The 57,161-nt window shown below is 65.9% G+C and carries 48 protein-coding genes (2 of these 48 running past the window's edge); 19 read left to right on the top strand and 29 right to left on the bottom strand.

Going from position 1 to position 57,161, the window contains the following annotated elements; genetic code table 11:
• Both dnaN and gyrB read left to right on the top strand, forming a co-directional pair.
• A protein-coding gene (gene dnaN / locus A4F85_RS23890; protein WP_012201942.1) for a DNA polymerase III subunit beta crosses the window boundary here: on the top strand, positions 1-758 show its 3' portion. It extends 361 nt beyond the left edge of the window; 758 of the gene's 1,119 nt are visible here — the last part of the coding sequence; its start codon lies beyond the left edge, outside the window; its stop codon occupies positions 756-758.
• Between the two features lie 202 nt (positions 759-960).
• Positions 961-3,540, top strand: coding sequence for a DNA topoisomerase (ATP-hydrolyzing) subunit B (gene gyrB, locus A4F85_RS23885; protein WP_012201943.1), 2,580 nt, complete (start codon positions 961-963; stop codon positions 3,538-3,540).
• 324 nt (positions 3,541-3,864) lie between these two features.
• Here gyrB and A4F85_RS23880 read toward each other — a convergent pair whose 3' ends face one another.
• Positions 3,865-4,794, bottom strand: coding sequence for a LysR family transcriptional regulator (locus A4F85_RS23880; RefSeq protein WP_012201944.1), 930 nt, complete (start codon positions 4,792-4,794; stop codon positions 3,865-3,867).
• A 239-nt stretch (positions 4,795-5,033) separates the two neighbouring features.
• Here A4F85_RS23880 and A4F85_RS23875 point away from each other — a divergent pair, with 239 nt between their 5' ends.
• From A4F85_RS23875 to A4F85_RS23855, 5 genes are read left to right on the top strand one after another with little or no spacing between them, the layout of a single operon-like run.
• Positions 5,034-5,822 (top strand): 5-oxoprolinase subunit PxpA, encoded by a 789-nt coding sequence (locus tag A4F85_RS23875; protein WP_063327882.1) that lies wholly within the window; start codon positions 5,034-5,036, stop codon positions 5,820-5,822.
• Between the two features lie 53 nt (positions 5,823-5,875).
• On the top strand, positions 5,876-6,124 hold the full coding sequence (locus tag A4F85_RS23870; protein WP_012201946.1) for an acetyl-CoA carboxylase: 249 nt from the start codon (positions 5,876-5,878) through the stop codon (positions 6,122-6,124).
• Positions 6,125-6,134: 10 nt separating this feature from the next.
• The gene (locus A4F85_RS23865) at positions 6,135-7,532 is read left to right on the top strand and encodes an acetyl-CoA carboxylase biotin carboxylase subunit (protein ID WP_063327881.1); all 1,398 of its coding nucleotides are present in this window, start codon (positions 6,135-6,137) and stop codon (positions 7,530-7,532) included.
• Positions 7,529-8,440 (top strand): 5-oxoprolinase subunit B family protein, encoded by a 912-nt coding sequence (locus tag A4F85_RS23860; protein ID WP_047217519.1) that lies wholly within the window; start codon positions 7,529-7,531, stop codon positions 8,438-8,440. The genes A4F85_RS23865 and A4F85_RS23860 overlap by 4 nt, the downstream gene beginning before the upstream one ends.
• Positions 8,430-9,407 (top strand): biotin-dependent carboxyltransferase family protein, encoded by a 978-nt coding sequence (locus A4F85_RS23855; RefSeq protein WP_063327880.1) that lies wholly within the window; start codon positions 8,430-8,432, stop codon positions 9,405-9,407. The genes A4F85_RS23860 and A4F85_RS23855 overlap by 11 nt, the downstream gene beginning before the upstream one ends.
• 119 nt (positions 9,408-9,526) lie before the next feature.
• Here the strand turns inward: A4F85_RS23855 and A4F85_RS23850 are convergent, their stop codons facing one another.
• Positions 9,527-10,651 carry a CaiB/BaiF CoA transferase family protein gene (locus A4F85_RS23850; protein WP_063327879.1) on the bottom strand — a complete coding sequence of 375 codons (1,125 nt, stop codon included), beginning with the start codon at positions 10,649-10,651 and terminating at the stop codon, positions 9,527-9,529.
• A gap of 133 nt (positions 10,652-10,784) precedes the next feature.
• Positions 10,785-11,705, bottom strand: a complete 921-nt coding sequence (locus tag A4F85_RS23845; protein ID WP_063327878.1) for a LysR family transcriptional regulator — start codon at positions 11,703-11,705, stop codon at positions 10,785-10,787.
• Positions 11,706-11,831: 126 nt separating this feature from the next.
• Here A4F85_RS23845 and A4F85_RS23840 point away from each other — a divergent pair, with 126 nt between their 5' ends.
• The 7 genes from A4F85_RS23840 (at position 11,832) to A4F85_RS23810 (ending at position 20,645) form a co-directional block, all read left to right on the top strand.
• Positions 11,832-12,803, top strand: a complete 972-nt coding sequence (locus A4F85_RS23840) for a tripartite tricarboxylate transporter substrate binding protein (RefSeq protein ID WP_013799931.1) — start codon at positions 11,832-11,834, stop codon at positions 12,801-12,803.
• An 11-nt stretch (positions 12,804-12,814) separates the two neighbouring features.
• Entirely contained in the window at positions 12,815-13,321 is a 507-nt protein-coding gene (locus A4F85_RS23835) for a MaoC family dehydratase (RefSeq protein ID WP_063327877.1), read from the top strand.
• Between the two features lie 136 nt (positions 13,322-13,457).
• On the top strand, positions 13,458-14,954 hold the full coding sequence (locus A4F85_RS23830; RefSeq protein ID WP_063327876.1) for a DUF3375 family protein: 1,497 nt from the start codon (positions 13,458-13,460) through the stop codon (positions 14,952-14,954).
• Positions 14,954-15,688, top strand: a complete 735-nt coding sequence (locus A4F85_RS23825) for a DUF4194 domain-containing protein (protein WP_082848253.1) — start codon at positions 14,954-14,956, stop codon at positions 15,686-15,688. The genes A4F85_RS23830 and A4F85_RS23825 overlap by 1 nt, the downstream gene beginning before the upstream one ends.
• A 2-nt stretch (positions 15,689-15,690) precedes the next feature.
• The gene (locus A4F85_RS23820) at positions 15,691-18,999 is read left to right on the top strand and encodes an ATP-binding protein (RefSeq protein WP_231890603.1); all 3,309 of its coding nucleotides are present in this window, start codon (positions 15,691-15,693) and stop codon (positions 18,997-18,999) included.
• The gene (locus tag A4F85_RS23815) at positions 18,996-20,198 is read left to right on the top strand and encodes a Wadjet anti-phage system protein JetD domain-containing protein (RefSeq protein ID WP_082848252.1); all 1,203 of its coding nucleotides are present in this window, start codon (positions 18,996-18,998) and stop codon (positions 20,196-20,198) included. The genes A4F85_RS23820 and A4F85_RS23815 overlap by 4 nt, the downstream gene beginning before the upstream one ends.
• 48 nt (positions 20,199-20,246) lie before the next feature.
• Positions 20,247-20,645 carry a YkgJ family cysteine cluster protein gene (locus tag A4F85_RS23810; protein WP_063327874.1) on the top strand — a complete coding sequence of 133 codons (399 nt, stop codon included), beginning with the start codon at positions 20,247-20,249 and terminating at the stop codon, positions 20,643-20,645.
• Positions 20,646-20,815: 170 nt separating this feature from the next.
• Here A4F85_RS23810 and A4F85_RS23805 read toward each other — a convergent pair whose 3' ends face one another.
• The 5 genes from A4F85_RS23805 to A4F85_RS23785 form a co-directional block, all read right to left on the bottom strand.
• A complete protein-coding gene (locus A4F85_RS23805; protein WP_063327873.1) occupies positions 20,816-22,222 on the bottom strand; it encodes a sensor histidine kinase in 1,407 nt (468 codons plus the stop codon).
• Positions 22,223-22,226: 4 nt separating this feature from the next.
• On the bottom strand, positions 22,227-22,931 hold the full coding sequence (locus A4F85_RS23800) for a response regulator transcription factor (RefSeq protein WP_017407046.1): 705 nt from the start codon (positions 22,929-22,931) through the stop codon (positions 22,227-22,229).
• A gap of 231 nt (positions 22,932-23,162) precedes the next feature.
• Entirely contained in the window at positions 23,163-24,299 is a 1,137-nt protein-coding gene (locus A4F85_RS23795) for a TolC family protein (RefSeq protein ID WP_231890602.1), read from the bottom strand.
• A gap of 307 nt (positions 24,300-24,606) precedes the next feature.
• Entirely contained in the window at positions 24,607-27,711 is a 3,105-nt protein-coding gene (locus tag A4F85_RS23790) for an efflux RND transporter permease subunit (protein ID WP_013799936.1), read from the bottom strand.
• 21 nt (positions 27,712-27,732) lie between these two features.
• Positions 27,733-28,881 (bottom strand): efflux RND transporter periplasmic adaptor subunit, encoded by a 1,149-nt coding sequence (locus tag A4F85_RS23785; RefSeq protein ID WP_063327871.1) that lies wholly within the window; start codon positions 28,879-28,881, stop codon positions 27,733-27,735.
• Between the two features lie 803 nt (positions 28,882-29,684).
• Here A4F85_RS23785 and dinG point away from each other — a divergent pair.
• Entirely contained in the window at positions 29,685-31,859 is a 2,175-nt protein-coding gene (dinG, locus tag A4F85_RS23780; RefSeq protein WP_082848250.1) for an ATP-dependent DNA helicase DinG, read from the top strand.
• A gap of 1,548 nt (positions 31,860-33,407) precedes the next feature.
• Here dinG and A4F85_RS23775 read toward each other — a convergent pair.
• Together A4F85_RS23775 and A4F85_RS23770 are read right to left on the bottom strand one after the other, a co-directional pair.
• Positions 33,408-34,070: an acyloxyacyl hydrolase gene (locus A4F85_RS23775; protein WP_063327869.1), complete on the bottom strand. Its 663-nt coding sequence runs from the start codon at positions 34,068-34,070 to the stop codon at positions 33,408-33,410.
• A 175-nt stretch (positions 34,071-34,245) separates the two neighbouring features.
• Positions 34,246-34,791 carry a Spy/CpxP family protein refolding chaperone gene (locus A4F85_RS23770; protein ID WP_063327868.1) on the bottom strand — a complete coding sequence of 182 codons (546 nt, stop codon included), beginning with the start codon at positions 34,789-34,791 and terminating at the stop codon, positions 34,246-34,248.
• A gap of 310 nt (positions 34,792-35,101) precedes the next feature.
• Here A4F85_RS23770 and A4F85_RS23765 point away from each other — a divergent pair, with 310 nt between their 5' ends.
• Positions 35,102-36,148 (top strand): recombination-associated protein RdgC, encoded by a 1,047-nt coding sequence (locus tag A4F85_RS23765; RefSeq protein ID WP_063327867.1) that lies wholly within the window; start codon positions 35,102-35,104, stop codon positions 36,146-36,148.
• 60 nt (positions 36,149-36,208) lie between these two features.
• On the opposite strand, the gene A4F85_RS23760 is transcribed toward A4F85_RS23765, so the two are convergent.
• From A4F85_RS23760 to A4F85_RS23725, 8 genes are all read right to left on the bottom strand, one after another.
• Complete coding sequence (locus A4F85_RS23760) at positions 36,209-37,396, bottom strand: acetyl-CoA C-acyltransferase family protein (protein WP_063327866.1); 1,188 nt, start codon at positions 37,394-37,396, stop codon at positions 36,209-36,211.
• A 99-nt stretch (positions 37,397-37,495) separates the two neighbouring features.
• Positions 37,496-38,284, bottom strand: coding sequence for an enoyl-CoA hydratase/isomerase family protein (locus A4F85_RS23755; RefSeq protein ID WP_063327865.1), 789 nt, complete (start codon positions 38,282-38,284; stop codon positions 37,496-37,498).
• 9 nt (positions 38,285-38,293) lie between these two features.
• Complete coding sequence (locus A4F85_RS23750) at positions 38,294-40,138, bottom strand: AMP-dependent synthetase/ligase (protein ID WP_063327864.1); 1,845 nt, start codon at positions 40,136-40,138, stop codon at positions 38,294-38,296.
• 145 nt (positions 40,139-40,283) lie between these two features.
• A complete protein-coding gene (locus A4F85_RS23745; protein WP_231890601.1) occupies positions 40,284-41,114 on the bottom strand; it encodes an ABC transporter ATP-binding protein in 831 nt (276 codons plus the stop codon).
• Positions 41,115-41,280: 166 nt separating this feature from the next.
• Entirely contained in the window at positions 41,281-42,462 is a 1,182-nt protein-coding gene (locus tag A4F85_RS23740; RefSeq protein WP_012201969.1) for an ABC transporter substrate-binding protein, read from the bottom strand.
• A 37-nt stretch (positions 42,463-42,499) separates the two neighbouring features.
• Positions 42,500-43,537 (bottom strand): branched-chain amino acid ABC transporter permease, encoded by a 1,038-nt coding sequence (locus tag A4F85_RS23735; protein ID WP_063327862.1) that lies wholly within the window; start codon positions 43,535-43,537, stop codon positions 42,500-42,502.
• Between the two features lie 22 nt (positions 43,538-43,559).
• Positions 43,560-44,441, bottom strand: coding sequence for a branched-chain amino acid ABC transporter permease (locus A4F85_RS23730; RefSeq protein ID WP_013799949.1), 882 nt, complete (start codon positions 44,439-44,441; stop codon positions 43,560-43,562).
• Positions 44,438-45,322, bottom strand: a complete 885-nt coding sequence (locus A4F85_RS23725) for an ABC transporter ATP-binding protein (RefSeq protein WP_063327861.1) — start codon at positions 45,320-45,322, stop codon at positions 44,438-44,440. Before A4F85_RS23725 ends, A4F85_RS23730 begins: the two co-directional genes overlap by 4 nt.
• Positions 45,323-45,452: 130 nt before the next feature.
• Here A4F85_RS23725 and A4F85_RS23720 point away from each other — a divergent pair, with 130 nt between their 5' ends.
• Entirely contained in the window at positions 45,453-46,196 is a 744-nt protein-coding gene (locus A4F85_RS23720; RefSeq protein ID WP_063327860.1) for a TetR/AcrR family transcriptional regulator, read from the top strand.
• A gap of 199 nt (positions 46,197-46,395) precedes the next feature.
• Here A4F85_RS23720 and A4F85_RS23715 read toward each other — a convergent pair whose 3' ends face one another.
• From A4F85_RS23715 to A4F85_RS23705, 3 genes are read right to left on the bottom strand one after another with little or no spacing between them, the layout of a single operon-like run.
• Complete coding sequence (locus A4F85_RS23715; protein ID WP_063327859.1) at positions 46,396-48,021, bottom strand: ATP-binding protein; 1,626 nt, start codon at positions 48,019-48,021, stop codon at positions 46,396-46,398.
• Between the two features lie 14 nt (positions 48,022-48,035).
• Entirely contained in the window at positions 48,036-48,476 is a 441-nt protein-coding gene (gene cueR, locus A4F85_RS23710; RefSeq protein WP_063327858.1) for a Cu(I)-responsive transcriptional regulator, read from the bottom strand.
• A gap of 44 nt (positions 48,477-48,520) precedes the next feature.
• The gene (locus A4F85_RS23705; protein WP_063328071.1) at positions 48,521-48,715 is read right to left on the bottom strand and encodes a heavy-metal-associated domain-containing protein; all 195 of its coding nucleotides are present in this window, start codon (positions 48,713-48,715) and stop codon (positions 48,521-48,523) included.
• A gap of 300 nt (positions 48,716-49,015) precedes the next feature.
• Here A4F85_RS23705 and A4F85_RS23700 point away from each other — a divergent pair, with 300 nt between their 5' ends.
• Positions 49,016-50,710, top strand: coding sequence for a methyl-accepting chemotaxis protein (locus tag A4F85_RS23700; protein ID WP_034397522.1), 1,695 nt, complete (start codon positions 49,016-49,018; stop codon positions 50,708-50,710).
• Between the two features lie 104 nt (positions 50,711-50,814).
• On the opposite strand, the gene A4F85_RS23695 is transcribed toward A4F85_RS23700, so the two are convergent.
• The 6 genes from A4F85_RS23695 to A4F85_RS23670 all read right to left on the bottom strand — a co-directional run bounded on the left by A4F85_RS23695 (position 50,815) and on the right by A4F85_RS23670 (position 55,377).
• The gene (locus tag A4F85_RS23695; RefSeq protein WP_063327857.1) at positions 50,815-51,933 is read right to left on the bottom strand and encodes an alkene reductase; all 1,119 of its coding nucleotides are present in this window, start codon (positions 51,931-51,933) and stop codon (positions 50,815-50,817) included.
• A gap of 81 nt (positions 51,934-52,014) precedes the next feature.
• Positions 52,015-52,596, bottom strand: coding sequence for an NADPH-dependent FMN reductase (locus tag A4F85_RS23690; RefSeq protein ID WP_063327856.1), 582 nt, complete (start codon positions 52,594-52,596; stop codon positions 52,015-52,017).
• Positions 52,597-52,600: 4 nt separating this feature from the next.
• On the bottom strand, positions 52,601-53,575 hold the full coding sequence (locus tag A4F85_RS23685) for a tripartite tricarboxylate transporter substrate binding protein (RefSeq protein ID WP_063327855.1): 975 nt from the start codon (positions 53,573-53,575) through the stop codon (positions 52,601-52,603).
• An 82-nt stretch (positions 53,576-53,657) separates the two neighbouring features.
• Positions 53,658-54,209, bottom strand: coding sequence for a VOC family protein (locus tag A4F85_RS23680; protein WP_063327854.1), 552 nt, complete (start codon positions 54,207-54,209; stop codon positions 53,658-53,660).
• A gap of 12 nt (positions 54,210-54,221) precedes the next feature.
• A complete protein-coding gene (locus A4F85_RS23675) occupies positions 54,222-54,608 on the bottom strand; it encodes an NIPSNAP family protein (protein WP_063327853.1) in 387 nt (128 codons plus the stop codon).
• 13 nt (positions 54,609-54,621) lie between these two features.
• Entirely contained in the window at positions 54,622-55,377 is a 756-nt protein-coding gene (locus A4F85_RS23670; RefSeq protein ID WP_047469596.1) for an SDR family NAD(P)-dependent oxidoreductase, read from the bottom strand.
• Positions 55,378-55,491: 114 nt separating this feature from the next.
• Between A4F85_RS23670 and A4F85_RS23665 the strand changes: the two genes are divergently transcribed.
• Positions 55,492-56,265 carry an IclR family transcriptional regulator gene (locus A4F85_RS23665; protein WP_063327852.1) on the top strand — a complete coding sequence of 258 codons (774 nt, stop codon included), beginning with the start codon at positions 55,492-55,494 and terminating at the stop codon, positions 56,263-56,265.
• A gap of 60 nt (positions 56,266-56,325) precedes the next feature.
• Here A4F85_RS23665 and gstA read toward each other — a convergent pair whose 3' ends face one another.
• On the bottom strand, positions 56,326-56,934 hold the full coding sequence (gene gstA, locus A4F85_RS23660; protein ID WP_013799958.1) for a glutathione transferase GstA: 609 nt from the start codon (positions 56,932-56,934) through the stop codon (positions 56,326-56,328).
• A 95-nt stretch (positions 56,935-57,029) separates the two neighbouring features.
• Positions 57,030-57,161: the 3' end of an NADPH-dependent FMN reductase gene (locus A4F85_RS23655; RefSeq protein WP_063327851.1), read on the bottom strand. Its footprint extends 456 nt past the window's final position; only the last 132 of its 588 coding nucleotides appear in the window; its start codon lies beyond the right edge, outside the window — the gene reads right to left on this strand; its stop codon occupies positions 57,030-57,032.

The raw sequence follows: 57,161 nt of genomic DNA, 5'->3' as shown, positions 1-57,161 counted from the left end.
AGGAAGCTGCGGCCTTCGGCCCTTCCTTCAGCGTGCCGCAGAAGGTGCTCAAGGACCTGCTGGGCCAGGTCTCCTTCGCCATGGCCGTGCAGGACATCCGCTACTACCTCAACGGCATCCTGTTCGTGGCCGAGGGCAAGCAGCTGTCCCTGGTGGCCACCGACGGCCACCGCCTGGCGTTCGCAAGCAGCCAGCTGGACGTGGAAGTGCCCAAGCAGGAAGTGATCCTGCCGCGCAAGACCGTGCTGGAGCTGCAGCGCCTGCTGTCGGATGCCGGCGGCGAGAACCAGCCCCACATCGAGATGCAGTTCGCCAACAACCAGGCCAAGTTCACCTTTGGCGGCATGGAGTTCGTGACCAAGCTGGTCGAGGGCAAGTTCCCCGACTACAACCGTGTCATCCCGCGCAACCACACCAACAGCGTGACCCTGGGCCGCGCCCCGCTGCTGGCCAGCCTGCAGCGCACGGCCATCATGACCAGCGACAAGTTCAAGGGCGTGCGCCTGACGGTGGAGCCCGGCACCTTGCGCGTGGCGTCCAACAACGCCGAGCAGGAAGAGGCCATGGACGAGCTGGACATCGACTACGGTGGCGACACCATCGAGATCGGCTTCAACGTCACCTACCTGATCGACGCCCTGTCCAACATGAGCCAGGACATGATCAGGATCGACCTACAGGACGGCAACAGCTCGGCCCTGCTGACCATCCCCGAGAACGACAGCTTCAAGTACGTCGTGATGCCCATGCGCATCTGACCGCGCGCCACACGACACCGATGCCTGACACATTGCGCAGCCCCTGCACCCGCCGCCCGGTGGCACAAGCCGGTGCACGGAGCGCAACCACCCTACCCGACTCGTAGCCCGCAGCGCGCGTCCCTACGCACCGCGCCAGCGGCCGAATCGAACATTTTCAAGCGAAGCGACAGCTTCCGACGGAACTACCCCAGGGCCTTCCATGACCGACGAGAACAAGCCAGAAAACCAGACCATTGCCCCCGAAGGCTCAGACTCCAGCGGCTATGGCGAAGGCGCGATCCAGATCCTCGAAGGCCTGGAGGCCGTGCGCAAGCGCCCCGGCATGTACATCGGCGATACCTCCGATGGCACGGGCCTGCACCACCTGGTCTTCGAAGTGGTGGACAACTCCATCGACGAAGCCCTGGCCGGCTACTGCGACGACATCCTGGTTACCATCCATGCCGATGGCTCCCTGTCCGTCATCGACAACGGCCGCGGCATCCCCACGCGCGTGAAGATGGACGACAAGCACGAGCCCAAGCGCTCGGCGGCCGAGATCGCCCTCACCGAACTGCACGCGGGCGGCAAGTTCAACCAGAACAGCTACAAGGTCTCGGGCGGCCTGCACGGCGTGGGCGTGTCCTGCGTGAACGCGCTGTCCATCTGGCTCAAGCTCAACGTGCGCCGCGACGGCGAGGTCTACGAAATCGACTTCTCGCGCGGCCACGTGCAGAACCGCCCGATCGAGATCGTGGACGGCGTCGAGGTCTCGCCCATGCGCGTGGTCGGCAAGAGCGACAAGCGCGGCACCAAGGTCCACTTCCTGCCCGACACGGAAATCTTCACGCAGAACCATGAGTTCCGCTACGAGATCCTGGCCAAGCGCCTGCGCGAACTGTCCTTCCTGAACAACGGCGTGCGCATCCGCCTCAAGGACGAGCGCGACGGCCGCGAGGACGACTTCTCCGGCGCTGGCGGCGTCATGGGCTTCGTGCAGTTCATCAACGCCAACAAGAAGGTGCTGCATCCCACGGCCTTCCACGCCAACGGCACGCGTCCTGCGGAAAGCTACGGCGGCATCCCCGGCACCGAGATCGGCGTCGAAGTCGCCATGCAGTGGAACGACAGCTATGCCGAACAGGTGCTGTGCTTCACCAACAACATCCCGCAACGCGACGGCGGCACCCACCTGACGGGCCTGCGCGCCGCCATGACGCGCGTGATCGGCAAGTACATCGAGCAGAACGAACTGGCCAAGAAGGCCAAGGTCGAGGTCAGCGGCGACGACATGCGCGAAGGCCTGTGCTGCGTGCTGTCCGTGAAGGTGCCCGAACCCAAGTTCAGCAGCCAGACCAAGGACAAGCTGGTCTCCAGCGAAGTGCGCGCGCCCGTGGAGGACATCGTCGCCAAGGCGCTGACCGACTACCTGGAAGAAAAGCCCAACGACGCCAAGATCCTGTGCAGCAAGATCGTCGATGCCGCGCGTGCCCGCGAGGCCGCGCGCAAGGCCCGCGAGATGACGCGCCGCAAGGGCGTGCTCGACGGCATGGGCCTGCCCGGCAAGCTGGCCGACTGCCAGGAAAAGGACCCGGCGCTGTGCGAGATCTACATCGTCGAGGGGGACTCCGCCGGCGGCTCCGCCAAGCAAGGTCGCGACCGCAAGTTCCAGGCCATCCTGCCGCTGCGCGGCAAGATCCTGAACGTGGAAAAGGCCCGCTACGAAAAACTGCTGACCAGCAACGAAATCGTCACCCTGATCACGGCCCTGGGCACCGGCATCGGCAAGGCCACGGCCGAATCGGGCAAGAGCGGCAGCGACGACTTCGACCCCAACAAGCTGCGCTACCACCGCATCATCATCATGACCGACGCGGACGTGGACGGCGCCCACATCCGCACCCTGCTGCTGACCTTCTTCTACCGCCAGATGCCGGACCTGGTCGAGCGCGGCCACATCTACATCGCCCAGCCGCCGCTGTACAAGGTCAAGAACGGCAAGGAAGAGCTGTACATCAAGGACGGCCCCGCGCTCAACCAGTACCTGCTGCGCATCGCGCTGATGAACGCCAGCGTCAGCACCGGCGGTGCCAACCCGCGCACGCTGGACGGCGAGGAACTGGCCAAGCTGGCCAACATGCACCTGGCCGCCGAGACCGTCATCGACCGCCTGTCCAACTTCATGGATGCCGAGGCCCTGCGCGCCATCGCCGACGGCGTGCAGATCACGCTGGACAGCATTGAGGCGGCCCAGGCCTGCGCCCCCATCCTGGAGGCCAAGCTGCGCGAGTTGACCACCACGGGCGTGCCCGCCGAGGTCACGGCCGAAATCGACCCGGTCTCCGAAAAGCCCGTGCTGCGCATCAGCCGCCACCACCACGGCAACATCAAGAGCTCCATCCTCACCCAGGAGTTCGTGCGCAGCCACGACTACGCCGCGCTGGCCGACGAAGCCCAGAACTTCAACGGCCTGCTGGGCGAAGGCGCCAAGGTCACGCGTGGCGAGGGCGAAAAGGCCAAGAGCGACAAGGCCGGCGACTTCCGCCAGGCCATGCAATGGCTGCTGCACGAAGCCGAACGCACCACGGCCCGCCAGCGCTACAAGGGCCTGGGCGAAATGAACCCCGAGCAGCTGTGGGAAACCACCATGGACCCCACCGTGCGCAGCCTGCTGCAGGTGCAGATCGGCGACGCCATCGAGGCCGACCGCGTGTTCACCATGCTCATGGGCGATGAAGTGGAGCCACGCCGGGAATTCATCGAGACGAATGCGCTGCGGGCGGGCAATATCGACGTGTGATCGCGCAGGTTTTCATCAATCTCGTAAAACCTTCGACGTCGCCATCGAGCTGTTGACCCTGCAGTGCGGCATTGGATTGCACAGCATGGCGCCAAGAGCAACGCAAAGCCCGGGATCAGCATGCCACTGATACCCGGGCACCAGCGCATCGCCAGATCAAGCGTGCAAAACAACGGCTGAAAGAGAATGTCGATGATTCAAGAATCGCCGGCATTCTTCACCCGGGCCATGAAGTGATGCCTCAATTGATGCATTCGCATGCGCGAGAAATTCGGAGCAAGCCGTTTTGCTGAATGCAGAAAAGGGCATGTCCAAACAACGACATCAACCGCCGGGCCTTCTTCTGCCTTGATGCACGACCGGCTCGAGAAACAACTGCCGAAAGTAATCGCGAAACGCCGTCATCGCTGGGGAAAATTCGATGCCTTGCTTCCACCCAAGCCCGATGTTCATCGTTGGCACGGCGTCGCGCAGACTGATGGTTTCAATGCGCTTTCCCTCCAGCGACCAAGGTCGATAAACCATATCCGAGAGAACGGTCACGCCAAGGCCATTCGCCACGGTGCTGCGCACCGCTTCTACAGAGCTCGTGCGCAGCCTGATCTGAGGTTGGTACGGCGTCTTGCTCCAATATTTCATTGCAGTGCCCGCAGCCTCGTCCACGGTGAGCAGGATGTAGGGCTCGGCAGCCACATCGGCCAACGTGACTTCCGCTTTTTCGAGCAGCGCATGCTTGGCCGGCACCCACAGTCGGCGTTGCGAGCCAAAGAATGTCTCGAGCGACAGCTCTCGCAGCACCACATTGGAGGTGAGCAGTACTCCCATGTCGTATTGCTGCGTGATCAGCCCCTCCTCAATGGCTTCACGCACTACCTCGTGCACCTTGACCTTGATCTGCGGATGCAATTGCTCGAAACGCTGAAGGTGGTGGGGCAAGAAGTAGCCGAGCACCGTGTAGGTGGCGGCAATGGTCAGCGTCCCCTCGACATTCACTCCCTCATGCGGCATGCGGATCGCCTCGTCGGCAGCCGAGAGCACGGCATAGGCATGGCTCAGAAACCGCCGTCCAGCCCGGGTCAGCTCCACGCCATGAGGCTGTCGCTCAAACAGCTGCTGCCCCAGCATTTCCTCCAGCTCCCGGACTGCCGTGGTCACCGCCGATTGCGAGATGTTGAGTTGCAATGCCGCATGTGAGATGCGCCCCACTTCGGCCACCGCCGTGAAGTATTTGAGCTGGCGAAGGGTCAGAGACATGGTGCGGTCTTCCTGGGGTATTTACTTATCTCTCAAAAATTACATGCCAGCGCGCGCAAATCCGATACCGAGGATTCACCGATCTGCAGGGTAGCGTTCATTGCAGGCAGTTGGCGTATCTGTTTTTCAGATATCGCATCGCCTGTAAATAATGCTTTTCAGCCGATTTTCAGCTGACTAATCTTCACCTTGTCCCGCATTGCTGCCATCTGGCCGTGCCAACAACACAAGGCAAAAACGTGAAGAAGACGCTGATTGATCTGAACTCCGACATGGGCGAAAGCTTCGGTCCATGGGCCATCGGCGATGGTGTGGACCAGGAATTGATGCCGTTGATCAGCTCGGCCAATATCGCCACAGGCTTTCATGCGGGTGATCCGAACATCATGCGCAAGACGGTGTTGTTGGCCCGGGAAAACGGCGTGGGCATCGGCGCGCACCCGGGCTTTCGCGACCTCGTGGGCTTCGGGCGCCGCCATATCAATGCACCGGCCGACGAGCTGGTGAACGACATGGTCTACCAGCTCGGCGCGCTGCGCGAATTCGCGCGGCTGGCCGGCATGACGCTGCAGCACATCAAGCCGCACGGCGCGCTCTACATGCATGCGGCGCGCGACGAGGCGCTGTCGCGCGCACTCGTCACGGCCCTGCAGCAGATCGAACCGACGCTGCGCCTGTTCTGCATGGAATCGTCCGTCACCTTCCAGGTGGCGTGCGAATTGGGCCAGCCCGTGGCGCGCGAGTTCTATGCCGACCGCGACTACGACCTGAGCGGCTCCATCGTCTTCACCCGCCGCGTCGGCGCGCTCGACCCCGAGGCCGTGGCCGCCAAGGTGCTGCGCGCCTGCACCGAAGGCGTGGTGCGCACGGTCGAAGGCCAGGACCTGGCGATCGGCTTCGACTCGGTGTGCATCCACAGCGATACACCTGGCGCGCTGGCGCTCGTGCAGGCCACGCGCCGCGCACTGGCCGAGCACGGCATCGAAGTTGCAGGTTTTGCCGGTGCGGCTGCGCCGGCGCGGCCTTGAGTTTTCCGTTCTTCCCGCTTTCGTTCCTGTTCCCGCTTTCCAGGAGTGCATCGATGCCCGCTACCCATGAAGTCCTCAGCCCGCTGCCGGGCACCTTCTACCGACGTTCGGCGCCTGACGCGCCGCCATTCAAGGCCGAAGGCGACACCGTGGCCGTGGGCGATGTGATCGGCCTGGTCGAGGTGATGAAGCAGTTCAGCGAAGTCACGGCCGACGTGGCAGGACGGCTGCGGGGCTTTGCCGTGGAGAACGGCGAACCCGTCGATCCTGGCCAAGCGCTGGCCGTCATCGAAACGGCGTGAGGCCCGGACCATGACCGCCGCATTCGACAAACTGCTCATCGCCAACCGCGGCGAGATCGCGGTGCGCATCATCCGCGCCGCGAAGGAACTGGGCCTCAAGACCGTCGCCGTCTACAGCGACGCTGACGCGCAAAGCCTCGCGGTGCGCATGGCCGACGAAGCCGTGCGCATTGGCCCGGCGCATGCCACCAGGAGCTATCTGAGCGTGGACGCCATTCTTGAAGCGGCAGCCGACAGCGGCGCCGGCGCCGTGCATCCGGGCTACGGTTTCCTGTCGGAAAACGCCGCGTTCGCCGAGCGCATCGAGGCCGCGGGCCTGGTGTTCGTCGGCCCGACACCGCACGCGATCCGCACCATGGGCGACAAGGCCGCCGCGCGCGCCGCGGCCATGAAGGCCGGCGTGCCCACCGTGCCCGGCAGCGTGGGCGTGGTGACAGACGCCGACACCGCCGTCGCGCTGGCAAAGGGCATCGGCTACCCCATCATGATCAAGGCCTCGGCCGGCGGGGGCGGGCGCGGCATTCGCGTGGCGCATGACGAAGCCGAGCTGCGCCAGCAGTTCGCCACCGCCACGGCGGAAGCGCAGGCCGCTTTCGGCAACGGCGAGGTGTACCTCGAACGCTTCATCCGCCAGGCGCGCCACATCGAGGTGCAGATCCTGGGCGACGGCCAGCGCGTGGTTCACTGCTTCGAGCGCGAATGCTCGCTGCAGCGACGCCGCCAGAAAGTGTGGGAAGAAGCGCCCTCGGCCGCCATCAGCGAGGCCACGCGCGCAGCGCTGTGCGAATCGGCGCTGCGGCTGGCCCATGCCGTGGCCTACCGCGGCGCGGGCACGCTCGAATACCTGTACGACGACGACACGCGCGAGTTCTTCTTCATCGAGATGAACACGCGCATCCAGGTCGAGCACCCCGTCACCGAGATGATCACCGGCATCGACCTCGTGAAGGAGATGCTGCGCATCGCGCTGGGCCAGCCGCTGCGCCTGCAGCAGGAAGACATCCGGCTGACCGGCGCGGCCATCGAGGTGCGCATCAACGCCGAGAACGCCGCGAAGAACTTCATGCCGAGCCCGGGCCTCGTGTCGCAGCTCGTGGTGCCGGGCGGCCCCGGCGTGCGCTTCGACACCATGCTGTTCCCCGGCTGCACCGTGCCGGCGTACTACGACTCGCTGCTGGGCAAGCTGATCGTGCACGACACCGATCGCGCCGGTGCGCTGGCCCGCATGCGGCGCGCGCTCGACGAGCTGCAAGTCGAAGGCATCCACACCACGATCCCGCTGCACCGCGCACTGTGCGAGGACGCGGGCGTGGCGCAGGCCGCATTCCACACGGGCTTTCTCGAAACCTGGCTGGCGGTGAATCCGTTGGCCGACGCACCCGCTCCACTTGCGAAGGTGACCGCATGACCGCTGCCAGCACCCTCCCCGCCCAGGCCCGCTACAGCTTCGGCGGCGACGAGCACCTGTTCGTCGAGATCAGCGAGGAGATGTCGCTGCCCGCCTTCTTCAAAGGCATGGCCATCTGCAACGAGCTGCGCCGCCGCGCACAGGCGGGCGAGATCACGGGCGTGACCGAGATCTGTCCCGCCAACGCCGCCTACCTCGTGCGCTTCGATCCCGATGCGATCGCGCCCGACGCACTGCTCGCCATGCTCAAAGACATCGAAGCGGGCCTGGGCGATGCCGACCTGCAGATGCAGACGCGCATCGTCGAGATTCCCGTGCTCTACAACGACCCGTGGACGCACGAGACGCTGATGCGCTTTCGCGAGCGGCACCAGGACCCGTCGGGCACCGACATCGAGTACGCGGCGCGCATCAACGGCCACGTCTCGGTCGAGGCCTTCATCGAGGCGCACTCATCGGCGCCCTGGTTCGTGTCGATGGTCGGCTTCGTGGCCGGCCTGCCCTTTCTGTTCCAGATGGTCGAGCGCCAGCGCCAGATCCAGGTGCCCAAGTACCTGAGCCCGCGCACCGACACGCCCAGGCTCACGCTGGGCCACGGCGGTTGCTTCAGCTGCATCTACTCGGTGCGTGGTGCGGGCGGCTACCAGATGTTCGGTGTCACGCCCGCGCCCATCTTCGACCCGGCGCAACGGCTGTCCTACCTGAAGGAGCTGATGGTGTTCTTCCAGCCCGGCGACATCGTCAAGTACAAGCCCATTGACCGCGCCGAGTACGACCGCCAGATCGCGCAGGTCGAGGCCGGCACCTACGCGCTGCGCATCGCACCAGTGTCGTTCTCACTCAACGATTTCCTGGCCGACCCGGGCGGCTACAACCAACAGCTCCTGAAAGTGCTCCATGGCGATTGAAGTGCTCAAGCCCGGCCTCGCGACCAGCGTGCAGGACGCCGGCCGCCCCGGCTACTACCACCTGGGCATTCCGCTGTCGGGTGCGCTCGACCAGCAAAGCCTGGTGCTCGCAAACCTGCTGGTCGGCAACGACGAAGGTGCGGCCGTCATCGAAAGCACGCTGCTCGGGCCCGAGCTGCAGTTCGACGCGCCCGCGCTGGTGGCCGTGACCGGCGCCGACGCGAAGATCAAGCTCAACGGCAATGAGGTGCCACGCAATACCGCATTCGCGGTGCAGGCCGGCGACAGGCTCGGCTTCGACTTCATGAAGCTCGGCGCGCGCATGTGCATCGCCGTGGCCGGCGGCATCGACGTGCCGGTGGTGCTGGGCAGCCGCTCGACCTACGGCCTTGGCGCATTCGGCGGCTTCAACGGACGCAAGCTGCTGGCCGGCGACAGACTGCCCGTGGGAGTACCGTCCGCCACCGCCCGCGCGGGTCGCACGGTGCAGGCCGCGTTGCTGCCGGTGCTCGACAAGGAAGTGGTCCTGCGTGTGCTGCCGGGCATCTACTTCCACCGACTGCAGGAGGTGTCGGTGCAAAGCTTCTTTGCCGACACCTGGACCGTCGGTTCAGAGGCCGACCGCATCGGCTACCGCTACAAGAACGGCACGCCGCTGAAGTTCCACGAGCGCACGCCGCCATTCGGCGCGGGCGACGACCCGTCGAACATCGTCGATGCGGGCTACCCATACGGTTCCATCCAGGTGCCGGGCGGACGCGAACCGATCATCCTGCACCGTGATGCGGTCTCGGGCGGCGGCTACGCGATGGTGGGCACCGTCATCAGCGCCGACATGGATCTCATCGCCCAGATGCAGCCAAACCACAAGGCACGCTTTGTCGAAGTCGATATGGCGCAGGCGCTCGAAGCACGCGCCGAGCGGCGGCGAAGCATCGAGCGCTTGCGCGCAGCGCTCGCGGCCTGAGCGCGACCGTTTTCGTCCCTCTCAAGAGAGCCGATGACAACCAAGGAAGCGGTCGAGTTCGCCACTCTGGAATGGGTGCCGGAGTTCAACCACCATCGCCCGCCTGGACCCATCGGGCATCACTCTTGCCGGCCTCGAGCCTGCCCGCCAAACTCCTCCCACAGCGCCTGCGTATGCTCGCCCAGCGCGGGCACGGCGCCCATGGCGGCTTCGGCATCCGATAGCGTGGCCGGGGGCAGCAGGGCCTGGATGCTGCCGGTGGGCGTGGCCACCTCGCGCCAGCGTTCACGCGCCTGCAATTGCGGATGGTTCCAGACCGCGTGCATGTCGTTGAGCGGCGCGTTGGCGATGCCGCCTGCATCCAGGCGCTGCATGGCCTGTTCGCGGCTCAGGTGGGCCAGCACCGATGCGATCACCGCATCGAGTTCCTTGCGGTGCGTCACGCGCTGCAGGTTGGTGGCAAAGCGCGCGTCCTGCGCCAGCGCGGGCTGCTGCAGCACATGGGTGCAGAAGCTGTGCCATTCGCGGTCGTTCTGCAGGCCGAAGATCAGGCTCTGGCCATCACCGGCCGTGTACTGGCCATAGGGCGCGATGGAAGGATGGGTCAGCCCGCTGCGCGCAGGCGCCGTACCGCCGTAGTGGGCGAAGTTCAGCGGGTAGGACATCCATTCGGCCAGCGCCTCCAGCATGGAAACCTCCACGCGCAGGCCCCGGCCGGTGCGTGCGCGCTGCAGCAGGGCGGACAAAATGCCCGAGTAGGCATACATGCCGGCCGCGATGTCGGCGATGGAAATGCCCACGCGTGCGGGCTGATCAGGCGTGCCCGTGACCGAGATCAGGCCGGCTGCCGCCTGGATCAGCAGGTCATAGGCCTTTTTGTCGCTGAGCGGGCCGCCCTCGCCATAGCCCGATATATCGCAGACGATGAGACGCGGATATTTCTCATGCAGGCTGTCGAAATCCATGCCCATTCTCTGCATGGCACCCGGGGCCAGGTTCTGGATCAGGATATCGGCGTTTTCCAGTATTTTCCCGACGATATGCTGCCCTTCGGCGGTCTTGATATCTGCGGCCAGGCTTTGCTTTCCCCGATTGGCCCAGACAAAAAAGGATGATTCACCATGGACCTTGTCGTCATAGCCCCGTGCAAAATCCCCATCGGGCAATCGCTCCAGCTTGATGACCCTGGCCCCCAGGTCCGCCAGCTGCCGGCTGGCAAAAGGCCCTGCCACGGCGTGTTCCATGGCCAATACCGTCAAACCATCCAATGGGCGTGTCTGCATTTTCTTGAACGAGGCGAATATTCGATTCGCCGCATTCTAGAAGTGCGACCATCACCCAGCCAGTCGGCATTTTCTAAGCGGAATTTCAAATCTTCTAAGGCAGGGATTCCTGCACGGTGCCTTCCTCAGGCAAAGGCTGGGTCGCCACATAGGCCACGAAATCGCGGGCATAGGCGGGCAGGGTTTCGGGCTCGCGCGTGACCACCTTCTGCTCGCGCTGCGCCCAGGCCTCGTCCAGACCCACGGCAGCCAGCTGGCGCGCCTCCAGCGCCGGACGGGCAATGGAGCGTGGCACCAGCGCAATGCCCACGCCTTCCTGCACGCACTGCAGCACGGCCTCAAATGTTGGTGCGTGCACACGTACCCTGGGATTCATACCCAGCCTGGAGGCCATGCCTTGGAGGTAGAGGAAGTTGCTGGTCTTGCGGCCGATCGAGACCAGGTCGTAGGTCAGCGCGGTTTCCAGCGGCACCCTGCTGCTGGCGGCCAAGGGGTGGCCAGCGGGCACCACAAACACCAGTTCATCGTGGCCATAGGTGATGGCATGCAGGCCATGCAGATCGATCTGGCCGGCCACCAGGCCCACATCGGCACTGCCGTCGAGCACGGCGCGCACCGTGTCTTCGCTCAGGCGCTCCTCCAGGTCCACATTGACGTTCGGATAATGGGCCAGATAGCGGCTGAGCACGGGCGCGATTCCCGTCAGCGTGCTGCTGTTGGCAAAGACGCGGATATGTCCCGATATTCCGTTGATGTGTCTTTGCATTTCTCCGTGCAAGCGGTCCACGCTGCCGAAAATGGAATCGGCGTATTTCTTGACCGTCATGCCGGCCGGAGTGAGCACCATGCCTTTGGACGTTCTTTCAAACAGCGATGCACCCATGGCCTGCTCCAGATTCTTGAGCCGGTAGCTGGCAGATGGCGCCGTCAAATGCATTTCAGCCGCGCCTGCGCTGAGGCTTTTGGCCTGGGCAATGGCAAGGAAAACCCTGAGATCCGTCAATTCATATCGCATCCGTTGCATGCCCGCCGGGAGCATTTCCTTGGTGTTAGACGGTTTCTAACCGCCCTATCAATGATTCGACTGGCTGCATTGGCAGCCCATTTCTATAGTCGGCGCCAGGAGACAACGGAGAAAATTATGGACTTCAAGACGGCAAGACGCCAAACCCTTCTCACTGCCCTGCTTCTGGCCGCCGGCGCGGTCGCAGCGCAGGACTATCCGGCGCGCCCCATCAAGCTGGTGATTCCCTACGCGGCAGGCGGCCCCACCGACACCTTTGGCCGCGCCATGGCCGATGTCTGGAGCCAGAAGCTGGGCACGCCCGTGGTGATCGAGAACCGCACGGGTGCCGGCACCCTGGTGGGCACGGAGGCGGTGGCCAAGGCAGCCCCTGACGGCTACACCCTGCTGCTGACCACGGTGGCGCATGCCGTCAATCCCTACATCCACGACAAGCTGGGCTACCGCACGGAGGAAGACTTCGCGCCTGTGGGACTACTCGCCAGGGCGCCGCTGGTGCTGGTGGTGGACAAGCGGCTGCCCGTGCAGAGCCTGCCGGATTTCCTGGCCTATCTGCGGGCGCGGCCCGGCCAGGTCAACTATGCCTCGGCGGGCGTGGGCAGCGCTCCGCATCTGGGTGCGGAGCTGCTGAACCTGATGGCGGGCACCCGGGCCCAGCATGTGCCCTACCGGGGCAGCGCGCCGGCCATACAGGACCTCATCGGCGGGCACCTGGCCTTCATGCTGGACAGCGCGCCCACGGGCCTGGCCCAGGTCAAGGCGGGCACGGTGCGCCTGCTGGCCACCACCATGGCCCAGCGCCTGCCGCAGACGCCCGACACGCCTGCCATTGCCGAGCAGGTGCCCGGCTACGAGGCCTATACCTGGAACGCCGTGTTCGCCCCCGCAGGCACGCCGCCAGCGCTGATTGCCCGCCTGCAGTCCAGCCTGCAGGCCACGGTGGACGATGCCGGGCTGCAGAAAAAGGCCTACGACATGGGCCTGGTGCTGGAAAAGCAGCCGCGCCCCCAGGCGCTGGCCGCCTTCCTCAAGCAGGAGCTGGACAAATGGGGCAAGGTCGCCCGGGCCGCCCACATGAGCGCAAACTGAGGAGAGTCGCCATGCCACGCCACCCATCCCTGTGCGCCCAGCGCTACTTTGAAGACTTCGCGCTGGGCGAGGTCTTCGCCCTGCCCTCGCGCACCATGACCGATGCCCTGTTCGCCGCCTTCCAGCTGGCCAGCGGCGACAACCATCCCGTGCACTACGACGTGGAGTACTGCCGTGCGCGCGGCATGCCCCATATGCTGGCCCACGGCTACCAGGTGGCCATACAGACAGCGGCAGGCGCCGGCCTGTTCCCGCACATGGTCGAGGAATCGCTCAAGGGCTTTCTGGAGCAGGGCAGCCGCTTCCTGGCCCCCGTCTATGTGGGCGACACGCTGTACTGCACGCTGACGGTGTCCGAGCTCAAGCCCGGCAACACCACGGGCGTGCTGACCCTGGCCACCGAGGTGCTGAACCAGCGCGATGAGCGGGTGTCGGATGGGTTTCAGAAATACCTGTTGAGGAAACGGCCGCAGCTGCCGCAAGTACCAGCGGCAGTGCCTTTGCCATTCAACGATTGACCCTTGTCTGGTTTTTCAGCGATCCTGCGGAAATGCGCGTCCTATCATTTATGGTGTCAATCCGCATCGGTTGCCCCATTGGTGCAGGAAGTCCTCACAAGGAAACGGGGCCGTACCGCATTCCATCGTTGAATACATGGCCAGCCTCAATCAGCAGCGCACACAGAAATACATCCATGCACGCCAGCAGCATCCAGCCTGGCTGTTGCTGGCTTCGCGGCGCGCGCCACTGATGCTCAGTTGCCTGGATGCTCTGTTCGAGCACCAGCGCGACGGCGTGCCTTTCGATCAAGCGGTGCAGGCGCTGGCAGACATGCTGGCAGCCCATGCCAATCAGCCAGATTTCGAGATCGACACCGCCGACATCGGCGCGCAGTCGCGGCGCGAACTGCGCGAATGGATCCGCCGCTCTCTGGTGGTGGAACGGGAAGGCCGGATCTTTGAAACCGATGCCCTCAAGGCCGCACTGCGATTCGTGGCGCAGCTCGATCGCCGCATGATGACTTCCACCGCTTCGCGCCTGGCGGTGGTGCAGCGGGAAATCGACAACCTTGCGTCGGCGCTGGACCCCAATCCGCAAAGCCGCGCCGAGCACCTGCAGCGCCGCATTGATGATCTGCAACAGCAACTGCAGGATGTGCAAGCGGGCCGGGTCCACCGTTTGACCGATGAGCAGGCCATAGAAGGCATCCGCGAAATCTATGCGCTGGCTACCAGCCTGCAGGCAGATTTCCGCCGGGTCGAGGATTCCTGGCGCGAGGCCGATCGCACGCTGCGCCAGGCCATCATCAGCGCGCAATACCATCGCGGCGCCGTGATGGACCAATTGCTGGATGGCCATGCCAGTCTGCTGAATACGCAGGAAGGCCGGGTTTTCGACAGCTTTCACCAGCAACTGGCCAACCGCAGTGAACTGGCCGAGATGCGCACCCGCATTCTGCGGATCCTGGAGCACGGCGCCGCCCCGCAGGCGCTGGATGATTTGCAGCACAGTGCGCTGCGCCTTCTGGTGCAGCAATTGCTCAAGGAGGCCAAGGTCGTTCAGGCAGTGCGCGCACGCAGCGAGCGCGAGGTCAGCCAGTTCCTCAAAACCGGCCAGGCGGCAGAGAACCAGCGCGTGGGCCAGTTGCTCAACGATGTGCTGCAGCAGGCCTTGCAGATCGACTGGCGGCGCCAGGCCATGCGGCGTCTGCCCGCACCGCTGCCGCCACTGGGCCTGGCACTGGGTGGTCTTCCCCTGATCGAGCGGCTGCGCGTCAAATCACTGGAAGGCGACGAAAATTCCGAGCTGCTGTTGACCACGCAATACGCCGACTTGGATCAGATCGAAGACGAGTTCTGGCAGGCTTTCGAGGGACTGGACCGCCAGGCCCTTGTGCAGCGGACCCTGCAAGTGCTGGTGCATAGGGGAGAGCCGCTGACCCTGTCAGACCTGGCCCGGGCGCTGCCACCGGGCGAGCACGATCTGGAGACCCTCACACTTTGGCTGGCCATGGCGCGCGAGGCTGGTATTCAGCTGGACGATGCCACCGAATACATCACCACCGAAGACCAAGGCCAGCCGTGGCAGTTCAGCGCCCCGCGCGTAGCACTGGATGCCGACCTGCTCCAGCAAATTGATTGGGAGCTGTAATGCCTCACGACAACCTTGCCAACGACATCTTCGACCAATGGGCCAGCGCCCCAACGGCGGAAGCGTCAGCCCTGTCAACCGACGCCAATGCGCCAGCAGTCGAGCCGGAAAGCGATACGCACGCGACGCCACCTGCACTGCGCCGCGCCATGCAGGAATTGCTCAAGGCCGGGCTGCTGGAGCAAGGCAGCAAGCCTCACCTGTTTCGCCAGATCACCAGCGACATGACGCGCGTCAATGCACTTTTGGAGCCGCTGGATCTGCAGGTGCGAGTCGATGATGTGCGCGGCCTGGCCTTCGTGGTCATTCCGGCCGGCTACCAGCCCGACGACGCCGAGGAAGATGACTGGTCGCACCCGCTGGTGCGGCGCCAGAGGCTGACACTGGATCAATCGCTGCTGCTGGCCATACTTCGGCGGGAGTTCCTGCAGCGCGAGCAGGAAGGTGGCATCGGGGTGCGGGTGCAGATCGGTCTGGAGCAATTGTTGCCCCAGCTCGAAATCTACCTGGGCAACACCGGCAGTGACATGCAGGAACGCAAGCGCCTGGTCAACCTGCTGGAGAACCTGCGGGCGCATGGCGTGGTGTCGGAAATCGATGCGCAGGACAAGCTGACCATCCGGCCGATGATCGTGCACCTTGCCAATCCGCAGAACCTGCAAGCGCTCTTGCAGCGCTTGCGGGAACTGGCGAATGCAAGCGCTGCAAACGCTGAAACCGACCAGGAGGAATGAACATGACAACCCTGGCACCAGCTTCCAGCTACACCCTGCATGAGCTGGACCTGTACAACTGGGGCGCCTTTGGGGGTCGCCATCAGGCCGGCATAGACATCGCCAATACAGCCATCATCGGCCCCACAGGCAGCGGCAAGACCACGCTGATCGACGCATTGATGACCTTGCTGTGCGCGAACCCTCGCTACAACCTGGCTTCCACCGGAGGTCATGAAAGCGACCGGGATCTGGTTTCCTACGTGCGCGGCGCCAGTGGCCCAGGGCACTCCGGAGACGGCAACGATCACTTGGCACGCAGCGGACGCAGCGTGACCGGCATCGCCGCCCGGCTGGTACGGACAGATGGCGAATCGGTGCTTATCGGCGCCTTGTTCTGGTTCGACGGCAGCAGCTCGTCAGCCAGCGATATGACAAGGCGATGGTTCTTTGCGCAGGGCCCGCAGCACAGCCTGGATCTTTGGCTGGAAGAACACCACAGCGGTGGTGCACGCGCTCTCGGCAGGCTGGAGAAAGGCTGCGAAGGCCTGCAGATCTTCACCAGCAAATCCCCGTATCTGGCACGTCTGCAAAGTTTCTTCGAAGTGGGCCCCAATGCCTTCACGCTGCTCAACCGTGCTGCCGGCCTCAAGCAGCTCAACAGCATCGATGAAATTTTCCGGGAGCTGGTACTCGACGACCAGTCGGCGTTCGACGAGGCGTTGGCCGTTGCCGACAGCTTTGATCAACTGGCTTCCATCCATGCGGATCTGGAGTTGGCCAACCGGCAATACCTTTCTTTGTTGCCGCTGCGCGAGCTGGCAAGGCAGGAGCAGGATCAGCAACTGCACATGCAGGAACTGCGCACACTCGAGGCGGCGCTGCCGCAATGGTTTGCCACGCAGGGCGTGCAACTTTGGGGCGATCGCGCCGCACAGCTACAGGAGCAGTTGGAACGGCAACAGCAGCAGATAGACACCGATAGTTCGGCACTGGACAAAGCCAGCGCCCATGAGCAGAGCTTGCTGGAAATCTACCTGCGCTCCGGAGGCGGCGACATCAAGCTGCTGGAGCAAAGCATCGCCACGCAAGAAGCGGTGCTGGGGCAAAAGCAGGCCCATTTGGCCAGCTACCGCAAGCTGGCGCGCAATCTGGGTCTGGACGCCAGCACAGCCTCTCTCAACGCGTCCCTGCTGGCACAGCACCAGCAACAGGCGCAACCTGCACTGCAACAGCTGGAGGCTCGGCAGGCTGAACTTCTAGCGGCAGCCGAGGACGCAGTCACCAGTGAGCGCAATGCCCACGGCATGCTTCAGCAGCTGCAGACCGAACTCCATGCGGTACGGCTGCGCCCAGGCTCCAACCTGCCCACGGAATTCCAGCAGTTTCGCGCTGCACTGGCACAGCAGTTGCAACGTGCGCCCGAGGACCTGCCCTTCGTCGCCGAGCTGATCGAAGTCCAGAAGAACCAGCAGGCTTGGCGCGGTGCCATCGAACGCGCCATCGGCAGCCAGCGGTTGCGCATCATGGTGCCGCCGCAGGACATGCAAGCCGCTCTGGACTGGGTGAACCAGCGCCACAACCGCCTGCACGTGCGGCTGCTGGAGGTGCGCGACCCTCAGGAGCCCGTTCGATTCTGGGATGATGGCTTTTGCCGCCTGCTCAACCTCAAGCCGCACGCATACCAAAGTGCGTTGCGCAGGTTATTGGCGGATCTTGACCGGCACTGCGTGGAAAACAGCGAGGCGCTGCGGCGCACACCGCATGCGATGACACAGCAGGGACTGATGTCCGGCAAGGCACTGCATTTCGACAAGCAGGACCACAAGCGCATCGACCAGGACTGGATGACCGGCTTCGACAACCGCGACCGGCTGGCCCAGCTGGAACGGCAAGTGCACGAGCAGTCCGCGCAGTGGCAAGCCCTGGATCAACAAAAGCAGGCGGCAGTGGCAACTCATTCCGAATGCTCCAGCTTGCAGGGCCTGTGGCACAGGCTTCTAGAATTGCGTTTTGAAGATCTGGATGCGGCCGCAATCGAGACCAGGCTGCAAGGACTGCAGTCGCATCTGCAGGCCTTGCTGGATCCTCAGTCAGATACGGCCCAGGCCAAGAAGCGCTGGGCAGACGCACAAAAGCACCGACAGGATGCGGACAAGGTGCTGCTGCAATCCAGGCTCAAGCACGCCGGACTCGAAGAGCGGCACATCAGCACCGAAAAGCGGCTGGCAGAGTACAAGGCGCGGCTGGACCCGGACGCTGGCGTGTACGAACTGGGCCACCGTCTGGAAAACTTGCTGCCCGGAGGCATGCCCGCGTTCGACTGTGACCGCCTTGCCGGCCAGGAGCGGCACACTCTGAACGAAGTTCATGGGCTGTCACAAACGCAACGCACCAGGTTGGCCGAACTGCACAAGGACATCATTCGCCAGATGAGCAAGGCCCAAAGGGAAGACAGCGGCGCACTGGCCGAGCAAACTCAGGACATCGAAGCTCTTTCCCACTACCTGGAACGGCTTGGCGTGCTGGAGGAGGAGGCCCTGCCCGAGAAGCGCCAGCGCTTCCAGGACTATCTCAACACCACGTCCGAGCAAGGTGTCAACGCATTGCTCAGCAACATAGAAACACAGGTCACCGAAATCACCGAACGCATAGGCGAGCTCAACCGCACGCTGGCGCGGGTCGATTTCCAACCCGGCCGCTACCTGCAACTCGATCCCCAGCCCGTACTGCACCAAAGCCTGCAGAACCTGCACAAGGCGTTGGCCGAGCTGCGTTCGGAGCGGCTGCGCGATGACGAAGGCCGCAGCCACTACCAGGCGCTGCGCAACATGGTGGAGCTGCTGCGCGAACACGCAGCCAATCGCCGCACCAAGGCCGCGCAGGCCTTGCTGGATGCACGCTATCGGCTGCAATTCGCCGTACAGGTGCTGGACAGAGCGAACGGGCAGGTGCTGGAGCGGCGCACCGGCTCGCAAGGCGGCAGCGGAGGGGAAAAGGAAATCATCGCCAGCTATGTGCTCACCGCCTCACTGAGCTACGCGCTGTGTCCCTCGGGACGCAATCGCCCGGTATTCGGCACCATCGTGCTGGACGAGGCGTTCTCCAAAAGCTCGCAGGCGGTGGCAGCACGCATCATTCAGGCGCTGCGCGAATTCGGGCTGCATGCGCTGTTCGTCACGCCCAACAAGGAACTGCGTCTGCTGCGCAATCACACCCGCTCAGCGGTCGTGGTGCACCGCCGAGGCCAACAAGCCACGCTGGCTTCGCTCAGTTGGCAAGAGCTGCATGACAGGGCCCACCTGCGCGCCGGTGCGCAGCATGCGCCATGAAATCCCCGCAGCAGCTGGCAAATCTGCTGGCAAACCAATGGCAGTCTGCCAATTGGCGTGAACAGCGCCTGCTAGGCGGCCCCTGCGCATGGCCTTTGCAACTGGCCATCGGTGCGCCAGATGCGCACAGCTTCCAGCACGACGGCGCGCAGTTGCGCGAACACCTGCAGCAATGGAGGCGCATCCACGAGCACGGACCGGGCCTGGTTGAATGGCGCAGTCGGCAGTACCGCAGTGGCGCATCGCCTATCGACATTCCCGCGCGTTGGATCCTGCAGCGCCCGTCCGACTGGATGACGTCCATCACCACCCTGCGAGCCTCGGGTCACACGGATATTCACGCAGACTACCGAGCGCTGGCCAGTGTGCTGACGGAAGTGGATCCCATGTTCCATCGACTGCTGGTGCGCCGCCTGGCTTTGTGGCGGCATCTTCCTGCCGAGCAGGTGGTGAAAGCCGTGCAAATGGCCACACAACTGGAGCCTGGGTGCGCGCAGGGAATGCCGCTGCGCGCCTTGGCTATTGCAGGAAACGACAGCAAGTTCTTCGAACATCACGAAAGCCTGCTCAAAGCATTGCTCGACGTACGCTTTGAGGGCGAAGCCAGTCGCCAAGGCCTGGCCTCCTTCCTCGGAGCCAGCCAGGAAGGAGAGCACTGGCTGCTGGTCGCACCTTTGGCAGAAGGATTGCTGCCATTCAAGCGAATGCGCATCACAGCCAGTGAGTTGCATGACACGGCCTTGCCAGCAAAACGCATTTTGCTGATTGAAAACGACCGATGTCTGCACCAACTGCCCAAGCCGATACCGGACACCATCGCCATCCTGGGCGCGGGCCTGAACCTGGGGTGGCTTGACGCCCCATGGCTGCTGGGCTGCAACGTCGCCTACTGGGGTGACATGGACACCTGGGGCCTGGCCATGCTGGCCAGCGCGCGCCGGCACCTGCCCCATCTGCACCCGCTGTTGATGGATCCGGCCAGTTTCCACACCCACTCAAGGCTTGCAGTCGCTGAGCCCGTGCATGCCGAAACCCCGCCACCCGACGCACTGAGGCCCGACGAAGCCGCGCTGGACCAGCACCTGCGCACGCTGGAGAAAGGCCGCCTGGAACAGGAATTCCTGCCGCGTGCGGCGGTGTTGCAGGCCGTTGAAAACTGGCTGGGCTTCTCGATGCCCCAGGATTTACCGGCAACCTAAGGCCCTGCACAACTCCCAGATGCCGCAACGGTGCACAATGCGCACCCCATGAGATCCCCCATCAGCATCGTCGACGTCGACCGCCTCGACTCCTGGAGCAAATACAAGCCCGGCATGTGCGACAGCTGTGCGGCCAACTGCTGCACCATGCCGCTGGAGGTGCTCCTGCCCGATCTGGTGCGGCTGGAGCTGGTGGATCCGTTCGAGGTGGACAACGTGGAGCCCAAGCTCATCGCCAAACGGCTGATGAAGATGCGGCTGATCGACCACTACAACCCCAAGCACAACATCTTCACCATGGCGCGGCGCGCCAGCGGGGACTGCAATTTCCTGGATGCCAAGTCGCGGCGCTGCACGGTATACGACAAGCGGCCTGAAACCTGTCGCCTGCACCCCAAGAAGGGGCCCAAGCCCGGCTTTTGCGCCTACGGTCACAAGGACCGCTGACAGCAGCTGTTGCTCAAGACTTTCAACTCCTGCAAGTTCCAGCAATAGCCAAAAGCGCTTGAAACTGGCACAACCCAGGCCAGGGACGCCGAGGAAGGGCCGTCCCGCACCGAGGGTGTCGTCCCCCTCCCCCGCGAAGCGGGTAGACATGGGGAAGCGGCGTAAGCCGCTCAGGGGGAGTTGCCAGGCAAGCCCGGCAGCCAGATGCGCGCCTGCAGCCCCGGATGCATGTTCTCGAAGCCCAGCTTGCCGCCGTGCAGCTGCACGATGGCCAGCACGCTGGCCAGGCCCAGGCCATAGCCTTCGCGGTCCGATTCGGCGCGGTAAAAGCGGGTGCTCATCTTCTCGCGCGTCTGCGCGTCAACGCCGGGGCCGCGGTCCTGCACGATGATTTCCACGCCCCAGGCGCCGCCGTCCATGCCGTGCTCGTGGGCCACGCCCGCGCGCAGCAGCATGTCGGCGCCGTGGTCGCTGTCGGGCAGTGATCCGTACTTGATGGCGTTGTCCACGAGGTTGGCCACGGCGCTGGCCAGCAGGTCGCCGTCACCCAGCGCCATGGGCGTGCCCTCGACCTCCAGGCGCAGCACGCCGCCTGCGTCCTCGACCAGCGGTTCGTAGAACTCCACCACGTCGACCAGCAGGGCACGCAGGTCCACGGGCGCGAAGTTCTTGCGGCTGGCGCCGCTTTCCACTTCGGCGATCTGCAGCAGCTTGTCGAAGACCACACCCAGCTCGGCCACTTCCTGGGCCACCAGCGCCAGCGTCTCGTTCTTTTCCTCGGGCGTGGCCTGCTGGGCATTGCGCAGGCGCAGCAGGATGCGCGTCAGCGGCGTGCGCAGGTTGTGGGCGATGGTGTTGGAGACATGGCGTATGCCGTCCATCAGCAGTTCCAGCCGGTCCAGCATGGTGTTGATGTCGCGGTTGAGCAGCGTGAACTCATCGTCGCGGCGCGTGACCGGAATGCGCTGGCGCAGGTCGCCCGTGGCCACGCGCGCCATGGTGCTGCGGATGTCGGCGGCACGCTCTTCCACCACGCGCCGGAAGGCCCCGGCGCCCAGCACGGCCATGCCCAGGGCCACCAGGCCGGCCAGCAGGCTGGCGCGGCCGAACAGCTCCTCCACATCGCTTTGCACCTGCATGTCGCTGCCCACGGCCAGCAGCTTGCCGTCGGACAGCTGGGCCACGGCCACGCGGCCCGCGATGATGCGGCCGTTGCGCCGCACCTTGAGATCGCGCACGCCCATCTCCGTCAGGCGGCGTGCGGGCACCACGTCGGCGTTGCCGATGATGGGATTGCCGTCGCCATCCATGAGGATGAGGATTTCGGTATCGGTGTTGACGCCGTCCAGCAGGGTCTGCTGGATCTCGGCCTCCAGCGCGGGCTCGCCGTACTTTTCGCGGTGCTCGACCAGGCGGCGCATGTGGTTCTCGGCCTGCCGGTCCATGCGCATGCGCAGCACGCCCACGGTCTGCACGTAGAACACCGACAGCACGATGGACATGGTCAGCACCAGCAGCACGCCGTAGGTCAGCGCCAGCCGGAAGGCCGTGGAGCTCCAGGGCTTGGCCAGCGACATGGGATCAGGCCACCTGCGGCAGGTCCTGCGGCCGGTCCGACAGGCTGTAGCCCACGCCGCGCACGGTGTGGATCAGCGCAGGCTCGAAGCCCTTGTCCACCTTGCCGCGCAGGCGGCTGATGTGCACGTCGATGACATTGGTCTGCGGGTCGAACCGGTAGTCCCACACCGACTCCAGCAGCATGGTTCGCGTGACGATCTGGTGCGCGTGCTGCATCAAAAAGGCCAGCAGGCGGAACTCGCGCGGCTGCAGGGCCAGCGGCTGGCCCGCGCGCTCGGCGCTGCGCGTGAGCAGGTTCAGCCGCAGGTCGGCCAGGCGCATCTCGCGCGCAGGGGCCGGGATCTGGGCGCGGCGCACCAGGGCCTCCAGGCGCGCCGAGAGTTCGGAGAAGGCAAAGGGCTTGGTCAGGTAGTCGTCGCAGCCGGCCTTGAGGCCGCGCACGCGCTCGTCCGTGGCCGACAGGGCGCTGAGCACCAGCACCGGGGTCTGCTTGCCCATGGAGCGCAGCGTCTGCAGGATCTGCAGGCCGTCGAAGCCGTTGGGCAGCATGCGGTCGAGGATGATCACATCCCAGCTCTCGCCCACGGCCATGGCGATGCCCTGCACACCATCGCTGCACACCGCCACCTGCGCGCCCTGCTGGCGCAGGCCTTCGGCGATGTAGCGCGCGTTCAGCGCGTCGTCTTCGATGATGAGATAGCGGTACATGCGGGCGGCAGGGCCTGACTCGAAACTGAGGCAGACACTATACGGCGCGCCAGACTCCGCCGATATCGGTGGGGGTGCCGGCATGTTTACCACCTCTTTTCAGCCTTGGGCTGCGCTGCGCGGCATCGCACCGCATGAAACTGGCGTGATCCGGACCAGGCACACCGCGGGGTGCCACCCAGGGTCCGACCGCCCCTCCCGCACAGCGGGAGGGGAAGGGCGTCAAGCGCCTCAGGGCGCTGCCCACATCGGCAGATCGCCGCTGGCCACGCGCACCTGCCACTCGGCCAGCATCATTTCCTTGACCAGGTCCAGGTGCTCCAGGCGGTGCTCGTTGATCGATCCCAGCGAATCGATCAGCTCCAGGATGGAGCCCTGGCCCAGCTTGTAGGCATCCTGGGCCATCTGGTTGAGCGGCGCGATCTGGGCCAGGCCCTGCTTTTCGTAGGCGCGCACGGCATCGCGGCGCAGCTTCAGTTGCTTGATGGCGCGCTGCAGCTCGGTACGCGCCTCGATCAACGCGGCGTCGTAGCGCAGCTGGGCCTGTTCGGCCTCCACCTGGGCACGCGCGATAGGGCCTTCGCGGCGATCGAACAGCGGCAGCTCCACCGACACGCCGATCTGGTTGTAGTTGCCGTCAAGGCGGTTGCGCACGCGCGCCACGCTCACGCTGGGCGTGGGCAGGGCCTCGCGGCGCTCCAGCTCGACCTTGTGGCGCAGCTGGTCCAGCTCGGCCTGGGCAGCGACCAGGGCCGGCAGGCGCTGGCGCGCAGCTTCCCAAAGCTCCTGCTCGTGCAGCAGCTGGCCCACGGGCACGGCCTGCAGGCTGCCCGTGGCGCGCGGCGCCCATTGGGGCAGGGCGGCCAGGGCGGCGGCATGCGAGGCGGCGTCCTGCCAGTCCGACTGGGCCTGGCTGACCTGCATGGCCATCTGGGCCTGCTGCAGGCTCAGGCGGGCGCCGTCATAGCGGCTGCGCGCGCCGGCCTCGATCTGGCCGCGCACGATATTGCCTGCGCCGTTCAGCGACTCCTGCGCCTCTTCCCAGACCTTCAGGCGCTGCTGCGTCATCAGCAGGTCGATGAAGGCCGTGGCTGCATCATTGAGCGTGGTGGCCACGGCCACCTCGACATTGGCACGCGCCGCCGTCTCGCCCTTGCGCGCGTTCTCCATGCGCAAACGCCGCTGGCCGAAGATGGGCAGCGGCTGCTCGATGCCCCACTGCTTCTCGCCCGGCTTGCTGCTGTACGACGCCGTGGGATTGGGAAACGCCGCCGCCGTGCGGCTGTCCGCCTGCGCAATCCCGATCTGCAGCCGCTGCGCCGCCAGCTGGGGCTGGTTGCGCACCACCATCTGCAGATACTCCTGCATCCCCACCGGCTGCTGCGGCGCCGCCGCCGGAGCCACCTCGGAGGCAGGCACCGCAGTGATGGCCGGCACAGCCGCCCCGCCCGGTACAGCGGGTACAGCCTGCTGCGCAAGCGCAGAACCCGCCCCCCAGCACAGCGCCACAGCCACAAACAGGGCCCGATAAGGTGAACGACCCGCAAAACCGGCACGGCCCAAATCAGAGACGCCAAGCAAGAGCCGCCTCGCGGCGATGGCGTCGTCCCCCTCCCGCGAAGCGAGAGAGGGCGCCGTGCACACGGGGGAAGCGGCGCAGCCGCTCAGGGGGTGCTTACTCTTTTTCATCGAGTTCTTCCTGCGTCAACATGTTCTTGGGTCCCAGCAGCGCATAGAGCACGGGCAGCAGCACCAGGGCCACCAGGGGCAGCACCACCATGCCGCCCACGATCACGGAGGCGAAGGGCTTTTGCGTCTCGCTGCCCACGCCCGTGGACAGTGCCATGGGCAGCAGGCCCAGCAGCGCCAGCAGCGCCACGAGCACGATGGAGCGCATGCGCTCGGCAGCGCCCTCGACCAGGGCCTGCATCATGGGCATGCCCTGCCGTCGCAATTCCTCCACGGCCGAGATCACCAGCAGGCCGGCCAGCGCCACCTGTCCCAGCAGCGCGATGAAGCCGATGGCCGCGCTGATGGACAGCTCGATGCCCGCAAAGTGCAGGGCCGCGATGCCGCCCACCATGGTGAAGGGCGCGCACAGCAAGATGATGCCGGCGCTGCGCGCCTGGCCCAGCGCGCCGAACAGCAGGGCGTAGACGATGATCAGCGACAGCGGCACCACGATCTTCAGGCGTGCGGCCGCGCGCTGCTGGTTCTCCCACTCGCCGCCCCAGACGGCCTGGTAGCCCTCGGGGATCTTCACGTTCTTCTTGAACGTGGCCAGCGTGTCCTTGACCACGGAGCCGATGTCGCGGCCTTCCACGTTGAACTTGAGCGCCATGTAGCGCGCATTGCCTTCGCGGAAGATGGAGGAGTTGCCGATCTTGATGGCGACCTGGCCCACCGAATGCAGCGGCACCGAGCCGCCGTTGGGCAGGGGGATGGCGATGTTGCGGATGCGCTCCTCATCCATGCGGTCCACATAGGGCAGGCGCACGCGCACGGGCACGGGGTACTCGCCCTCCCACAGCGTGGTGGAGATGTTGCCGGCCAGCGCCGCCTCCAGCGTCTTTTGCGCGGTCTCCATGGCAATGCCCTGGCGCGCCAGCGACTGGCGGTCGAACTCCACGTGGACCTGGGGTGCAGGCGCATCGCGGTACAGGCCCAGATCGACCACGCCGTCGATGTCCTTCACCAGGTCCACGGTCTGCTGCAGGATGGCGCGCAGTTGCGGAATGTCGGGACCGAAGACCTTGAGCACCACCTGGCCGCGCGCGCCGGACGTCGATTCCTCCACGCTGTCGCGGATGGGCTGGGCGAAGTTGAACGACACGCCCGGAATCTCGCTCAGCGTGGCGCGCATCTGCTCGATGAGCTGGGGCTTGGTCAGGCCCTTGCGCCATTCGCCGTGGCCCTTCAGGCGCACCAGCACCTTGGCCAGGTTCAGCGTCTCGTTGTCGGTGCCGGACTCGGGCCGGCCCTGCTCGGTGGTGACGGTGATCACCTCGGGGAAGGTCTTCAGGCGCAGGCGCACGTCGCGCAGCACTTCCTGGCCCTTTTCGAGCGAGATAGATGCCGGCATCTGCACCAGCACGTAGGCATCGCCTTCATCGAGCTCGGGCAGGAATTCCGTGCCCAGCCAGGCCGCCGACAGGCCGGCCGCCACCAGGATGGCGAGCGAGCCGACGATGACGATGACGCGGCGGCGCCCGGCACCCAGCAGGGTGCCGATCCAGTGCTGGTAGCCGTGGTGCGCGCGATCGAAGATCTTGGGCTCTTCCACCATCACGTGCTGGGGCTTGAGGAACAGCGCGCACAGCGCCGGCACCAGGCCCATGGCGAAGACCAGGGCGCCCAGCAGCGCGAAGCTGTAGGTCATGGCCAGCGGACGGAAGATGCGGCCCTCGATGCTTTCCAGCGAGAACACGGGGATCAGCGCCGCGATCACGATGGCCATGGCGAACAGCGTGGGCTTGGCCACGGCCACGGCCGAGTCGATGATGATGTGGCGCATGTCCGCCTGCGTCTGCGGCTTGCGCAGGCGGGCGTTGCGGATGATGTTCTCGGCCAGCACCACGGCGCCGTCCACCATGATGCCGAAGTCGATGGCGCCCATGGAGATCAGGTTGGCCGGCATGCCCAGCAGGTGCAGGCCGATGAAGGCCACCAGCAGCGACAGCGGGATCACCGTGGCCACGATCAGCGAGCCGCGCAGGCTGCGCAGGAACAGCCACAGCACGCCCACGATCAGCGTGGCGCCGAACAGCAGGTTGTGCTGCACCGTGCCCAGCGTGTGGCCGACCAGGTCGGAGCGGTCGTAGTTGGTCTCCATGTGCATGCCCTCGGGCAGGCCGCCGTCATTGAGCGCGGCCACCTTGGCATGGATCTGGTCCAGCACCACCGAGGGGTTCTCGCCGCGCTTGAGCAGCACGATGCCCTGGACCACGTCGTCGGCATCGTCCATGCCCACCGAGCCCTGGCGCGGCGTGTGCGACTGCACCACGCGCGCCACGTCGCCAATGGTCACGGGCGCGCTGCCGCGCATGGCCACGACCACGCCCTGGATCTCCTGCGGCGTGCGCAGCAGGCCGATGCCGCGGATGATCAGCGACTGCTCGCCGCGGCGCATCAGGCCGCCGCCCACGTTGCGGTTGGACTTGGACAGGGCATCGCTCACGTCTTCCAGCGACAGGCCCAGCGCATACAGCTTCTCGGGATCCACCTCGACGTGGTACTCCTTGACGAAGCCGCCGATGCTGACCACGTCGGCCACGCCCTGCACCTGCTTGAGGGTGCGGACCACGCGCCATTCCTGCTCGGTGCGCAGCTGTGCCAGCGTGTGGCGGTCGCTCTTCAGGCGGTAGTAGAAGATCTTGCCCAGCGGCGTGTAGTCGGGCGCCATCTCGGGCGTCACGCCGTCGGGCAGATTGGCCTGGGGCAGGCGCTGCGACACCTCGGCGCGCGCATGGAAGCTGTCGGCATCGTCATTGAAGACGAGGTTGATCATGGCCAGGCCGAAGTAGCTCTCCGAGCGCAGCGACACCAGGCCCGGCGTGCCGTTGAGCTCGCGCTCCAGCGGCTGGGTGATCTGGCGCTCCACCTCCTCGGGGGCCAGGCCCGGCGCCTGGGCAATCACGCCGACCTGCACATTGGTCACATCGGGATAGGCCTCGATGGCCGTGTGCAGGTATGAATACACGCCATAGATGGCGATGATCAGGGTGGCACACAGGGCGACGAGCCGCCGGTGCACCACAAACGCTATCAGGGAACGCAGCATTGATGAGTCTCCTGGCCGCGATCAGAGCAGCTGGCTGGCTGCGCCGTCGAGCAGCAGGCCACCGCGCACGACGATCTTTTCACCCGACTTCAGGCCCGACACCACGGGCACCATGCCGCGCGAGGGCCGGCCCAGCACCACGGTGCGGGCCTCGAACTGCTGCTCGCCGGTCTGCACGAAGACGATGCTGCGGCTTTCATCCTTGATGAGCACGGCCGTCACGGGGATCAGCATCTCGTGCTCGTTGGAGACCTGCAGGCCCACGCGCGCCTGCATGCCGGAACGCAGCACGGGGTTCTGTGCATCGAGCTGCACGATGACGGAGGCGCGGCGCGACTCCTTGTCCAGCGTGGCGCCCAGGTGGCGCACCGTGCCGGTCAGGGGCTTGGGCAGCTGCGGCACATCGACCTGCACGGCACTGCCCAGGCGGATGCCGGGCAGATCGCTTTCAAAGACATCGGCCACCACGTTCATGGCGGCTGGATCGCCGATCAGGAACAGCTCGCCGCTGGGCTCGACCGAGGCGCCGACCACGGCCTTGCGCTCGGCCACCACGCCGGCGCGCGGCGCACGCAGCACCAGCCGGTCGCCGCCACCTTGCCCCAGCAGCGCCGACGTGCCCTGGGCACGCGCCAGCTCCTGGGCCGACTCGCGCAGCTTGGCCTGGGCGGCACGCAGATCCACTTCCACGCCCACGCCCTTGTCCACCATGGTCTGCTGGCGCCGCACTTCCACGGTTGCCACGTCATGCGCGCTGCGGGCAGCTTCCACCTCGTAGCGCACGCGCAGCGCCTCGGGGCTGACCAGGGTGGCCAGCTCGTCGCCGGCCTTGACGATGTCACCCACGTGGGCACGAACCGACACCACGCGCGCGGCCAGCGGCACCGAGACGGTGGCCACGCGGTCCTCGGCAAAGGCCACACGCGCGGGCGCCCAGGCCATTTGCGTGCCCTGCGGATCGGCGACCACGGCGATGTCCAGCATCTTCAGCGACTCGGGCTTGACCCGCACCACGCCGGCCGGCGCGGGCGCCTGCGCGGCAGGTTCGTTCTGTGCCGATGCCTTGGATGCATCGCAGCCCGCCACAAGGCAGGCCACGGCGATGGCAGCGCATGCCGATGCCGCCGGAAACCGGGCTGCCTTGGGCAGGCCCGCAAATGTCTTGATCATTCTTGCCCCTTCAATCCATGCTTGGAGCGCAGGGACTGCAGCGAGCCGACCCTTGTCTCCTGAGATGAAACAGATGCTAGAAAACGCATCTTCCTGCGTGCGTGAAGCCTTCATTACCGTTTGGTAAGACATTCGCGTACCTGGGCCGGCGCCCGGGGCCGATCCCTGGCAGGGATCGCCTGCGCTTTTTCGAGATCCAGCGCGATCCGCTGCGCCGCCACGGACCTGCCGCCTGGCGGTGCACCAAGGCCCAAGCCGCAGCGGCCGCAGCGGCCGCAGACCTGTGGATATCCCGGGGAAAAACGCGCTCTGCAAAGCCAAAGATCTGCACAGGCCCTGTTTTCCACAGTGGTGACAACTTCCACCATCTTCTGGAAATCGCGGGGAACCTGAACCCATGAAAAATCCGTTGCAAATCAACGGTGAATGGCGACAATCACCCAATCAATCCACAAGCATGCCAACAACATGCACACAGGATTGACCACAGGCCGAACGCCCTGACCGCTGTGGGCAAGACTGTGGATGCAGCCACGCGCATGGCCACCAACGGCCATGGGAACAATCCAGGAACAGCCGGTGGACAGATGTCCATTCCGGTGACCGATACCCACCTGTGCACACATGCGATTGGCGGGTTCAGTGATCCATATGACGGGCAGCTTGTAGGCTGTACGGCATACGAAAAACGCGCTTTGTGCGCTGTATTTCATAAGATTTCGCATCTTATTTAATACATATCACTGTACGAATCTTTATAAACAGATGGACCAAGATGATCCATTTGGTCAAAACACGCCGAAATGCATGAAAAAAAATGGGCTGATCAGGCCCTGAAATCCTTTGATGACGTGGTCGGGGCCATCCCAGGGTTCCGAAATCGTGAGGGGCAGCGAAAAATGGCGGCCCAGATCGCGCAGACCTTCAGCCAGGCCCAGCTGGGAAAAATCGATGAGGGCGCACCGGAGCCCATCCGGTCCATTGCCGTGGTGCAGGCCGGAACGGGGGTGGGCAAATCGCTGGCGTACAGCATTCCCGCCATTTCGATGGCGCTGGCGCGCGGCACCCGCGTGCTGATTTCCACGGCCACCGTCGCCCTGCAGGAACAGCTGGTGAACAAGGATCTGCCCGCGCTGGCCCAGCAGCTGGAGCAGCCCTTCAAATTCGCGCTGGCCAAGGGGCGGGGCCGCTTTGTCTGCAAGCTCAAGCTGGAGCGGCTGGCCAGCACCGGCGAGGCCCAGGACGAGGATCTGGACGATCTGTTCGCCGAAGAAAAGGCGCAGGCCCAAAGCCGCGTGGCACGCCCGGCCCAGGAGCTGGAGGCGCGCATGCAGTTCTACAAAAGCATGGCCAACGCGCTGGCGTCCCAGGCCTGGGACGGCGACCGCGACTCTCTGGAGACCCCTCCCGAGGCCGAGGCCTGGAGCCCCGTGGCGGCCGAATCCTCGTCCTGCACCGGCAAGCACTGCCCGGCCTTCAGCAACTGCGTCTACTACGAGCGCCGCAAGGACCTGGTGGCCGCCCAGGTCATCGTGGCCAACCACGATCTGCTGCTGTCCTCCCTGGGTGCGCGGCTGCTGCCCGAGCTGGACAACTGCCTGCTGGTGCTGGACGAAGCCCACCATCTGCCCGCCACGGCGCTGGGCCAATTCGCCGGCGAGATGGACCTGAGCCGCCTGGGCTGGATAGACAAGCTGACCAGCCGCGCCCTGCGCGTGAATACCTTGGTCGAAGTGGAGGAACTGGCCGACCTGCCCAGCCATGCCAGCCAGCTGCGCCAGCAGCTGCAGGAACTGGCGCGCCTGGTGATGGAGCTGTACGGCGACACGCTCAAGTCGCAAAAGGACAGCTGGGGGCCGGCGCGGGTGCGCGCACCGCGCGGCATGCTGCCCGAGCCCCTGCTGGAGCCTCTGGGCAAGGCCGCCCACCATGCCAACAGCTTTCTGGATGCGCTGCGCGCCATCTCCAAGGCACTGCGCGCCGCCATCAAGGACAATCCAGAGGAAGCACGCAGGCTGTCTACAGCTTATGCACAGGTTGGCGCACTGGCTCCCCGCCTGGAATCCGTCTATGACACGGCCCAGCTGCTGATGCAGCAGCCAGCGCAGGATGACGACAGTAGCCGCGTTCCCAATGCCAAATGGTTCACGTTGGAGACAGATGGCGAGTACATCGTGGTCAAGGCCCATGCCAGCCCCATCCTGCCCGGTGCCACGCTGCGCCACCACCTGTGGTCCCAGGTGCGCGGAGCCGTGCTCACGTCGGCCACCCTGACCAGCTGTGGACAATTCGACTTCTTTTTGCGCGAGGCAGGCCTGCACGACGATGCGGCCGTGACCACGCTGGAAGTGCCCAGCCCCTTCGACTACGCGCGCCAGGGCACCCTGGTGGCGCGCGAAACCGTGGCCGACCCCAAGGAGGCCGCCCGCTTCACCCAGGAGATGGTGGACGCGCTGCTGGGCGACCTGTCCCGCGTGCAGGCAGGCGCCCTGGTGCTGTTCACATCGCGCGAGCAGATGCGCCTGGCGGTGGATGCGCTGTCCACGGCCATGCGCTCGCAGGTGCTGGTGCAGACGGCCATGCCCCGCGCCCTGCTGCTGGCCCGCCACCGCGATGCCGTGGAGATGGGCGAGCCCTCCATCATCTTCGGCATGCAGTCCTTCGGCGAGGGCCTGGACCTGCCCGGCGCGCTGTGCGAGTCCCTGTTCATCACCAAGCTGCCCTTTGCCCCGCCCGATGACCCCGTGGGCGAGGCCCGGGCCGAGTGGCTGCGCAGCAGCGGCCACAACCCCTTCAATGAGCTGGTGGTGCCGGCCACGGCGATCCGCCTGGCCCAGTGGGTGGGCCGCGCCATACGCACCGAGGAAGACCAGGCCCATGTGTATTGCTATGACCGGCGCCTGGTGAACACCAGCTATGGCCAGCAGCTGCTCAAGGGCCTGCCGCCCTTTGCCTTGCAGCGCCGCCCGGCACGCTGAGCCGGACCCTGTGGAAAGCATGCGAAAAACAGGCCGCGCCCTGTCGCCACTGCATTCCCTTGCATACGCAAGTCATTGATCACGGCTGGTTTTTTCAATTATCGAGCTTGCCGATTGCCCACAGGCCACTTGTACACAGCCTGTGGGTAACCGTGTTTCCCGGCTCCCGCATCTCCGTGCAGCACGGTCCCCGGATCCCGCGGATACCGCTGGATCTCGCAGACCGTGCCTGCTCCCCGGCCCGGCCATACCCGCCATACCCCGCCAACGGGCCAGCAGAACGCCCAGGACGCGCTGGCGCGGGCAACCCAGGGCCTGACAGCTGCCAAGCCTCCACGGTCCTCTGCAGGCCGCTGAAGCGCTCGGGCTGATTCACGTCCTCTTGCCCTGGTGCGCCAGCAGCCATCACTTTTCGTGATTGCCCTTGCCTGGACTGGATCTGCTGCTCCTGATCTGGATGCGCAGTCCTCTTGCAGGCTGACAACAAGGGGTTGAATTTTTTTGAATGACCGAACACTGCCTCTGGCGCATCCGCTTGCGTCCGCCTGGCAGGCCGCGTTTTCCTGAAGTCTTCCACGTCCAGTGCACAGCCCGTTGTGGAAAAGCGGCCGTTCCACAGCGTTCCTGCGAGGCCGCGAGGAAGTCTTGTCTTCGTGCGTCTTCGTCCATACAGCCATGGCGAGCGAACCGATCCGGAATTTTTTTGAACACAGGCGCGCCAATTTCGCTGGAGCAGTCCCTCGTCTGGACATGCCCAGGCTCCAGACAACCTGGCACGTCTGTTTTTTTTTGAAAAACCGTTCGGCCTTCGCTTCCCGCGTGACTTCGCCTTCGGTTGTTCTTTGATCTTCTTATAAAGAATAGTCGTAGTAGTAGAGGCATGACATCTCTGTGGATAACTCAATATTCCTCAAAAAAAACAATGTCTTGCCCGATTGAAAAACATGTGATCAAAGCCCTGTTCCCGGTGTCTCCTGAACGGGGATAGTTTGCCCGTTTCGATTTTTTCTGTGGATAACTGTTGAGTTGGTCTTCATCTATCCACAGTTTTGTGCGAGGTGCATTTTTTCCTTTATTGCACTTCAAGTTGTTGATCTATAAGGATTTTTCAGATTATCCAGGTGAAAAGAAGGCTTGCCAGACATGGAAGATCACATGGTCTGGCAGTGCTGTGACCTGTTGACAGGCCGTTTTTCCTGATGGACCGGCTGCCTTTTTTTATCCCGAACGGTCTTGCCGCTGTGAAAAACCGTCCTTGGCTGTTATTCCTATCTCTCTTATTTTTTAATTAGTAGTAGTAGTAAGTGAAGTGCTTAATTGTTGATAACTGAATTTGTCTTATAAAAATCAACAACTTAAGACACTTCAAACCCTGTGGTGGATGCTGCTCCGCTGCTGCACCCGTTTTGGGCACAACTTTCCATGGCGCATCCTCCTTGTGGATAAGCAGGGATTTACGAGATTTTTATGCCCAGGTTTTTCCACAGGGTGGCTGCGGACAAAAAAAGACCACCTCGAAGGTGGTCTTGCCGGGATCCGCAACCGTGATCAGAAATGGTGGGCGTAGCGCAGCTGCAGGAAGTTTTCGCCGGGGTTGGGTTTCTTGATGCCTGCGTTGGAATGGTGCTCCAGCCGCAGCACCAGCTCATGCTGGCCCTGGCTGCCAAACAGGTAGCCCACGCCGATATGGGTGGCGAAGTTGTAGCGCGTGGGGAATTCCTTCTCGTCCGTGACGTAGCGACGGTTCAGCGCCCAGCTCAGGCCCACGCCGGTTTCTGCAAACCAGGGCGACTGCCCGTTGCTGGGACGCCAGCGCACGGTGGGATTCACGCCGATGACCCAGGTGCCGCGATCGCGACCCTCCAGCGGCGCCGACCAGCGGGCGCCCCAGACATCCCAGTAGCCGCTGAGCTGGCCGCCCCACAGCGCATGGCGCCAGTTGCGCCAGGGCACGGTGACGCCCACGGTCCAGCTGTCGGCACTGTGCTCGGCCGCGCCGTATTGCAGGTACATGGAGGGGGAGGATTCCGGCGTGGACTGCGCCTGCGCCGCCAGGGGCAGGACGGCCGCTGCACCGGCCAGCAGCACGGCGGCAAAACTTCCGGTTCGTCCTGGTCGCTCTGGTCGCCCTGAACGTCCTGGTGGATGTTTGCGCGCCGTTGCGTGGTTCTGGCAGCTGGATGGCGTCGTTTGAGTGTTTTTGGGGGCCATGATCTTCTCCGGGGCAGCACACAATGCTGTGCCTGTTCCACTCTAGGCAGTCCGGGGAAGATCGGGGAGTCAGCAAAAAAGCCCTTGCACTGTCGGCCGCCTGACAAGGCGTCCGTGCAAGGGCTGGCGCAAGCAATCCGGCTGCCCGCTGGTTGCGGGCAGGCCAGGTGGCTGCTTACTGGGCGGGTGCCGGGGCAGGGCGGGCCTGGCCGCTCTTGTGGTCATGGCGCGGGCCGTGGTCCATGCCGTGGTGGCCGGGGTGGCCCTTGTGCAGCGTGGCGGCATCGAAGGTCTTTTGCTGGCTGGCATCCAGCTGGGCGTAGAAGGCCTTGGTGGCTTCGCCGCGGCGATCGGCATCGGCCGCGCGCTGGGCGCGCATTTCACGCATCTTGTCGATGCGCTGGGGCGTGGTCAGCTTGGCGAAGTCCTCGCGCTCCATGCGCTGGGGACGCTCGCCGGGCTTGAAGGTGGCCGCATAGGTGTTCCATGCGGTTTCCTGGGCCGGCGTGAGCTTGAGGTCGGCCTTGAGCTTGGCGATGCGCTGCTGCATGTGCTCCATGCGGTCGCCGTGCTTGTGCATGGCGCGATCGGGCTTGGGTGCCGTGGCGGCGGCGGGGGCTGCCGGCGCGGCGGTCTGGGCGTACGAGGGCAGGGCGAACGATGCCAGCAAGGCGGTGGCAGCGGCGGCGCTGGCGAGGGTGCGGCGGAAGGTGGTGGTCATTCCAAAATCCTTTCTGGAGAGGGTGACTGAAGGCCGCCATCAAGGCACTTGGCGAGCCCTGTGCAGCGGATGATTGAAGTGTGGTCGTCCGATGTATCGGGGCAGTGAGGTTTTGCGCACGGCTTGTAAAGAATTGACAAGCTTGTGCAGCGCCGTCCGGTGCCAGGCATGCACAATGACCGGGCGGGGCGCCAAGGCATGGCGCCCCTGCTGTTTTTTCTGTTTTCTCCCTCTGGATGGAGGCGGCGCAGCCCGGTGTTGCACACCCCTGCTGCGGCGCAGCCGCAGTCCGTCCGAGCAAAGGTTCGCTATGTTCAAAAACATGATCGTCTATCGCATTGCCGAGAGCTGGCAGGGCGATTTGCAGCAGCTTGAAGAAGCCCTGGGCAAGAGCCCGTTTGCCGAGTGCGGCGCCACGCAGGAGCGCAGCGCCGGCTGGGTGCCGCCGCGCGGCGAGCCCCATGGCCCGCTGGCCGAGTCCGTGGCCAATCAGTGGGTGATGCGCTTCATGACCGAGGCCAAGATGCTGCCGGCCAGCGTGCTCAACCGCCGCGTCAACGAAAAGGCTGCCCACATCGAGGCCACCGAAGGCCGCAAGCCCGGCAAGAAGGAAAAGAAGGAACTCAAGGACGAGGCCAAGCTGGACCTGCTGCCCATGGCTTTCACCAAGCAGGGCGCCATGTGGGTCTGGCTGGATCCGCAGGCCCGCACCCTGGTGCTGGACACCGGCAGCCAGGCGCGCGCCGACGAGGTGGTCAGCTCGCTGGTGGAGGGCCTCACAGGCTTTGCGCTGGCCCTGGTCGATACGCAGACCAGCGCCCAGGCCGCCATGGCGCACTGGCTGACCACGCAGGAAAGCCCGGCCGGCTTCTCGATTGACCGTGAATGCGAGCTCAAGGCCGCCGACGAATCCAAGGCCGTCGTGCGCTATGCGCGCCATCCGCTGGACATCGACGAGGTGCGCCAGCACATCGAGCACGGCAAGCTGCCCACGCGCCTGGCGCTGACCTGGGATGACCGCGTGAGCTTCGTGCTGACCGAGGGTCTGCAGATCCGCAAGATCGCGCTGCTCGATGCCGTGATGGAAGGCCAGTCGCAGGACGACGGCGGCTTCGATGCCGATGTGGCGATTGCCACGGGCGAGTTGTCCAAACTCATCCCCGATCTGATCGAGGCGCTGGGCGGGGAAGGGCGCACGGGCCTGGGCCAGGATCTGCCGGCATCGCTGCAGACGCCCGCTGCCCAGACTCCTACAGCGACACCAGCGGCACCGCGTGCAGCGGCCTCGGGCCGTGGTGCGCTGACGGGGCCGGCCCTGGCGCCCGTGGATACGGCGCCTGAAGAAGCGCCTTTCTAAGCCGGCAGGCGGCTGCGTTGGCGATGTTTCATGTGAAACATCGCCACGCCCAGGCGGCGCTCAGACTCTTTCAAAGATGGCCGAGATCCCTTGGCCGCCACCAATGCACATGGTCACCAGCGCATAGCGGCCGCCCGTGCGCTGCAGCTCGGCGATGGCCTTGGTGGTGATGATGGCGCCCGTGGCACCCACGGGGTGGCCCAGCGATATGCCCGAGCCGTTGGGGTTGACCTTGGCCGGGTCCATGCCCAGCTGCTGAATCACGGCGCAGGCCTGGGCCGCGAAGGCCTCGTTGGCCTCGATCACGTCCATGTCTGCAATCTTCAGGCCCGTGCGCTCCAGCACCTTCTGCGTGGCCGGCACGGGGCCTATGCCCATGTAGGCGGGGTCCACGCCGGCATGGGCGTAGCCCACCAGGCGCGCCAGCGGCTTCAGTCCCAGGGCGGCCACGCGATCGCCTGCGGCCAGGGCCACGGCGGCGGCGCCGTCGTTGATGCCCGAGGCATTGCCGGCCGTCACGCTGCCACCTTCCTTGCGGAACGCGGGCTTCATGGTGGACAGCAATTCGATGGTGGTGCTGGCGCGCACATGCTCGTCGGTATCGAAGACCACGACGCCCTTGCGCGTGGCGATCTCCACGGGAACGATCTGCTCCTTGAAGTGGCCTGCCGCAATGGCAGCGGCCGCGCGCTGGTGGCTGGCTGCCGCCAGTTCGTCCTGCATTTCGCGGCTGATGTGGTAGCGCTCGGCCACGTTTTCGGCCGTGATGCCCATGTGCATCTTCTGCCAGGGGTCGTGCAGGATGCCCAGCATGTAGTCGATGCTCTTGGCGTCGCCCATGCGCGCGCCCCAGCGTGCGGCCTGGTCGAAGTAGGGGCCGCGGCTCATGGACTCGCTGCCGCCGCCGATGGCCACGTCGCAGTCGCCCAGCGCAATGGCCTGGGCGGCAGAGACGATGGCCTGCAGGCCGGAGCCGCACAGCCGGTTGACGTTGAAGGCCGGCGTCTCGATGGGGCAGCCCGCATCGATGGCGGCCACGCGCGAGAGGTAGGCGTCCTTGGTATCGGTGGGGATCACATTGCCCATGACCACGTGGCCGACGGCGTCGGGCGCCAGGCCCGCGCGCTCGATGGCCGCCTTGACGGCCGTGGTGGCCAGCTGGGTGTTGGGTACGTCCTTGAGGCTGCCGCCGAAGGTGCCGATGGCGGTGCGCGCAGTGCCGACGACGAAGACGTCGCGTGGGGTCATGGTGAAGCTCCTCGAAGCGATGAACACGGGGGATGGAGTGCATTGTGCCGGGCAGGCGGCAGGCAGCGCAGCCGCCTCGGCGTCAGTTCCGGGCGCAGGTCAACGTCCCTCGAATTGCGGCGCCTGCTTGGCGTGGAACGCCGCAATGCCGCGCGGCAGGTCGGCCGTGCGCGCACAGGCATCGAAGGCGCAGGCCTCGGCGGCCAGCTGGTCGCGCAGGCTGCGGTCCAGGCCCGCGCGCATGAGGCGGCGCATATGGCCCAGCGCCACCGTGGGACCGGCGGCCAGGCGTTGGGCCAGCTGCTGCACGGCGGCGTCGAGTTCGGTGGGCGGCAGGACGCGGTTGATCAGGCTCAGGCGCTGCGCTTGGGCGCAGTCCAGGGTCTCGCCCAGCATGGCGATCTCCAGCGCGTTGCGCAGGCCCACGATGCGCGGCAGCGCCCAGGAGGCTCCCACGTCGCAGCTGGCGCCCAGGTTGATGTAGGCCAGGTTGAAGCGCGTGCCCTCGGCCGCGTAGACGAAGTCGGCCTGCAGCATCAGAGACAGGCCAGCGCCTGCCGCCGAGCCATGCACCTTGGCGATGACGGGCGCATCGAGCTGGCCCAGCAGCGCCACGGCCTCGTTGAGCGGCGCCAGCAGCTCGGCTGCGCCGCGCACGGGGTCGGCGGCCAGCGTGTCCAGGTCGCCGCCCGCCATGAAGGCGCGGCCCGCGCCGTTCAGCACCACGCAGCGCAGCGCGCGGTCCTGGGCCAGGGCGCGCACGGCGTCGCGCAGTGCCAGCGCCATGGGCACGTCGATGGCGTTGAGGGCGGCGGGGCGGTGGAAGGTCAGCGTGGCGATGGCGCCTTCGCGGTGCAGCAGCAGTGGGGTGTCTTGCGTGTCGGTCATGGGAGCGGATCAGTGGTACAGGGCGTCGATTTCGGCGGCGTAGGTCTTGTAGATGGACGAGCGGCGCACCTTCATCGTGGCCGTGACTTCGCCGTCGTCGTGGTCCAGTTCCTTGGTCAGCAGATGGAAGCGCCGCACATGCGAGACCTGGGCCAGGCGCGCATTGCCCTGCGCGATCTCGGCATCGATCAGCGCGCGCACCTCGGCCATCTCGGCCAGGGAGCGGAAATGCGTGAAGGGGATGCGCCGCGCCTGGGCCCATTGGCCCACGGTCTCGTAGTCGATCTGCACCAGCGCGCCCACGAACTTGCGGCCCTCGGCCACGACGATGCACTCCTTGATGAAGGGGCTGGCCTTCATGGTGTTCTCGATCTCCGAGGGCGTGAGGTTCTTGCCGCCGGCGGTGATCATGATGTCCTTGAGGCGGTCCACGATGCGCAGCTGGCCGCCCTGCACGCGCACCACGTCGCCCGTGTGCAGCCAGCCGTCCTGCAGGCTTTGCGCCGTGGCCTCGGGGTTCTTGTAGTAGCCCGCGAAGACCATGTCGCCCTTGATCTGGAGTTCGCCGCTGCCGTCGCCTTCGTCACCGGGCTGGCCGCCATGGCTGGCAATGCGCCATTGCACGCCTTCGGTGGCCACGCCCACGGTGCCCACGGCCACGTCGTCCAGGCGGTGGCCGGTAACCATTCCCGTGGATTCGGTCAGCCCGTAGACCTCGATCAGCGGCACGCCCAGCGTGCGGAAAAAGCGCACCACGTCGGGCGGTATGGGCGCGGCGCCGGTGAGCGCCACGCGCGCCTCGCGCAGGCCGATGAAGTTCTGCAGCGCGCGCAGCACGCTCCAGTAGCTGGCGGCCCAGGCCAGGCGCTCGGCCAGGCTCCACTGCCTGCGGGGCTTTTCGGCCAGCGGCGCGCAGGCCGCCATAGCGCGCCGGTAGAGCGCGCGGCGCAGCGGTCCGGTCTCCTGCATCTTGATGCTGATGGCCGCATGCAGCTTCTCCCAGATGCGCGGCACGCCCAGGAACATGTTGGGCGCGACTTCGCGCAGGTCTTCCTGCACCGTGCGGATGGACTCGCCAAAGTGCACCTGCGAGCCCAGGTAGACGGGCACGAAGCTGGTCAGCATCTGCTCGGCCACGTGGCACAGCGGCAGGTAGGACAGGTGGCGCGTGCCGCCGTCCAGCCCCAGCCGCTCGGCAATGCCGGGCACCACGCCGCGGATGTTGCGGTAGGTGATCATGGCGCCCTTGGGCTTGCCGGTGGAGCCCGAGGTGTAGATCATCAGCCCCACGTCATCCAGCGTCTGGCGTGCCAGCGCCTGTTCGATGGGTGCACGGCTGGCGGCCTGGGCAGCCTGGGCGCCCAGGCGCTCGACCTCGTCGAAGGTGGCGATCAGGGCGCGGACCTCGGGCGCGAAGCTGCGCAGGCCCTTGGTCTCCATGACGATGATCTTCTTCAGGCGCGGCAGCTGGGGCAGGGCGGCCAGCAGCTTGTCGGTCTGCTCCTGGTCCTCGCAGACCATGATGTCCACATCGGCGTGGCCCGCCACATAGGCGACCTCGGGCGTGGGACTGGTGGGGTACACGCCCACGGTGATGGCGCCGATCAGGCCCGCGCCCATCTGGGCCAGCACCCACTCGATGCGGTTCTCGGAGATCACGCCCATGTGGCCGCCTGGCGGCAGGCCCAGCTGTGCCAGGCCCAGCCCGAAGTGGCTGGCACGCTCGTGGTAGCGCGCCCAGCTGGTGGGCTTCCAGATGCCGAAGTCCTTTTGCCGTATGGCCACGCGCTGGGCATCGCTGCGCGCGCGTTCGGCCAGCATCTGGGGCAGGGTGAGTTCGGGAAGGTTCTTCATATCAATGACCCATCGCGCTGCCTGTGACACTGGCGTGCCCCCACACGGGAGCACCGAGTAAGGGCCGCCCCGCACCGAGGGTGCTGTCCCCCTCCCTCGCGAAGCGGGAGAGAGGGGGAAGGCGCGAAGCGACTCAGGGGGTGCTTCATGACAACCAGCGCTTGCGGCGCTTGTAGTGCTTCAGGTCGCGAAAACTTTTTGCCTCGCCGCCACCACCCATGCCCAGGTAGAACTCGCGCACGTCGGCATCCTGGGCCAGGCGTTCGGCCGGGCCGTCGATGACGATCTTGCCGTTCTCCATGATGTAGCCGCTGTGCGCCACGGCCAGGGCCACGGTGGCGTTCTGCTCGACCAGCAGCATGGATGTGCCGCGCTCGGCATTGATGCGCGCGATGATGGTGAAGATGTCCTCCACCAGCTTCGGCGCCAGGCCCAGCGAGGGCTCGTCCAGCAGCATGAGCTGGGGCTCGGCGATCAGCGCGCGGCCAATGGCCAGCATCTGCTGCTCGCCGCCCGACAGGTAGCCGGCCAGGCCTTTGCGTCGCTCATGCAGGCGCGGGAAGTAGGTGTAGACCAGGTCGAAATCGGGCTTGACTTGATTGCGGCCCGTGAGCGCGTAGGTCGCGGCCACGAGGTTTTCCTCCACCGTGAGGTCCTCGAACACCCGCCGGCCCTCCATCACATGCGACAGCCCCAGGCGCACCAGCTGCTGGGGCGCGTACTGCGCGGTGGACTGGCCGTTGTAGCGCACGCTTCCGCTGGCCAGCAGGCCGTCCTCCAGCGCCAGCAGCCCGGAGACGGCCTTGAGCGTGGTGCTCTTGCCCGCGCCGTTGCTGCCCAGCAGCGCCACGATCTGGCCGCGCGGCACGGCCAGCGACAGGCCCCGCAGGGCCTGCACGACCTTGTTGTAGATGACCTCGATGTTGTTGATTTCGAGGACGCTTGCAGTCTCTGCCTTGGTTGGGGTTGCCTTCAAAATTTCACTGCGCATGTGGAGCCCGCGACGTTGGTTATGGCGTGCATCAGGCGCGGGGCACCAAGCAAGGGCCGCCCCGCCGCGAGGGTGCCGTCCCCCTTCCCGCAACGCGAAGCGGTGCGAGAGAAGGGGGAAGCGGCGAAGCCGCTCAGGGGGATGCGTTTCATCAAAGCGCTATCCAGTCGGACGCTGGGAGCATCTTCTGCGCCTTCATGTCCGCCTTGTAGACGCGGCCCACGGGAATCGAATTGCCCTTGATGGTGATGGGCACACCGATCAGTCCGCCCGTGTCGAAGTCCTTGATGGAATTGAGCGCGGCCTTGAGGTTGGGGCCGGTTAGCGGCTTGCCCGCGTCCAGGCAGCGCCTGGCCGATTCCACGAACAGCATGGCCGCCAGGAAGCCCTGGATATAGGCCGTGCTCTGGTACTCGGGGCGCAGCGCGCGGATCTTGTCCAGCATGGGCGCCTTGGCCGAGGTGTCGTAGTAGTAGCGGTAGGGCATGACGCCCATGAAGCCGTCGCCGGCCTCGCCCATCTTCATGACGGTGGAGCTGTCCATGGTCCAGAAGGTGCCCATCCATTGGCTGGTCATGCCCATCTGCTTGCCCTGCTGGATGAACTCGGGAATGGGCGCGAGGATGTAGCCGTGGAAGATGGTGTAGTCGGGCGCGGCGCGGCGCAGCTTGATGACTTCGGTGGACACGTCCACGCTGCCGGGCGGCGTCATCAGCTTGGCCACCACGTTCAGGCCCAGCTTCTTCGCGGCCGCTTCGCTGGCCTCGATGGGGTCGCGGCCGAATTCGGAGTCGGAGTAGACGAAGGCCACCTTGGCGCCCGGCTTTTCCTTGGCGATGTGCTTGAGCAGGATGCCGAACATCTCCGTGTAGTCGGGTCCCACGAGGAACTGGTTCGGGTACTTGGCCGGGTTGTTGAGCTCGGTGGCGAAGGAGGCCCCCGCCATGAGGATGGCGCCGTTGCGGTCCAGCTCGGGGTTGATGGTCTTGGAAAAGCCCGTGGAGTCGCCGTAGTAGAGGTTGACCTTGTTCTGGCTGGTGATCTTCTTGAACGCGGCCACCGAGACATCGACCTTGTAGCCCGTGTCCTCGGGCACGTAGCGGATCTTGCGGCCCTTGATGCCGCCGGCCTCGTTGACCATCTTCACGTAGTCGCCCATGCCGGCATTGATGCCCACGCCCGCGAAGGCGAACACGCCCGTCATGGGGATGGAGCCGCCGATCACGATGTCTTCGCCACCAGCCTGGGCGCGGGCGGCCAGCGGTGCGGCCAGGCTGGCGCCGGCCGCCAGCAGCAGGCTGCGGCGGCGCGAGGAGGTCGGGTGTTGCTGCATTGCTTGTCTCCTTTTGCTTGTCGTGCGCGGCGCCGCCTCAATTGCGGAAGGGCCACAGGTGGAAGAAGCGGCGCAGGCGCCGCCACATTTCTGCGAGCCCCTGCGGCTCGAAGACCAGAAAGACGATGATCAGCAGCCCGAACACCATGGTGCGCACGGGCGACAGGAAGACGGCCAGCTCGGAGCCGCCGGGCAGCAGGTCCACGATGAGCTTGAGCAGCTCCGGGACCATGGTCATGAAGACCGCGCCCAGGATGCCGCCCAGGATGGAGCCCATGCCGCCGACGATGATGGCCGCCAGAAAGAAGATGGACATCAAGAGGGGAAAGCTCTCGGGCGTGACCACGCGAAAGAAGTACGCCCACAGCCCGCCCGCCACGCCCGCGTAGAACGAAGACAGCCCGAACGACAGCAGCTTGTAGCGCAGCAGCGGTATGCCCAGCACCTCGGCCGAGATGTCGCGGTCGCGGATGGCGATGAAGGCGCGGCCTATGCGTGTGCGAAACAGGTTGGCCGCGCCCAGCAGCATCAGCAGCGTGACGGGCACGATCACCCAGTACAGCCGGAACGAGGTGTCCAGCGCCACGCCGAACACCGTGGCCGGCTGCAGCGTCAGGCCCGCCGTGCCGCCCGTGAGCTTGAGATTGGCGAACAGGAAATGGGCGATGAACGAGGCCGCGATGGTGGCAATCGCCAGGTACAGGCCCTTGACGCGCAGCGAGGGCAGGCCCACCACGATGCCGCCCAGCATGGCCACCAAGCCGCCAGCCAGCAGGTTGAACAGCACGGGCGTGCCCCAGCGCGCCTGCACGATGGCCACCGTGTAGGCGCCCAGTCCCATGAAGGCGGCCTGGCCCAGGCTGACCAGGCCCGTGTAGCCGGTGAGGATGTTCAGCCCCGTGGCGCCGGCCACGTTGATGCTGACCAGGCAGGCCAGGTACAGCCAGTAGTCGCTGGCCATGAAGGGAAACAGCAGCAGCAGCGCGCCGGCCATGGCCAGCCAGATGCGTTGCGTGCGGGAGTCGAACAGCGCCGCATCGGCGATGTAGCTTTCCTTGAGGGTGCCTATGCGCATGCTGCCGTCTTTCTGAAGCTGTCTAGAGCCGCTCGATCTCGTGCGTGCCGAACAGGCCGTAGGGCCTGAGCATCAGCACCACGACCAGCACGATGAAGGTGGCCAGCAGCTTGTACTCGCCGCCCAGGTAGGCGCCGGCCAGCGCCTCCACCAGGCCGATGAACAGGCCGCCGACCAGGGCGCCCAGCACGCTGTCCAGCCCGCCCACGATGACGACCACCAGCACCGACAGGCCGAACACGCCCATGCTCGACGAGATGCCGCCGATGGAGCCGACGATGATTCCCGAGACCGCCGCGATCATGGCCGACACCACCCAGGCCAGCGAGAACACGCGCGGCACGTTGATGCCCACCGAATAGGCCGCTGCCTGGTCGCTGGCCGTGGCGCGCAGGGCCACGCCGCCACGCCAGTAGCGGAACACCAGCAGCACGGCCGCGATGAAGACCACGGCCACGGCTGCGCCCCAGGCCACCTTGGGCGCGAGAAAGGCCTCGCCGATCATCACGGGCTGCGTGGGCATGAACTCGGGCAGGCGGCGCTGGTCAGCCGTCCAGATCAGCTCCACCAAGCCCACCAGCACCGAGGCCAGGCCCACGGTGACCATGAACACCGAGATCGGCGGCTCGCCCAGCAGCGGCCGGATCATCGTGCGCTCGATCAGCGCGCCCAGCAGCCCCGTGCCCAGCACGGCGGCGGGAATGGCCAGCCACAGCGGCAGCGCGAACATGGCCGCGAAGGTGAAGAACAGGTAGGCGCCCACCATCAGCAGCTCGCCGATGGCGATGTTGACCACGCGCGTGGCCTTGTAGACCACCACGAAGGCCAGCGCGGCCAGCGCATACAGGCCGCCTGCGGCCAGGCCCGTGAGGGCGATCTCGAACAGGTAGGCCCAGTCCATCATGCGGCCCTCTGCGCCATGGCGGGCAGGTGCCCGACGGGCGCTGGCCGTTCGGCCGCGCCGCGCAGCCGCTGGCGCAGCTCGCCCACGTCGCCCGCGCCCAGGTAGGCGCGGTTTACCTCGGGATCGGCCTGCACCACGGCGGGCGTGCCCTGGGCGATGACCTGGCCGAAGTTGAGCACCACCACATGGTCGGACAGGTCCATGACCATGCCCATGTCGTGCTCCACCATGAGCACGGTCACGCCCCATTCGGCGCGCACGTCGAGGATGAAGCGCGCCATGTCCTCGGTCTCCTCGCGGTTCATGCCGGCCACGGGCTCGTCCAGCATCAGGATGCGCGGCTGCATGGCCAGGGCGCGCGCCATCTCCACGCGCTTTTGCAGCCCGTAGGACAGGGAGGCCACGGGCGCATGGCGGATGTGGTCTATCTCCAGGAAATCGATGATGCGCTCCTCGATGTCGCGGCGCAGCTCGGCCTCTTCGCGGCGTGCGCGGCCCAGGTAGAGGAGGGCATCGAGCACGTTGGTGCGCAGGTGGGCGTGGCGGCCCAGCTTGATGTTGTCCAGCACCGTCATGCCTCGGAACAGCGCAATGTTCTGGAAGCTGCGCCCCAGGCCCAGCCGCGCGCGGCGCGGCGCCGGCATGCGCGTGATGTCCTCGCCCTGGAAGCGGATGGAGCCGCCCGTGGGCCGGTAAAAGCCCGAGATGGTGTTGAACAGCGACGTCTTGCCCGCGCCGTTGGGGCCGATCACGGCCGTGATCGAGCCGGGCTGCACATCGAAGCCCACGCCCGACAGCGCCTTCACGCCGCCAAAGGCGAGCGTGACGCCATCGACCTGCAGCAAGGGGGCGGGCGGGCCGCCGTCGGGGTGTGTCTCCATGGCGCTCTCGTGCGTTGGTTCGTCGAGCCGGGCAGGAGCCTACTGATGCGTAGGCTGTTTACTTTGGAGTAGATTCTGGTTGTCGCCCTCCGCATGCAGCATCGGTGATTTCCCCGGTGCACCCGCCGCCATGAAGCCATCGAGCCCTGAAACCAAGACCCGACCCAGCCCCGGAACCCGCACCCGCAAAGGCCGTGCGGCGCCCGCCGTGGACTCGCCCTGGAGCGGCACGCCCGACCGCGAGCAGCAGCGCGAGGCCAAGCGCCAGGCCGTGCTGCAGGCCGCCGCGCAGCTGTTCAACGAGCGCGGCTTCTCCGCCACCTCGCTGGACGACATCGCCGCGCGGCTGGGCGTGAGCAAGCCCACGCTGTACTACTACGTCAAGAACAAGGACGAGATCCTGCTGCAGTGCGTGAACCAGGGCCTGGCCATGACGCTGGAAGGCATCGAGGCCTCGCGCCGCGCAGGCGGCCAGGCCGTGGACCAGCTGCGCGCCTGCATGCAGGTTTATGCGCGCATCGTCACCATGGACTTCGGCATGTGCCTGATCCGTGTCGGCGACGAACAGGTCCCGCCCGACAGCCGCCGCGAACTGCGCCGCCAGAAGGCCGCCATAGACCAGGCCTTCCGCCGCCTGGTGGCCGCCGGCGTGCAGGAGGGCTCGCTGGCCCCCTGCGACCCCAAGATGACGGCCTTCGTGATTGCCGGCGCGCTCAGCTGGATAGGCCGCTGGTACCAGCCTAGCGGCCAGTACTCGGCCGAGGAAGTGGCGCAGCAGTGCATTGATACCTTGATGGGGGGTGTGTTGCGGCGGGCGGAGCCTGCTCGGCGCGCGGCCTCCGCAAAGCGCGCGGCAAGCGCCCCCAAGGATTGAGCCGAAGCTGCACATACCCGCGGCGCCTTGGTTCTATGGATGTGTTTCCAAGAGCCTAAAAGAGCCTCTGGCAATTTTGGGGTGCTTTATAAGTCGTTGTGGGGAAACAGTTTTTTGCGCTCGTAAAAGAGGCTAAAGAACTTGGCATCTTTTGGACTCATAGACCGGTCTTGATGCCACGGCGCAAACGCTGCAGATCTCAATCCGACAAATGCCATCGTGCCCAACGGCGCGCACCCATCAGTTGGAGGCGCCCCTCATTGCGCAGCTCTTTCAGCAAATCCTGAACGGCACTCACTGGCAGGGACGGCAGCACCTGCCGCAGTTCGGCCAGCGCAGCGCCATGCTCTCTGTGCTTTGTGAGGTGTTTGAGCAGCAGCGCCTTGTTGGTCTCTCTGTCCAGGCCGTGTTGCCGGGTATGCGTTCCTTTGGCGCCTAAAGACGCATACAAGGCCTCGGACAGGATGTAGCGCGTCCCTTTGCCTCGACCTATGGATTCCACCGCTCCCGCCGCCAGCAGGCCTGCAAGGCGTTCCCTCAAAGGGGCAGACAGCGGTTTTTCCTGTTGCAGGCATTCCAGCGCGAGGTAGTCCAATGTCGAGAAGCTGCTCAGCTTCTCTTCGCCGAGGTGCTCCATGAAGCGTACGAAGGCTGGGTTGCGCACTCCGCCTTCCAGGGTCAGCCGTACTTCGTGGGCGGATGTTCCCGCAAGGCTGGGCAGGGGCTTGCCTTGTCGCACCGCGCTTTCCACCATGAGATTCAGGCCTTGACCAGAGCGCTCGATCAAGCCGCAGCGGGCGAGGGCTTCGGCGAGTCTGCGATTGCGCGGATTCTGTTGATCAATGATGTTCTCGGGCGTGATTCCGGGCGGCAGCCCTCCCGGGCTGATCACCTCTAGCCGCTTGGAAAATTGCCTGACGAAAATCGAACCACCCAAGCGATAGTCCCGGTGGGCAACCGCATTCAGGAGCGCTTCCCGGACCGGAACCTCGGCAAATGTCGGCAGGTCCATGCGGAAAAAGTCGTCCTGGTAGCTTTGGCGGTCATTGCGCAAGTTGATCTTTTTCCAGAGCGCGTCCTGCCACGCAAAAAAGCCCTCTCGAAATTCCTCGCGATCGGCGGCTGGTCCTGCAGCTTCGGACGACCGGTATTCAAATACCAACTCCGCCTGGGCCAACCATCTTGTCAGAGCCGCTCTTTTGCCGAACAGGATGAGCGCGGCATAGCTCACCTGATTGCCTTCTACGAGCAACTCTGCATCCCGCAAGGTCTGTTCGTCGCTCAGTTCGCGTCTGCGAGGGGTATTGCCTTTGCGAGCCCAGCGCTCCCGGAACAATGCAATGGATGACGGCTCCAGATCCTCCAGCGTGGCCCCTGGACATGGCTGTGCCGAAAAGTCGGGGCCGGTTTCATCGAAGATGGCCCGCAGTTCTTGCGCGCTCATTGCCGCCAGATCATCGCCAGCCCGTTTGAGAAAGCTGCCGTCGATCTGCCATGCCGTGCCCGGCAGCCGGGAGGGTACACGCACAACCAGCACACGGCCTTGCGGCAGGCGCAGTTCCTCAACAGGGATACGGTGGCCCAGTCTCTGGTGCAATCCGGCCTCGGTGCGGCCCGGGTCTTCGAACGCCTGCGTACCCACGATGAGGCGAGGTCGTTTGTCGGTCACGCCCAGCACGATGGCGCCGCCGCCTTCATTGGCCAGGGCTACGCAGTACTTGAGCAGTTTTTCAAAGTCATAGCGCTGCTTGGCTTCCTTGAACTCAAGCCGCTGACCTTCAGGCTCAAGCAACCATTGGTGAAGCTGGGTGGGCGTGGTGAGCATGCCCACAGCTTAAATTAAGCGCCGCTTCCCACTGTGTCGGGCGCCGCCAGATCATCCAATATCGGGCAGTCCGGCCGGTCGTCGCCGTGGCAGCAGTGCACCAGGGTCTTGAGCGTGCGCTGCATGGCCTGCATGGCGGCGATGCGCTCGGTCAGTTCGTCGATGTGGCGCTGGGCGATGGCCTTGACCTGGCTGCTGGCGCGGCTCTTGTCTTGCCACAGGCCGAGCAGGGTGGCGATCTCGTCCATGGAAAAGCCGAGGTCGCGCCCCCGGCGGATGAAGCGCAGGGCGTGCACGTCGGCCTCGGCGTACTGGCGGTAGCCGCCGTCCGTGCGGTGCATGGGCGGCAGCAGGCCCTGGGCTTCGTAGTGGCGCACCATGCGCGCCGAGACACCGGCGCGGCGCGCGGCCTCGCCGATGGAGACGGGCCAGTGCTGTGCGGGGTGGGCGGACATGGTGCGTGCCTTTCGGATGCCTTCGGGTGTCTTTGAGGTGTCTCTCAGGCGACCTTGTAGCCTTCTTCGGCAATGGCGGCGCCCAGTGCCTCGCGGCTGGCGCTGCTGTCGACTTCCACGCGCTTGGCGGCGCGATCGATTTTTACCTGGGCCTGGTCATCCACGCCCTGCACGGCCTGGGTGACGGCGCGTTCGCAGTGGCCGCAGGTCATGCCCTGCACGGTGAAAACATGTTGCATCTCTCGCTCCTGGTTGGGGCGCGCCGAAGTGGCGCAAGCCATGGACGGCATGTTGAACCCTGACACCATGGCAAGGTCAAGCGTCTGGCTGGACAAGGGTTGATTTGGCCCAATTCGATGTGAGTCGGCCGGCTCAATGATCCGCTGCAATGGCCGATAGATCGAAAAGAGCCGTGAATAGGCAAAAACCGTCATAGGCCATTGGCGATCATCTGACAAACTGCAACAATTTGTATTTACGTTGGCGCTATGCATTTGGAGACCGTGCGGGCGCCTTGACTGACAGAGAGGAAAACGGTCATGAACTTGTTGGGAATGATGCGGGCTTTCACGATCCGCACGCGGATGCTGGGTGCCATCGCCATGGTGCTGGTACTGCTGGGTCTGCTGGGCGGAGCCGGGATGCTGGGCATGTTCCGCATCCATGGCATGAGTCAGCAGTTCATGCATACCTCGTACGCCAAGATGGGCTACATGGTGGAGTTGCGCGCCGAGCTGGGTGCCGTGCGCGCCCATGAAAAGGACATGATCATCCAGTACGAGCGTGCCGAAGAGGTGCGCAAGGCCCACACCCAGTGGCTGGCCGCCATCGACCGCGTGAAATCCGTGGCCGAGCGCTTTCTGAAGGACGAGGACCCGGCCGACGACGCCATCGTCAGCGGCATCTCCGAGCGCGTGGACCGCTACCGCCAGCAGTTCGAGCACATTGCGCGACAGCTGGAGGCCGGTGGCTATGACACGGCGACCACGGCCAACCGCATGAGCGGCAAGGCCATGGCCGAGGTGGCCGAGGTCGAAAAGCTCATCGCCCAGCTGGACCAGCTGCTGCGCCAGCAGGTCGATGCCATGGCCGCGGAGGAGCAGGGCGTGGCCGAGCAGACGCAGTGGATCTTCGTGGCGGCCGTGGTGCTCACGGTGCTGGTGGTGGTGCCGCTGACGCTGATGAACATGCTGTCCATCTGCCGCCCCCTGGTGCAGGCGCGCCAGACGGCGCTGACCATTGCCCAGGGCGATCTGTCGCAGAGCGTGAAGGTGGAGGGCAAGGACGAGGTGGCCGATCTGCAGCGCGCGCTGGACCAGATGCAGCAGAGCCTGGGCTCCATGGTGACCCAGGTGCGCGACGCCAGCGGCAACATCGCCACGGCCAGCCAGGAGATCGCCACGGGCAACCAGGACCTGTCCTCGCGCACCGAGCAGACGGCCAGCAATGTGCAGGAGACCGTGGCCTCGCTGTCCCAGCTCACAGCCACGGTGCAGCAGACGGCATCGTCCTCGCAGCTGGCCAACCAGCTGGCGGCCTCTGCCTCGACCACGGCCACGCGCGGTGGCGACGTGGTGGCCCAGGCCGTGGTGAGCATGCAGGAGATCACGACCTCCAGCCGCAAGATCGGCGACATCATCGGCCTGATCGACTCCATCGCCTTCCAGACCAACATCCTGGCGCTGAACGCCGCCGTGGAAGCGGCGCGCGCCGGCGAGCAGGGCCGCGGCTTTGCCGTGGTGGCGGCCGAGGTGCGATCCCTGGCCCAGCGCTCGGCCCAGGCGGCCAGCGAGATCAAGGCGCTGATCCAGACCAGCGTGCAGGCCGTGGACGTGGGCGTGCGCCAGGTGGAGGATGCTGGCAAGACCATGAAGGAAATCGTGGACAGCGTGCAGCGCGTGGGCGACATCATTGGCGAGATCACGGCGGCTTCCAGCGAGCAGTCGGGCGGCATCGGCCAGGTCAACCAGGCCGTGGGCGACATCGACCGCATGACGCAGCAGAACGCAGCCCTGGTCGAGGAATCGGCTGCCGCCGCCGAGTCGCTGCGCGAGCAGGCCGCGCGCCTGGCGCAGGTGGTGGGCCAGTTCCGCATTGCCGGTGCGGCCGTGGCGTCCATGGGCTCGCATGCTTCCTATGGCCGTCCCGGCCAGGGCAAGCCCGGCCTGGCCCCGGCTGCCGGCCGCGCCCCGCTGGCTTCGGCCCGCGAGACCCAGCTGCTGGAACACGCCTGAGAAGTCAGGGGCCAGCGGCCCTGTTTCACGTGACCCCGTGAATCGCGCGAACGAAAAAGCCCGCAGGCATGGCCTGCGGGCTTTTTGCTTTGCAGCGCCGCAAATCAGGCCTGGCGCGCGAACGGGTAGTCGGTATAGCCCTCGGCGCCGCCTCCGTAGAACAGGCTGGAGTTCCAGGGGTTCAGCGGCAGGTCGTCACGCAGGCGGTGGACCAGGTCGGGGTTGGAGATGAAGGCCTTGCCGAAGGCCACGATATCGGCGTGGCCGCTTTCCACGGCGCGCAGCGCCATGTCGCGGTCATAGCCGTTGTTGACCATCCAGGCGCCCTGGCCCCCGGCCTCGCGGTAGGCGGATTTGAGCGCCGCGTAGTCGAAGGGCCGGTCGGGCAATTCACGCGGGCCGCCGGTGGAGCCTTCGATGATGTGGATGTAGGCCAGGCCCAGCGGCGCCAGCTGGCGCACCACGTATTCGAACAGCGGCTGGGGGTCGGCATCGGCGATGTCGTTGGCCGGCGTCACGGGCGACAGGCGGATGCCCACGCGGCCGCCGCCCACGGCATCGGCAGCGGCGCGCGTGCATTCGAGCAGCAGGCGGGCGCGGTTCTCGATGCTGCCGCCGTAGTCGTCATCGCGCTGGTTGGCGCCGGTCTTGAGGAACTGGTCCAGCAGATAGCCGTTGGCGCCGTGCAGCTCCACGCCGTCGAAACCGGCCGTCTCCACGGCATTGCGCGCGGCCACGGCGAAGCTGTGGACGATGGCGGGAAGCTCGTGCTGGGCGAGCGCGCGCGGCGCGGAGGTGGGCACGAACTGGCCCTTGCCCGAGTCCTCGTCGATCACATAGGTCTTGGATCTGGCCGCCACCGGGGACGGCCCCACGGGCGCCTGGCCTTCGGGCTGCAGCGAGGTGTGCGAGACCCGGCCCACATGCCACAGCTGGGTGACGATGCGCCCGCCGGCCTTGTGCACGGCGTCGGTCACGCGCTTCCAGCCGTCGAGCTGCTCGCTGCCGTACAGGCCCGGCACATGGGCATAGCCCTGGCCCTGGTGGCTGATGGCCGTGCCTTCGCTGATCAGCAGGCCGGCGCTGGCGCGCTGGGCGTAGTAGGTGACCATGATGTCGTTGGGCAGGGCCTGGGGTGCGCGGTTGCGCGTCAGCGGCGCCATGGCGATGCGGTTGGGCAGGCGCAGCTCGCCGGCCTGTATGGGTTCGAACAGAGAGGTCATGCAACGGGGCTTTCTGTGCGTGAAGCAAAAGCGCCACCCGTGCGGGCGGCGCGGCGTACGGCACAGATTACGCCCATGGAATCAATCGTGCAGGCCAGGGATTTGCGCGCTGTCGTGCAGGCGACGGTGCTGTGCCACGAGTCGCCCCAGCGCCTGCATCTGCGCCGTCACGAAGCTGCGCGTGGCGGCATCGGTGCACAGGCCCTGGCTGTCGAATTTCTGCGCCGCCTGGCCCACGAAGACCTCGGGCCGAGCCAGCACGTCGGCTTCCATGCACTGCAATACCTTGCGCAGTTCGTACTGCACGCGCGCCCCGCCCAGCGGGCCGGGCGAGGCCGAGACAAGGGCCACGGGCTTGTGCCGAAAGGGTTGGTCGTCGCCACGCGAGATCCAGTCCAGCGCATTCTTGAACATGCCTGGAATGGAGAAGTTGTACTCGGGAGTTGCCAGCACCACGGCGTCGGCACGGCGGATGCGCTCGCGCAACTGGTGCACGGATTCGGGCATGCCCGTGGCCAGCAAGTCGGCATCCAGCGGCGGCAGCGCGCGCCAGTCGCAGACCTGCATCGTGGCCTGGGGCGCCAGGCATTCGCCCGCCAGCTCCAGCAGCATGCGGTTCAGTGAATGGCGGCGCAGGCTGCCGCACAGGCCGATGATGTCCATGGCGTCAGGCCTGCAGCGGAATGCCGACCTGCTGGATGACGCCGCGCCAGCGCGCGATCTCGGCGCCCACCATGCCACGCATCTCCTCGGGGCTGCAGGGCGTGGCCGCGCTGCCGGCGCTGGCCAGGGCCTGGAGCAGGTCGGGCTCCTTCAGGGCCTTGTGGGTTTCGGCGGCCAGCCTTTGCACCACGTCGGCGGGCGTGCCTGCGGGCGCGGCCAGGCCCAGCCAGGAGCGCACCTCGAAGCCGGGCAGCACGGCCGAGGCCGGCGGCACCTCGGGCAGGGTGGGCCAGGCCTGGGCGCTGGTGACGGCCAGGGCGCGCAGCCGGCCCGACTTGATGTGCGGCATGGCCACGGTCAGCGTGTCGCTGAGCACGTCCACATCGCCTGCTATCACGGCCTGCACGGGTGCGCCGCCGCCCCGGTAGGGCACGTGCAGCAGCTGTACCTTGGCCGTGGAGCCCAGCAGCTCGCCGGCCATGTGCTGGGTGGATCCCACGCCCACCGAGGTGAAGGTGATGCGTCCCGGCTCCTTGCGGGCCATGGCCAGCAGATCGGCCAGGGTCCTGGCGGGATGCTCGGCACGCACGGCCACCACGAAGGGAAAGGACGAGACGGTGGAGACAAAGGCGAAATCCTTGACCGCGTCGTAGGGCAGCGATTTGCGCAGCGCGGCCGACACGGTGTGCGCGCCCGTGAGCATGACCAGGCTGTAGCCGTCCGGCACCGCCTTGGCCACGAAGTTGCTGGCAATGGAGCCGCCCGCGCCGCTCTTGATCTCCACCACCACGGGCTGTCTGAGCGATTCCTGCAGCTTCTGGGCCACGAGCCGGGCCACCACGTCGGCGTTGCCGCCCGCGCCAAAGCCGTGGATCAATTGAATGGGCCGGTTGGGAAAACCGCCCTGGGCCCGGGCCGTGGGCAGGGCGAGTGAGGCGACGCCTGCAAGCAGGGCCGTGCGTCGGGTGATGGCAGTCATGTCATGTCTCCTTTTTTTGTATTGCACGCTGTGGCTGTGTCCAGTGGCTTGGCTTGCTTGGCTGGCCTCGCTGGCGTTGCGGCTAGCGGTCCGCGCGTGCGTAGCCGGTCTGGGCGCCGTAGAGCTTTTCGCGCTGCGACCAGTCGCGGGTCTCGTTCCACAGGGCCAGCACCTGCATGGCCTCCTGCTCGAAGACCTGGTGGCGCGCCGCGTCGGCCGTGCGTGCGGTCAGCTCCAGGCGGTGGCCCGAAGGGTCGAAGAAGTAGATGGAGGTGATGAAGTCGTCGTGGTTGGTGGGGCCCACCACGTCAATGCCCCGGTCCAGCAGGTCCTGCCGGGCGCGCAGCACGGTGTCCACGTCGGCGGCCTCGAAGGCGAAGTGCTGTATCCAGCCCGGCGACTCCATGTCCTTCATCTGGCCCGGGTCCCTGGGGCACTCGAAGAAGGCGATGGAGCTGCCGTCCTCCATCTCGAAAAAGATGTGGATGTGCGGGCTGTACTGGCCCGTGGAGGGCACATGGTCCTCGCCCATGGCGTGGGTGAAGCGCAGGCCCAGCACCTCGGTATAGAAGCGCACGGTCTCGGCCGCGTCCTTGCAGCGGTAGGCGGCGTGGTGAAGCTTTTTGCACAGCATGGATGTCTCCTGTCAGTCGGTGGAAAGGGGGCCGGAAGTGGACGCGGGGCCTGTGGCGCCGTGGAGCGGCTCCTGGCAGCCGCTCCACTGGGGCTGGAAGAAGGGGGCCGGGACCAGGAACTTCGATTCCTGGCTTTGCAGCAGCGGCAGCATGCGCGCGACATAGGCCTGCCAGCGTGGCTCGGCCAGCAGGCGCGCGCGGCGCTCGGCGCGCTCGTTCAGGTCCGTATAGGCCCACAGGTGGACGATCTGGTTGAGCGGCCCCGAGTCGCTGGTGTAGTAGCCGACCATGCGGCCCAGAATGCGCTGCTGCAGCTCCAGGCCCTCGGCCTGGTAGAGCGCCAGGTAGTCCCGCCATTTGCCGGGGTGGGCGGTGTAGGTGCGTTGTTCGACGAGCATGCCGTGCCTTCTTTCAACCGAGGCTGTGGCCGCCGTCGATCACGATGCGCGTGCCCGTGGCCGTGCGCAGATGCGTGGCGCAGGCGAGGATGGCCTGCGCCACATCGCCGGGCTCGACCACGCGGCCCAGCGGCGTGTGCGCGGCCTTTTTCTCCAGCTCCTGGCGGCTGCGGCCCCCGACGAAGCCCGTGTCCACGGCGGCGGGCGAGACGCAGAGAAAGCGCACCGGGCCGAAGGCGCGCGCCATGGACACCGTCAGCGTGTCCAGCGCGGCCTTGGCGGCGCAATAGGCCATGTTGCTGCCCAGGCCCGTGAAGGCGGAGACCGAGGACACGTTGACCACGGCGGCGTCCTGCGAGGCGCGCAGCAGCGGCAGCAGGGCCCGCGTCACGGCATAGGTGCCGCCCACGTTGGCGCACAGGATGCGATTGAACAGCGCGGGCTCCAGCGCATCGATCTGCGCGTGCGCGATGCGCTCGGTGAAGCCCGCGCAGTTGACCAGCAGGTCCACCCGGCCCAGGTGCTGCTGCAGCCACTGGGCGGCGGTGGCGTGGCTGGCCTCGTCTTGCAGCGACAGCTGCAGCGTGTGGTGGCTGCCCGGCAGTTCCTCGCGCAGCGCCTGGGCGCGGTCGCGGCCCTGGTGGTAGCCGATCACGACGGTGGCGCCCTCGCGGGCCAGGGCCCGCGCCGTGGCGGCGCCTATGCCGCTGCTGGCGCCGGTGACGACGGCGATTCTGTCTTGCAATGGCGGATGGGAGAGTTGCATCATTCGGAAATCCGTGGCGCCCGGCCTTGCCGTGCCCTGGCCGGGCCGTGGTTGATCGGCCATTCCGATTGTTTTCAAATCGCCCGGCGGCGCCACTCAGTTGTCCGATAAACGAACATGACCTCATCGTCCGATGCCGGCTCCCTCAAGCGGGGCGTGGCCTTTCTCAAGCTGCTGGCGACCGGGGGCGCGCGCGGTTGCCCGCTCAGCGAACTGGCCGAGAAATCCGGCGTGCCCCACCCTTCGGCCCACCGCATCCTCAAGCAGCTGATTGCCGAGCGCCTGGTGGTGCACGACGCCCAGACCCACCGCTACCGGCTGGGGCCGCTGGCCTTCGAGCTGGGCCTGGCCGGGTCGATGCTGCACGACATACGCGACCTGTGCGAGCCGGCCATGGCGGCGCTGTCACGTGAAACCGAGGACACGGCCTACCTGGTGGTGCGCAGCGGATTCGAGGCCGTGTGCCTGCACCGGCTCGAAGGCGACTTCCCCATACGCACGCTGGTGCTGCAGGTCGGCAGCCGGCGCCCGCTGGGTGTGGGCGCCGGGGGGCTGGCCGTGCTGGCCGCCATTGCGCCCGAGGAGCGCGAGGCCATCATCGAGCGCGTGGCGCCCGCCCTGCCGGCCTTTGGCAAGCTCACCGATGCGGGGCTGCGCCTGGCCTGCGAGGAAACGGCCCGCGCAGGCGTGGCCGTGATACAGAACCGCGTGAGCCTGGGCGTGACGGCCGTGGGCGCGCATTTTTGCGACAGCATGGGCCAGGCCATGGGGGCGGTCAGCGTGGCCGCGCTGACCCAGCGCATGACGGCGGCGCGCGTGCGGCGCATCGCCCAGCAGGTGCGCGCTGCGGCGGCCCAGATAGAGCTGCGCATCCGCACGCGCAAAAGATAAGGGGCCGGCTGGTTCACACCAGCCGGCCCCTTGTGCCGCCGAGCCCGGGCTCGGCGCTGCTTACTTGAGCAGGCCTTCGGCCTTCATCGCGGCCTGCACGGCAGGGCGGGCCAGCACGCGCTCGCGGTAGGCCAGGAGGTTGGTCAGCTCGGAGATGTCCACGCCCACGAACTGGGCCCAGCCCGTCACGGTGAACAGGTAGGCGTCGGCCACGGTGAACTGCTCGCCCATCAGGTAGTCGCGGCCATTGAGCTCGCCGTCCACCCACTTGAGGCGGTCCAGCACGCGCTGGCGCACCACGGGCTTGTAGTCGTCGGGCGTGGCGGGGTTGAACAGGGGGCCGAAGCCCTTGTGCAGCTCGGTGCCGATGAAGTTCAGCCACTCCTGAAGGTGGTAGCGGGCCATGGTGCCGTTGGCAGGCGCCAGCTTCTTCTCGGGGACCAGATCGGCCAGGTACTGGACGATGGCCGGGCCTTCATGCAGCGTGTCGCCGTCGTCGAGCACGAGGAAGGGAACATAGCCCAGCGGGTTGATGCCGTAGTAGTCCGTGCCGTCCTGCAGCTTGTGCGTCTTGGTGCTGGCCAGGACCGGCTCGTAGGCCAAGCCTGCCTCGTGCAGGACGATGTGGGGAGACAGAGAGCAGGCGCCAGGGCTGTAGTAGAGCTTCATGGTGGATGGCTTCCGATCAGGGTAAGAAAGACAAGCGCCCATGCTAACCCCATGTGCAGGGGCTGCGCATGATGGGACCGCGCTGGCGGCAGGGTTCAGGCCGACAGGCGCTGTGCAGCCCAGAGCACCTGTTCCAGCACGGCCTTCATGCCCTGCTGGTCCTGGGGGCGCTGCAGGCGGCCGGCCTCGTCAAAGGCCTGGCCTGCCTGGCCCACGGCATGGCTCAC

It is taken from the genome of Delftia sp. GW456-R20 (assembly GCF_001622915.1).
GTDB lineage: Bacteria > Pseudomonadota > Gammaproteobacteria > Burkholderiales > Burkholderiaceae_C > Comamonas > Comamonas acidovorans.
The sequence above is the reverse complement of the archived record's forward strand: the minus strand, read 5'-3'. Positions and strand labels throughout refer to the sequence as shown.

Bases quoted from the DNA above. Each gene is read 5' to 3' on its own strand.
- gyrB (WP_012201943.1), top strand. From the start codon at position 961: ATGACCGACGAGAACAAGCCAGAAAACCAGACCATTGCCCCCGAAGGC.
- A4F85_RS23880 (WP_012201944.1), bottom strand. From the start codon at position 4,794: ATGTCTCTGACCCTTCGCCAGCTCAAATACTTCACGGCGGTGGCCGAA.
- A4F85_RS23870 (WP_012201946.1), top strand. From the start codon at position 5,876: ATGCCCGCTACCCATGAAGTCCTCAGCCCGCTGCCGGGCACCTTCTAC.
- A4F85_RS23865 (WP_063327881.1), top strand. From the start codon at position 6,135: ATGACCGCCGCATTCGACAAACTGCTCATCGCCAACCGCGGCGAGATC.
- A4F85_RS23860 (WP_047217519.1), top strand. From the start codon at position 7,529: ATGACCGCTGCCAGCACCCTCCCCGCCCAGGCCCGCTACAGCTTCGGC.
- A4F85_RS23855 (WP_063327880.1), top strand. From the start codon at position 8,430: ATGGCGATTGAAGTGCTCAAGCCCGGCCTCGCGACCAGCGTGCAGGAC.
- A4F85_RS23850 (WP_063327879.1), bottom strand. From the start codon at position 10,651: ATGGAACACGCCGTGGCAGGGCCTTTTGCCAGCCGGCAGCTGGCGGAC.
- A4F85_RS23845 (WP_063327878.1), bottom strand. From the start codon at position 11,705: ATGCGATATGAATTGACGGATCTCAGGGTTTTCCTTGCCATTGCCCAG.
- A4F85_RS23840 (WP_013799931.1), top strand. From the start codon at position 11,832: ATGGACTTCAAGACGGCAAGACGCCAAACCCTTCTCACTGCCCTGCTT.
- A4F85_RS23835 (WP_063327877.1), top strand. From the start codon at position 12,815: ATGCCACGCCACCCATCCCTGTGCGCCCAGCGCTACTTTGAAGACTTC.
- A4F85_RS23830 (WP_063327876.1), top strand. From the start codon at position 13,458: ATGGCCAGCCTCAATCAGCAGCGCACACAGAAATACATCCATGCACGC.
- A4F85_RS23825 (WP_082848253.1), top strand. From the start codon at position 14,954: ATGCCTCACGACAACCTTGCCAACGACATCTTCGACCAATGGGCCAGC.
- A4F85_RS23820 (WP_231890603.1), top strand. From the start codon at position 15,691: ATGACAACCCTGGCACCAGCTTCCAGCTACACCCTGCATGAGCTGGAC.
- A4F85_RS23815 (WP_082848252.1), top strand. From the start codon at position 18,996: ATGAAATCCCCGCAGCAGCTGGCAAATCTGCTGGCAAACCAATGGCAG.
- A4F85_RS23810 (WP_063327874.1), top strand. From the start codon at position 20,247: ATGAGATCCCCCATCAGCATCGTCGACGTCGACCGCCTCGACTCCTGG.
- A4F85_RS23805 (WP_063327873.1), bottom strand. From the start codon at position 22,222: ATGTCGCTGGCCAAGCCCTGGAGCTCCACGGCCTTCCGGCTGGCGCTG.
- A4F85_RS23800 (WP_017407046.1), bottom strand. From the start codon at position 22,931: ATGTACCGCTATCTCATCATCGAAGACGACGCGCTGAACGCGCGCTAC.
- A4F85_RS23795 (WP_231890602.1), bottom strand. From the start codon at position 24,299: ATGCAGGAGTATCTGCAGATGGTGGTGCGCAACCAGCCCCAGCTGGCG.
- A4F85_RS23790 (WP_013799936.1), bottom strand. From the start codon at position 27,711: ATGCTGCGTTCCCTGATAGCGTTTGTGGTGCACCGGCGGCTCGTCGCC.
- A4F85_RS23785 (WP_063327871.1), bottom strand. From the start codon at position 28,881: ATGATCAAGACATTTGCGGGCCTGCCCAAGGCAGCCCGGTTTCCGGCG.
- dinG (WP_082848250.1), top strand. From the start codon at position 29,685: ATGCATGAAAAAAAATGGGCTGATCAGGCCCTGAAATCCTTTGATGAC.
- A4F85_RS23775 (WP_063327869.1), bottom strand. From the start codon at position 34,070: ATGGCCCCCAAAAACACTCAAACGACGCCATCCAGCTGCCAGAACCAC.
- A4F85_RS23770 (WP_063327868.1), bottom strand. From the start codon at position 34,791: ATGACCACCACCTTCCGCCGCACCCTCGCCAGCGCCGCCGCTGCCACC.
- A4F85_RS23765 (WP_063327867.1), top strand. From the start codon at position 35,102: ATGTTCAAAAACATGATCGTCTATCGCATTGCCGAGAGCTGGCAGGGC.
- A4F85_RS23760 (WP_063327866.1), bottom strand. From the start codon at position 37,396: ATGACCCCACGCGACGTCTTCGTCGTCGGCACTGCGCGCACCGCCATC.
- A4F85_RS23755 (WP_063327865.1), bottom strand. From the start codon at position 38,284: ATGACCGACACGCAAGACACCCCACTGCTGCTGCACCGCGAAGGCGCC.
- A4F85_RS23750 (WP_063327864.1), bottom strand. From the start codon at position 40,138: ATGAAGAACCTTCCCGAACTCACCCTGCCCCAGATGCTGGCCGAACGC.
- A4F85_RS23740 (WP_012201969.1), bottom strand. From the start codon at position 42,462: ATGCAGCAACACCCGACCTCCTCGCGCCGCCGCAGCCTGCTGCTGGCG.
- A4F85_RS23735 (WP_063327862.1), bottom strand. From the start codon at position 43,537: ATGCGCATAGGCACCCTCAAGGAAAGCTACATCGCCGATGCGGCGCTG.
- A4F85_RS23730 (WP_013799949.1), bottom strand. From the start codon at position 44,441: ATGATGGACTGGGCCTACCTGTTCGAGATCGCCCTCACGGGCCTGGCC.
- A4F85_RS23725 (WP_063327861.1), bottom strand. From the start codon at position 45,322: ATGGAGACACACCCCGACGGCGGCCCGCCCGCCCCCTTGCTGCAGGTC.
- A4F85_RS23720 (WP_063327860.1), top strand. From the start codon at position 45,453: ATGAAGCCATCGAGCCCTGAAACCAAGACCCGACCCAGCCCCGGAACC.
- A4F85_RS23715 (WP_063327859.1), bottom strand. From the start codon at position 48,021: ATGCTCACCACGCCCACCCAGCTTCACCAATGGTTGCTTGAGCCTGAA.
- cueR (WP_063327858.1), bottom strand. From the start codon at position 48,476: ATGTCCGCCCACCCCGCACAGCACTGGCCCGTCTCCATCGGCGAGGCC.
- A4F85_RS23705 (WP_063328071.1), bottom strand. From the start codon at position 48,715: ATGCAACATGTTTTCACCGTGCAGGGCATGACCTGCGGCCACTGCGAA.
- A4F85_RS23700 (WP_034397522.1), top strand. From the start codon at position 49,016: ATGAACTTGTTGGGAATGATGCGGGCTTTCACGATCCGCACGCGGATG.
- A4F85_RS23695 (WP_063327857.1), bottom strand. From the start codon at position 51,933: ATGACCTCTCTGTTCGAACCCATACAGGCCGGCGAGCTGCGCCTGCCC.
- A4F85_RS23690 (WP_063327856.1), bottom strand. From the start codon at position 52,596: ATGGACATCATCGGCCTGTGCGGCAGCCTGCGCCGCCATTCACTGAAC.
- A4F85_RS23685 (WP_063327855.1), bottom strand. From the start codon at position 53,575: ATGACTGCCATCACCCGACGCACGGCCCTGCTTGCAGGCGTCGCCTCA.
- A4F85_RS23680 (WP_063327854.1), bottom strand. From the start codon at position 54,209: ATGCTGTGCAAAAAGCTTCACCACGCCGCCTACCGCTGCAAGGACGCG.
- A4F85_RS23675 (WP_063327853.1), bottom strand. From the start codon at position 54,608: ATGCTCGTCGAACAACGCACCTACACCGCCCACCCCGGCAAATGGCGG.
- A4F85_RS23670 (WP_047469596.1), bottom strand. From the start codon at position 55,377: ATGATGCAACTCTCCCATCCGCCATTGCAAGACAGAATCGCCGTCGTC.
- A4F85_RS23665 (WP_063327852.1), top strand. From the start codon at position 55,492: ATGACCTCATCGTCCGATGCCGGCTCCCTCAAGCGGGGCGTGGCCTTT.
- gstA (WP_013799958.1), bottom strand. From the start codon at position 56,934: ATGAAGCTCTACTACAGCCCTGGCGCCTGCTCTCTGTCTCCCCACATC.